This is a genomic window from Rhizobium sp. TH135 (genome assembly GCF_002855515.1).
Taxonomy (GTDB): domain Bacteria; phylum Pseudomonadota; class Alphaproteobacteria; order Rhizobiales; family Rhizobiaceae; genus Allorhizobium.
In genome coordinates this window covers 222132-278100 of the sequence record NZ_PKRP01000003.1, presented here as the reverse complement: position 1 = coordinate 278100, position 55969 = coordinate 222132, and the positions used below count along the sequence as shown (strand labels likewise).

The window sequence follows — 55969 nt, the reverse complement described above, 5'->3', positions numbered from 1 at the left end:
CTGATGACGACCGAATTCCAGTTCACGGATTACGATCCCTACGACTTCGCCAATCGGCGCCATATCGGTCCTTCGCCCGCCGAAATGACCGAGATGCTGAAGGTGATCGGCTATCATTCGCTCGACGAGATGATCGACGATACCGTACCCGGCTCGATCCGCCAGAAGGTGCCGCTCACCTGGGGCGCGGCAATGACCGAGCGCGAGGCGCTCGACAAGCTGCGCGAGACGGCGAACAAGAACAAGGTCCTGACCTCGCTTCTCGGTCAGGGCTATTACGGCACCATCACGCCGCCGGTGATCCAGCGCAACATCCTGGAAAACCCGGCCTGGTACACGGCCTATACACCCTACCAGCCGGAAATCAGCCAGGGCCGCCTGGAGGCGCTCCTCAACTACCAGACCATGGTGACCGACCTCACCGGTCTCGACGTCGCGAATGCGTCGCTGCTCGACGAGGCCACCGCTGCTGCTGAAGCCATGGCGCTCTGCCAGCGCAGCGCCAAGACCAAGGCCACCGGCTTTTTCGTCGACAAGGACTGCCATCCGCAGACCATCGCCGTCATCCAGACGCGTGCCGAGCCCCTCGGCTGGACCGTCACCGTCGGTGACCCCTTCACCGATCTCGACCCGACGGAAGTCTTCGGCGCGATCTTCCAGTATCCGGGCACGCACGGCCATGTCCGTGACTTCTCTGGCCTGATTGCCCGTCTGCACCAGACCGGCGCGCTTGCCGCCGTCGCCGCAGACATTCTCGCGCTGCTGCTCCTGAAATCGCCCGGTGAAATGGGTGCTGATATCGCCATCGGTTCGACCCAGCGATTCGGCGTTCCCATGGGTTACGGCGGTCCGCATGCGGCCTATATGGCGGTCAAGGATGCGATCAAGCGCTCTATGCCTGGCCGTCTGGTGGGCGTCTCCGTAGATGCTCGCGGCAACCGTGCCTACCGCCTGTCGCTGCAGACCCGCGAACAGCATATCCGCCGCGAAAAGGCGACGTCGAACATCTGCACCGCGCAGGTTCTGCTCGCCGTCATGGCCTCGATGTATGCCGTCTTCCACGGGCCTCAGGGCCTGAAGGCGATTGCCCAGCAGGTGCACCAGAAGACGGTCATCCTGGCGAAGGGGCTGGAAAAGCTCGGCTACACGATCGAGCCGGAGACCTTTTTCGACACGATCACCGTCGAAGTCGGCCACATGCAGGGCCTCGTCATGCGCGCGGCTGTCGCGGAAGGTGTGAACCTGCGCAAGGTCGGCGAGACCAAGGTCGGCATCGCACTCGATGAGCGCACGCGTCCGGCAGTGCTGGAAGCCGTCTGGCGGGCCTTCGGCGGCAGCTTCAAGGTCGAGGACTTCTCGGCTGAGTACCGCCTGCCGACGGATCTGCTGCGCACCAGCGCGTATCTGACGCATCCGATCTTCCACATGAACCGCGCGGAAAGCGAGATGACCCGCTACATCCGCCGGCTCTCGGACCGCGACCTCGCGCTCGACCGGGCGATGATCCCGCTCGGCTCCTGCACGATGAAGCTGAACGCCACAGCCGAAATGCTGCCGATCACCTGGCCGGAATTCTCCGACATCCATCCCTTCGTACCGGCCGATCAGGCGCTGGGTTACAAGGAGATGATCGACGATCTCTCGGAAAAGCTCTGCGCGGTCACCGGCTACGACGCGATTTCGATGCAGCCGAATTCGGGTGCGCAGGGCGAATATGCCGGTCTGCTGACGATCCGCGCCTATCACCTCGCTCGTGGTGACACGCATCGCACGGTCTGCCTCATCCCGACCTCCGCACACGGCACCAACCCGGCATCTGCCCAGATGGTCGGCATGACGGTCGTGCCGGTCAAGTCGAAGGAAAACGGTGACGTTGATCTCGACGACTTCCGCGCCAAGGCGGAAGAACATGCGGCCAACCTCTCCTGCTGCATGATCACCTATCCCTCGACACATGGCGTGTTCGAGGAGACGGTGCGCGAGATCTGCGAGATCACCCACCAGTTCGGTGGCCAGGTCTATCTCGACGGGGCGAACATGAACGCCATGGTCGGCGTCTCCCGTCCCGGCGACATCGGCTCTGACGTGTCCCACCTCAACCTGCACAAGACCTTCTGCATCCCGCATGGCGGCGGCGGTCCGGGCATGGGTCCGATCGGCGTCAAGGCGCATCTTGCTCCTTACCTGCCGGGCCATGTCGTCACCGACGGTCGTCCGGGAGCGGTCTCGGCCGGCCCTTACGGTTCGCCGTCGATCCTGCCGATCAGCTGGTCCTACTGCCTGATGATGGGTGGCGAAGGCCTGACGCAGGCGACGAAAGTCGCGATCCTCAACGCCAACTATATCGCGGCACGGCTGAAGGGCGCCTATGACGTGCTCTATACGTCGGCCTCGGGTCGCGTGGCGCATGAATGCATCATCGACACCCGTCCGCTGCAGGCCTCTGCCGGCGTGACCGTCGACGATGTGGCCAAGCGTCTGATCGACTGCGGCTTCCACGCGCCGACCATGAGCTGGCCGGTTGCGGGAACGCTGATGATCGAGCCGACGGAATCGGAGACCAAGGCCGAGATCGACCGCTTCTGCGATGCGATGCTGGCGATCCGCGAGGAAGCCCGCGACATCGAAGAAGGCCGGATGGACAAGGCCAACAATCCGCTGAAGAACGCACCGCATACAGTGGAAGACCTGGTTGGCCAGTGGGATCGCCCCTACAGCCGCGAACAGGCCTGCTACCCGCCGGGCGCATTCCGAGTGGACAAGTACTGGTCCTCGGTCAACCGCGTCGACAATGTCTATGGTGACCGCAACCTGGTGTGCACCTGCCCGCCGATGGAAGCCTACGCCGAAGCGGCAGAGTAACAGCCTGAAATTTGCCATGAGAACGCCGCCCTTGAGGCGGCGTTCTTCATTTGTGGTGACACGCCGAAACGCCCTGTGATGGAACGGAATGGCCCTGTGCCCGTTCTTCAAGCTGTCCAACACAGGAGAACAGACATGCGCAATACTCTTATCCTCGCTGGTGCAGCGGCACTCATGACGCTCTCGGCGTCGGCCAATGCGCAGGAAACTGTCATCATCCAGCAGGCTCCGGTCGCCACCCAGTCGACGATCGTGGTGCCGGCACCGGTCGAAACCTATGTCATGGAGCGCGAAGTCCGCTCGGTTCCTTATGAAGGCGACGTGCTGATCGGCCGCGTGATCGAGGATCCGGTCGAGCTCTATCCCGTCGATGGCTATGAGGATTATTCCTACACTGTCGTCAACGAGCGCCGTGTGATCGTCGATCCGCAGACGCGTCAGATCATCCAGATCATCGAATAAGCCCGACGATCCCATCCAAAGACCTGAAACCCGGTGCGACGCGCCGGGTTTTTCTTTGCGGATTGGATCGCCAATTCAGTATGGAAGCGGCAAGCCTCCTGTCTGTCTGTATCGAAACCGATCATGTCTTCGGCGCAGCGTTGCCAAAGGGAAACCATCACCGTTCGCATTATGCTAACCGGCACAGTTTATTCTGATGTTCTGAATTTCGGTATGAACGCAGGATATAGCCATGAGCATTTCAGCCGTCATGGGCATTTCCCTTTCCGGCATGCAGGCGCAGCAGACACGGCTTGCGGCATCGGCGAACAATATCGCCAATGCGATGACACCCAAATACGACAAGCTGGAAACCCGATTTTCCAGCACGGCACCGGGCGGAGTCGCGGCGTCTGTCGCACCATCGGGTGAAGACACCTTTGCCGATGCTTCGAATGTGGATCTCGCTTCGGAAATGATGTCGCTCGTCGAGAGCGAACTGGGCTTCAAGGCCAATGCTGCCGTTTGGGAGACAGGCGCCGAGATCTGGGACGTATTGAACAGCATCAATAGACGCTGATTCGTCTTCCAATGCCTGTCCAAACCAGATGCCTCTTCGGAGGCTTCCGAATTGATCATGGTCAAGACGACGGACGCTCTCAGAACACCACAGTCGGCACGAGTATTTTTGGGCTATTCACGGCTCGGCGAGCAAAAGCACATCCGCCGGAGAATTCGGCGATTGCAAATTTCGCCGCTTGCGGACACAGTCTTGAGTTGCAGCAGGTTGCATAGAGGAATTCATGTATAACGACGCGCTAAATCGCCTGAAGACCAACATTCTCTCAGCGCATCACATCGATGGCCCTCGCCTCAGAACGCTGGTCGACCAGCACCTCGAAGACATCCTCCAAAGTGTCGTGCCCACCGACTACGTCGAGGACTGCCTCTTTCAGATCGACGAGGCCCTCGAGAGGCTGTGTGCCAGCCCGCAGGAGAGCCTTACGCTTCAGGTCTACCTACTGGGCGCGATCGAGGCCCTTCGGGACGAACTCCATCTTTGCGAGGTCGACATGGATGTCCCGCAGGCCGCCGTCGGCTTCTGACGACTGCCGCTTGCGGCCAGTGCGGCGATCGAGCCCGTCTGCAGCCGCCAGAGACACCATCTGCAAAAGATGATCGAGAAAGAGAGCCTCTTCGCTGAGCGGTGCCTTTTGCGATACCCCCCTGATGATCTCCCTGAGGCTACGCACCTGCTCTTCGACGATCGAGCGTACGTAGATATCGGAGGATGGGAATTGGCCATCCGTCATGTCATTCTCCTGCCATTCTTGCATAATTGATACTTCCATGGGGCAGCTCGGCGAAGGGAACGCGCCTGAGCGCCGATGCTGAAAACGGGTTGCCGGGGGCGAGTTCCAGGTCGAGCACACTGCCCGTGATGCCGTAGAGCTCATGATGCCGCAAAAGGCCCGCCATCGACGGCTTGGCCGTAATCGGCACAATCAGGGCTCCTTCCAGAACGCTGGGCGCCGCCAGCGGCATGACGTCCCAACCAGTTGTCACCAGAAGGTTGACCAGCTTCGGATGGGTTTCGACAACAAGCGTCTGGATGCCGGCAACCAGGCAATACTCCATCACCCCGGTCATCAGGATGTTGGAGATCGGCACGCCAGCGATTGTCTTTTCGGAAACCTCGGCAATGCAGCGCGTCCATTCGAAGATGCGCTGGCCGCGCGGCCAATCGGCCCCATCCATGAGGTGGGGGTAAACATCCGAAAGCAGGTGCGGCTTCAGCGTCGGGAGCAGCCGGCTGTAGCCCACAACGTCACCATCGACGAGAAGCGGCAGATGGATTGCCTCTTCACTGTCGAACTGATCGATCTCGCGATCATCAGCGCGGCGACACGCTTCCCAGCCCAGTCTTTCGACGAACTGCCGATGCCGGAAGCGCCAGACCTGCTCCATGATGTCCGCATAGCCACGCGTGTCTGCGCCCAGAATTGTCGCAAGCATCCACACCCCCAAAATCACCCGGGTGGACACTGCGGCATGGGGGAGAAATGCAATATAGGCAGTTCTGCCTATTTATCTGATTAAACCAAGCCTGATCGATTCGGCGATCAATTGAGCACGGTTCACCGAGTTCAACTTGCGGCTGGCGGAGGCAATTTCATGCTGGACAGTTTTCTCAGATATTCCAAGAATTTGGCCAATTTCCCAATTGGTCTTCCCAGCGGAGCACCACAAGATGACCTCGCGCTCACGGGGGGTCACTTTTGCGGCAGCTGCGGCGCTTCGTTCGCTGCTATCGGACATGAAGGCGCGCAACCGGTTGTGCGCATAGATTGAAACGATATGCAGCGCGCCCCGCTGCTCACTCGACAGATCGACCTTCTTCGCGCCGAAGGTCACGATCGCCTGGAAGCCGCCCACCGAGTGAAGCGGAACGCTGTAGCCGTCCAACATCCCGAACTCGGTCGCCTCGTTCATCACTCGCTTCGCCGACCGACTGAGCGGCTGGTCAGCCAGAGCTTCGGACCAGACGAAGGCCTCATTCGACATCTTGGTGCGATAGATGACGGGATCGACATGCACGTAGTTCTGCTGGACGTAGCGTTCGAACCAGCCATCCGGCCAGGCATTCAGCATGAAGTAGGGGTCGATGCGCTCGGTGGGCAGCGGAATGCCCGAGATCGCGTAGCAGTCCATACCAAAGGCCCTGGCCGCCTTGTCCAGGCTGGCCAGCACCGCATCGTTGTTGCGGGCCTGCGATGATTCCGTGATGAAATCGAACATCGCATTGGCCGTCGCCTGCCTGTGTGACATTGACACCCCCAAGGCAGAAAGGCTGCCTGCTCCGCTGTGATCTGTAGCACAATCGAATGGAAATCCGAGCGGTTCAACATTGGATTTCCAAGGGAATTCTTGGTCGCGGCCTGAATTGACACCGGCTTAACGAACTCGTGACAGCTTCTGCTGGCAGGACGATCAGAGCAGCGCCATCAACGCGTGCAAGAGAGCCACGAGACCGAAGGCGACAAGGACGAATGCCGAGATGCGCGAGACGAGAACCGCGAATCCCTCCGGCAAGCGCGAGCGCAACAGGCTCACGACACCACTCAGGAAGAACCACCAGGCAAGAGAGCCTAGAAAGACGCCGGCGACCAGAAGAAAGCCGGCTGCATCGCCCTCGCCGGCATTCTGACCGGCGGCAAGCCCAAGACCAGCGAAGATAGCGGCGAAGGTGAGGATCGTTGCCGGGTTCGCGATGGTGAGCAGGAAAGTCGCCGCCGTGGTTGTCAGCAAACCACGCGCGGCAACAGGCGCGGCGGAGACGTTGACGCGCGGCTTGAGGCTGCTCAGACCGAGATAGATGAGAAACAAACCACCGATGACCTGCAAGGGCAGCTGGATGAAGCCGAGTGAAGAGCCGAGCGCCGTAAAACCTGTCGCTGCCAGCGCCGCATAGACACCGTCGGCAAGTGCAGTCCCAAGACCGCCCGCGACGCCCGCCCAGAAACCACGCTCCAGCGTCCGGTTGATACAGAGCGCACCGATCGGCCCGAGCGGCGCGGCGATCGCAATGCCGAGCACCAGTCCCTTGCCGAAGACGAGCGCATCCATCTCAATCGGTGCCGATGACGTAGCTGCGCTCGCTCGCTGTGGACAGTGCGATCATCGTCTCGCTGCGCGCGATCAGTCGCTCACCCTTGAGATCGGCCAGGAAGGTTTCGATGCCGGTCAGATCGGCTGTGCGGATCTTCAGCATGTAGGACCAGCCGCCCGTGACATGGTGACATTCCAGCACGGCGGGATGTGCCTCGGCATAGTCGCGGAAGGCCGCCTGCTCCGTATCCTGGGGCAGCGTCACCAGCATGAAGGCGGTGATCGGCAGGCCAAGGGCCACCGGATCCACCTCCAGCGTGAAGCGCCTGATGGCACCTGCTGCAACGAGACGACGGATGCGCTCATTGACGGCAGAGGGTGAAAGTCCTACCACATCGCCAATGCTGGCGAGCGAGCGGCGGGCGTCTTCGGCGAGAAGATCGATAATTTTGCGGTCACTAGTATCCATGGCCGCAGTTTATTTAGCAAAAGCAGCGCTTCGCAAGATATTTTTTCGCATTTCGGCAAAAAAGAATGATTCGATGCATTCATCCATGCATCGTACCTCTTCCAACATGCAGGATAACCGCGCTGAGCCGGCCCGTCAGGCCGGTGTGGCCTGACGCTGCCTTGCAAGTTCCGTCAAGTCGGCAGCCTGGAGCTCGACCGACTCGCCGCAGCCGCAGGCCGAGGTCTGGTTGGGGTTGTGGAACGTGAAGCCTGAGCGCAGCGTGGTGGTCTCGAAGCCCATTTCGGTGCCGAGCAGATAAAGAACCGCTGCCGGGTCGATCCAGACCGACGCGCCATCCTTTTCGATCCGGTCGTCCCGTGCGCTGGGCTCGGTCACCAGATCGATGGTGTATTCCATCCCGGCGCAGCCACCCTTCTTGATCCCCACGCGGATGCCCTTGGCATCGGGACCGGAATTGTCAACAATCGCCCTGACGCGTGCGGCAGCCGCATCGCTCATGGTCATTACCTGAAAGCCCATCGGCACAGTCTCCAACAACAACCGGATTCAAGGTCCGGCGTTTCCAGTTGCAATGTAATGGACACGCCTCGCCCGTTCAATAGCTTAGGCGGCTCGGCACGGGCGTCGGCAGGAATTCCAGACCGGCAACGATCTGACGGTGATCAATCTGTGGGCAGCACCAGCACATTCTAAAACTTGATGTTTGTCAGAAGCTTGGGAACCACTGACTTCGCCGCACGCTATCGCCTGCGATCAAATTTCACGCAGCGAATCCGCCATTCGGATGCAAAGACGAGCAAATCGAGCCAGATCGCCTCCAAATTTTGACCATTCGGTAAAAATATTTCAGCCTCCCAGACCAAGCTACTGTTTCTGAATGTTTTTTCAGACTGGCACGGCGATTGCTTCGTTTCTGGCGAAACAAAAACGGCGCCCAGCGCGCCTCCAGAAGCGGAGAACAGGAATGGAAATCGGCGTCTTCATCCCGATCGGCAACAATGGCTGGCTCTTGTCGGAGAATGCCCCGCAATACAAGCCGACGTTCGAGCTCAACAAGGCGATCACCCTTAAGGCGGAACATTACGGCTTCGACTTTGCACTCTCGATGATCAAGCTGCGTGGCTTCGGCGGCAAGACGGAGTTCTGGGACTACAATCTCGAGAGCTTCACGCTGATGGCCGGCCTCGCCGCCGTCACGTCAAAGATCAAGCTCTTCGGCACGGCCGCGACCCTGATCATGCCACCGGCGATCATCGCGCGCATGGCCACCACGATCGATTCGATCTCGAATGGCCGCTTCGGCGTCAACCTGATCACCGGCTGGCAGCGTCCGGAATACAGTCAGATGGGCCTGTGGCCCGGCGATGACTATTTCTCCGACCGCTACGAATATCTGACCGAATACACGACCGTGCTGAAAGACCTTCTGACCACCGGTCAGTCGGATCTTAAGGGCAAGCATTTCCAGATGGATGATTGCCGGATGAAGCCGATCCCGGAAGGCGATGTGAAGCTGATCTGCGCCGGCTCCTCCAATTCCGGCATGGCCTTCTCGGCCCAGTTCGCCGATTACAGCTTCTGCTTCGGCGTCGGCGTTAACACCCCGAAGGCCTTCGCGCCCACCAATGAGCGGCTGCTTGCCGCCACCGAGAAGACCGGCCGCGACGTGCGTTCTTTCGTTCTGACCATGGTGATTGCCGAAGAGACCACCGAGGAAGCTTTCGCCAAGTGGGAGCACTACAAGGCAGGCGCCGATGAGGAGGCCATCAAGTGGCTCGGCCTGCAGAGCGCCGTCGACACCAAGTCCGGCTCCGACACCAATGTCCGCCACATGGCGAACCCGGTGTCTGCCGTCAACATCAACATGGGCACGCTGATCGGTTCCTATGCGGAAGTCGCCGCCATGCTCGACCAGATGAGCGAAGTCCCCGGCACCGGTGGCGTGATGCTGACCTTCGACGACTTCCTCGAAGGCATCGAGAAGTTCGGCAAATACGTGCAGCCGCTGATGAAGAGCCGCGCCCATGTCAACCAGATGCTGGAGGCGGCCGAATGAGCGAGGCCGTTGTTGCAGGCTATCAGCCGCGCCCGGAACTGACGAAAAGCGTCACGCTTCCGGCCCGCCCCGAACCGATCACGCTGAAGCCATCGGAAACGGCAGTCGTCGTGGTCGACATGCAGAATGCCTATTCGACGGAAGGCGGTTACGTCGATCTCGCCGGTTTCGACATTGCGGGCGCCAAGGGCACGATCTCAAACATCAAGAAGACGCTGGATGCTGCCCGAGAAGCCGGAGTGCTGGTCGTCTATTTCCAGAACGGCTGGGACCCTGATTATGTCGAGGCGGGCGGTCCCGGCTCGCCCAACTGGCACAAGTCGAATGCGCTCAAAACCATGCGCAAGCGGCCCGAACTGCAGGGCCAGCTGCTCGCCAAGGGCACCTGGGACTATGCGATTGTCGACGAATTGCAGCCGAAACCCGGTGACATCCTGGTGCCGAAGAGCCGCTATTCCGGCTTCTTCAACACCAATATGGACAGCGTGCTGCGGGTGCGCGGCATCCGCAATCTCGTCTTTGTCGGCATAGCCACCAATGTCTGCGTCGAAAGCTCGCTGCGCGATGCCTTCCACCTCGAATATTTCGGCGTGATGCTCGAGGACGCAACGCATCACCTCGGGCCCGACTTCATCCAGCAGGCGACCGTCTACAACGTCGAAAAATTCTTCGGCTGGGTGGCGACCGTCAACGACTTCTGCGGCGCGATCGGTCAGGCAGCGCCTGCCGATGCGGCCGAATGATCATCCCCATACGAACCAAGCCCCATCAAACCAAGAGAGTGTAAGAATGCCCAAGACCATCGTCGTTCCGGAAGGCACCCAGAAGCCGATCGCCCCCTATTCGCCCGGCGCCCTTGCCGATGGCATCCTCTATGTCTCGGGAACCCTTCCCTTCGACAAGAACAATGACGTCGTGCATGTCGGCGACGCGGCCGCTCAGACGCGCCATGTGCTGGAAACCATCAAGTCCGTCATCGAGACTGCCGGCGGCACGATGGACGACGTGACCATGAACCACATCTTCGTCACCGACTGGGCCAACTATCAGGCCGTCAACAAGGTCTATGCCGAATATTTCCCGGGCGACAAGCCGGCGCGCTACTGCGTGCAATGCGGCCTGGTGAAGCCGGACGCACTGGTCGAGATCGCGACCGTCGCGCATATCGGGAAGAAGTGAGGGAAAGCACGGCCCCTCATCCCCCTGCCGCCACCTTCTCCCCGCGAGCGGGGAGAAGAAACCAGACCGCAATCGCCTGCACCTGGGCTTCCCCTGCACAAAGGGCGGCCATCCCCTCTCCCCGCCTGCGGGGAGAGGGTCAGGGTGAGGGGCAAAGCCAGAGCAAAAACGCATGCATTACGACATCCACGGTCTGACCTCCCCCGATGCGCCGACCATCCTGCTCTCATCGGGCCTCGGCGGCTCGGGCGGCTATTGGGCACCGCAGATCCCTGCCCTGTCTGAGCGGTTCCGCGTCATCACCTATGACCATCGCGGTTGTGGCAAGACGGGTGGCGCAGTGCCAGAGATCGGCGGCATCGCGGCCATGGCCGACGACGTGCTCGAAATCGTCGAGACGCTGAAGCTCAAGAGTTTCCATTTCATGGGGCATGCGCTGGGCGGCCTGATCGGGCTGGATCTGGCGCTGCGCCGGCCGGAACTGATCGAGAGCCTCGTGCTGATCAATGCTTGGAGCAAGGCGGATCCGCATTCCGGACGTTGCTTCGACGTGCGCATCGCGCTTTTGGAAAACGCCGGTGTCGAGGCCTTCGTCAAGGCGCAGCCGCTCTTTCTCTATCCAGCCATCTACATGGCGGAAAACCCCGAGAAGATGGCGGCGGAAGAGGCGCATGCGCTCGCCCATTTCCAGGGTCGCGACAACATTCTGCGGCGCATCGCAGCGCTGCGGGCCTTCAACGTCGACGATCGCCTCGGCGAGATCCAGGCGCCGACGCTTGTCATCGCCACCCGCGACGACCTGCTCGTCCCCTATTCGCGTTCGTTGCGGCTCGCAGACGGCCTCTCGAACGCAAATCTCGTGCTCACCGTCGCCGGTGGACACGCCGTCAACGTCACCCATCCGCAAACATTCAACAGCGCGGTGATCGACTTCCTGTCGACCCTCGAACACGCTTGAAGGAAACGCCCATGCTGGCCACCAAGACCATCGCCCCCGTTGCCTCTGCACCGGACAGCGTCTCGCCGGAAAAGAGTGCGGCCTATCGCAATGGCATGGCCCGCCTCGCCGCAGCCGTGACCATCGTCACCACCGATGGCCCAGCCGGACGTGCGGGCTTTGCAGCAACCGCCGTCACCAGCGTCTCGGACAATCCGCCGACGCTGCTTGTCTGCCTCAACAAGGGCAGTTCAGCCTATCCTGCTGTCAGCGCCAACGGCCTCGTTTCGGTCAACGTTCTCGCCGCCGAGCATGAACCGGTCAGCCGGCTCTTTGGTGGAAAGACGCCGGTCGACGAGCGCTTCGCCGCAGCCAGCTGGCAGACCACAGACACCGGCACGCCGCGCCTCGCAGATGCCCTCGTCTCCTTCGAATGCCGGATCACGGAAGTGCACGACGGCAGCACGCATGACGTCTTATTCTGCGAAGTGCTCGACGTCACCACCCGCGAGGACGGCCAGGCGCTCGTCTATTTCGACCGGGCCTATCGCACAGTCTGAACAGCTTTGCCTAAAAGCAAAACGGCCCGCGTGATGCGGGCCGTTTTGTTAATTGCCTAATTCTCTCAATACCAGCCAACGGCGACCTGCGCCTCTTCGGACATGCGGTCCGGTGTCCATGGTGGATCGAAGCTCATCTCCACTTCGACGCCCGACACGCCTTCGACGGAACCCACGGCATTCTCGACCCAGCCCGGCATTTCGCCGGCAACCGGGCAACCGGGGGCCGTCAGCGTCATGACGATCTTGACCGTGCGGTCGTCCTCGATGTCGATCTTGTAGATCAGGCCGAGTTCGAAGATGTCGGAGGGAATTTCCGGATCGTAGACCGTCTTCAGCGCGGCGATGATATCGTCCGACAGGCGGGCGACTTCGTCCGCCGGGATCGCTGTGTGGATGATGCCGTCACGGACATCGGGCTTGGTTTCGGTGTCACTCATGGTGTTCATTCCTCAGGCGAAGAAGCTGCGGGCGTAATCCAGCGCGTCCGCCAGCGCATCGACTTCTTCCCTTGTGTTATAGAGACCGAACGACGCCCGGCAAGTGGAAGTCACGCCGAAGCGGGCGAGCAGTGGCTGGGCACAATGGGTTCCGGCGCGAACGGCAACGCCGCGACGGTCGATCATGGTGGAGACATCATGGGCGTGGATGCCGGCGAGCTCGAAGGAGAAGATCGCCCCCTTACCCGGCGCATTGCCGATGATGCGCAGCGAATTGATCGCCGAGAGACGCTCATGCGCATAGGCTCGCAGGCTTTCCTCGTGGGCGGCAATCGCCGGGCGCCCGAGGCTTTCCATGTAATCGAGCGCATAGCCAAGACCGATCGCCTGAACGATCGGCGGCGTGCCGGCCTCGAAACGATGCGGCGGCTCGTTATAGGTGACGCGGTCTTCGGCGACCTCAATGATCATCTCACCGCCGCCCATGAAGGGGTCCATGTCGCGAAGCCGGTCCATCTTGCCCCAGAGCACGCCGATGCCCGAGGGACCGTAGAGCTTGTGGCCGGTCACCGCATACCAGTCGCAGCCGAGATCCTGGACATCCACGGGCATGTGGACTGCCCCTTGAGAGCCATCGACCATGACGGCGATGCCGCGCTCATGCGCGATCCGGCAGACTTCCTTGATCGGGACGACCGTGCCAAGCGCGTTCGACATATGGGTGATTGCGATCAGCTTGGTGCGCTCGGTCAGGCAGCCGACAAAGGCTTCCATGTCGAAGGCGCCGTCATCGGTCACCGGCGCCCAGACGAGCTTGGCACCCTTGCGTTCCCTGAGGAAATGCCAGGGCACGATATTCGAGTGGTGCTCCATGATCGAGAGCACGATCTCGTCGCCCTCGCCGATATGCTTCATGCCCCAGCCATAGGCGACCGTGTTGATCGCCTCGGTCGAGGACTTTGTGAAGATCACCTCGCCGATCGAGGGGGCATTAAGAAAACGCCGCACCTTTTCGCGCGCCGCCTCGTAGGCGTCCGTCGCGGCATTGGACAGGAAATGCAAACCACGATGCACATTGGCATATTCGTGGGAATAGGCATGCGAAACTGCATCAATCACGCTTTGCGGCTTCTGCGAGGACGCCGCATTGTCGAGATAGACCAGCGGTTTGCCATAGACCTCGCGCGACAGGATCGGGAAATCCCGCCTAACGGCTTCGACGTCATATCCTGTCTTTACCGCGATCGTGTCAGCCATGATGCTCCAGCCAGTCGGTGATGATCTCTTCCAGGGCCTCGACGAGCGGCTCGTTTTCGAGCTCCTCGACGATTTCGGCAACGAAGCCGTTGATCAGCAGAGCGCGGGCCTTCTTTTCCGGAATGCCGCGCGACATCAGGTAATAGAGATGACTCTTGTGGATGTCGGCAACCGTCGCGCCATGGGCGCACTGGACGTCGTCGGCGAAGATTTCGAGCTCGGGCTTGACCGAAAACTCAGCGTCGTCGGACATTAGCAGCGTGTTGCAGGCCATGCGCGCATCGGTTTTCTGGGCATCCGGGGCGACCCGGATCATGCCCTGGAACACACCATTGGCGCGGTCGAACAACACGTTGCGGATGATTTCCGTCGAGGTGGTGTTCGGGACATCATGGCCGAGCGTCATGGTGACGTCTGTATGGGTGTCACCGCCGAGCAGGTTGACCGCGCGCATCATGAAATCGCAGCCTTCGCCTACCGTCTTCACATGCACTTCCTGGCGCACCAGCTTGCCGCCGGCATTGACAATGAAGAGGCGGAACTTGGCGTCAGTGCCAAGCTCGGCGCGGATTTGGCCGAGATGGGTGTCGGCATCGCCTTCGCCCTGCAGGATGATCCAGGTGATCTCGGCGCCTTCGCCGAGCTTCAAATCGGCGACGACCGAGGCGAGTGCTGCCGAGCCGCTCTGGCCGACATGGCGCTCGATGACGGTTGCCTTGGAACCCTTGCCGAACGTCGCCGGGAAACGCAGGTGCAGCTGGCCGGCGGCATGCACCGACTGCAGCTCGATCGGCGCTTCGATCTCGGCCTCGTCGGCCACGTCGAGCGTGAAGCCGTCACGCACAAAGGCGCCGTTGAGGCGGCCGATCGTGTCGTCGGCGTTGAAGGCGGTCAGGCCCTCTGCTGCTGCACCATCGGAAAGCGCGTCGCGATAGAGCGAAATGCTCACTCCGTCCGGCAGCGCTGCCGGCCTCTGGGCAACACCCTGCAACACGTTCAGCACATGGGCGCCGGCCACGAGCGGGTTGATCGCCTGGGCAACCGCCTGCGGCTCTTCGGCCGGGAGTGCGCGCAGAAGCGCCTTGAGGTCCGTGTAGTGGAAGGTCTCGACGCGGCGCGTCGGCAGACCCTGGCGCTTCAGCGCGTCGAACAGGCCGTCGCGCTTCAGAAGCACGGCGCCATCGCCCGGAAGGCTGCCGATCTGGTTGGTATAAGCGTCGATGAGCTGGGTCTCGGCTACAGTGAGCCGGTTGGCCGCTTGCAATGTCATCGTTGCAACTCCTTTAAAACTTGAGAGCCCTTAGGCGGCCTGACCGGTGATGTCGGCATAGCCGTTGGCTTCGAGTTCCAGCGCCAGGCTCTTGTCACCCGACTTGATGATCTGGCCCTTGTAGAGGACGTGCACGCTATCCGGCACGATGTAGTCGAGCAGGCGCTGGTAGTGGGTGATGACGACGGTCGCACGGTCCGGACGCTTCAGGGCATTCACGCCGTCAGCGACGATCTTCAGCGCATCGATGTCGAGGCCAGAATCGGTTTCGTCGAGAATGCAGAGCTTCGGCTCGAGCAGCGCCATCTGCAGGATTTCGGCGCGCTTCTTCTCACCGCCGGAGAAGCCGACGTTCAGCGGACGCTTCAGCATGTCAGGGTTGATCTTCAGTTCAGCCGAGGCTTCCTTGACGCGGCGGATAAAATCCGGCGTCGTCAGTTCGGCTTCGCCGCGTGCCTTGCGCTGCGAGTTCATGGCAACCTTCAGGAACTGCATGGTGGCCACGCCCGGGATTTCGACCGGGTACTGGAAGGCAAGGAAGATGCCCTTGGCAGCGCGCTCGGCCGGGTCGAGTTCAAGAATGCTCTCGCCGTTGTAGAGAATGTCGCCTTCGGTGACTTCGTAGTCTTCGCGACCCGACAGGATGTAGGACAGCGTCGACTTGCCGGAGCCGTTCGGGCCCATGATGGCCGCGACTTCGCCGGCCTTCACGGTCAGGTTCAGGCCCTTGATGATTTCGGTGCCGTCTTCGGCGATACGGGCATGGAGATTGCGAATTTCAAGCATAGAAAAATCCTTTCGGACGAATGGGGTCACGCGCCAAGCGCAGAGAAATGAGTAGGTGGTCGGTCGACCTTAGCCGACCGACCCCTCAAGCGAGATGTTGATCAGCTTCTGCGCCTCAACCGCAAATTCCATCGGCAGCTGCTGGATGACGTCGCGGACGAAGCCGTTGACGATGAGCGCAATCGCCTCTTCTTCCGGGATGCCGCGCTGCATGGCGTAGAACTTCTGGTCCTCGGAGATCTTCGAGGTCGTTGCCTCGTGCTCCACCTTGGCCGTCGAGTTCTTCACCTCGATGTAAGGCACCGTATGCGCGCCGCAGGTGTCACCGATCAGGAGCGAATCGCAATTGGTGAAGTTGCGGGCGTTTTCCGCCTTGCGGTGCATGGAAACCTGGCCGCGATAGGTGTTCTGCGACACGCCGGCCGAGATGCCCTTGGAGATGATGCGGCTCTTGGTGTTCTTGCCGAGATGGATCATCTTGGTGCCGCTGTCGACCTGCTGGTGGCCATTGGAGACGGCGATCGAGTAGAACTCGCCCTGGCTGTCGTCGCCGCGCAGGATGCAGGACGGGTATTTCCAGGTGATCGCCGAACCGGTCTCGACCTGGGTCCACGAGATCTTCGAACGGTCGCCACGGCAATCGCCGCGCTTGGTGACGAAGTTGTAGATGCCGCCCTTGCCGTCCTTGTCGCCGGGATACCAGTTCTGAACCGTAGAATACTTGATCTCGGCATCATCCATGGCAACGAGTTCGACCACGGCTGCGTGCAGCTGGTTTTCGTCGCGCTGGGGTGCCGTGCAGCCTTCGAGATAGGAAACGTAGGCGCCTTCTTCGGCGACGATCAGCGTGCGCTCGAACTGGCCGGTGTTCTTCTCGTTGATGCGGAAATAGGTCGACAGCTCCATCGGGCAGCGAACGCCCTTCGGAATGTAGACGAAGGAGCCGTCGGTGAAGACGGCGCAGTTCAGCGTCGCATAATAGTTGTCGGTGATGGGTACGACCGAGCCGAGATACTTCTTCACCAGATCCGGATACTCACGGATCGCTTCCGAGATCGACATGAAGATCACGCCGGCCTTCATCAGCTCTTCCTTGAAGGTCGTCACGACCGAAACCGAATCGAAGACGGCGTCAACGGCGATCTTCGAGGTCTGGACGCCGGCCAGCATTTCCTGCTCTTTCAGCGGAATGCCGAGCTTCTCATAGACCTTCAGGAGTTCGGGATCGACTTCGTCGAGCGACTTCGGGCCGGCAGCCGTCTTTGGCGCCGCATAATAGTAGATGTCGTTGAAGTCGATCTTGGGATAGTCGACACGCGCCCAGGTGGGCTCGACCATCGTCAGCCAGCGACGATAGGCGTCGAGGCGCCATTCGAGCATCCATTCCGGCTCGTTCTTCTTTGCCGAAATGAAGCGGACGATGTCTTCCGACAGACCCTTCGGGGCCTTGTCGACTTCGATAGTAGTTTCAAAACCATACTTGTACTGATCCACATCGATGAGGCGGACCTGATCGATCGTTTCCTGCACAGCAGCCATGGTCGTTCTCCAATCTTGCCGGGCCAAATTCCGGCAGCTTGTTAACGTTGGGCGGTGACCCGCCATACTTAAGGTTCCCGAGCCATCATTTCACCCCTCTTGGCAAGGGAAAAACGATGTTTGGCCCGGTTTTTCGCCGCTTTACGCGGCCTGCCCCGCCGGTTTGCGGCGGGCAGCAATCTTCACAAAGGCGCCCAGAAAGCGATCGATGTCGCTCTCCGTCGTATCAGGGCCAATCGACAGGCGCAGAGCCCCGGTCGCGGCATCCTCGCCCATGGCGGTCAGCACATGGCTCGCGCCGACCTTGCCCGACGAGCAGGCGGCTCCCGCCGACAGTGCGAGGCCTTCGAGATCGAAGGCGATCTGCCCGGTTTCCGCCTTCAGCCCCGGCAGATGGAAGAAACTCGTATTGCCGACCCGCGCCTCGCTGCGGCCGTAAATCACGGTTTCTGGCGCAGTTGAGAGCATCCCCGCCTCCGCACGGTCGCGCAGTGCAGCAATCCCGGCATTCCGGTTCAACAGATCTGCCGACATCCGCTCTGCCGCCGCACCAAAGCCCGCGATCGCCGGGAGGTTTTCGGTACCGGCCCGATGCCCCTTTTCCTGACCGCCACCGCGCACGAGCGGCTCCGGCATGAAAGTCTCGCCCTTCGACACCAGCGCGCCGACGCCCTTCGGGCCGCCGAGTTTATGCGCCGAAAGGATCATGAAGTCGGCGCCGACATCTGCGATCGACAGCGGGATGCGGCCAGCAGCCTGCACGGCATCAACCACCAGCAATCCGCCAAGCTTCTTTACGATGGCGGAGACCTCGCGGATTGGCTGGATGATCCCCGTTTCATTGTTGACCAGCATCACGGCGACCACCGGCAGCCCTTCGGACGCGTCATGGCCTGCCAGTGTGCTCGTAAGCGCATCAAGATCGATCAGCCCCGCAGGCGTCACGGCAAGTTCCGTCACGAGCTCCTTGGGGAATCGCCCGCCAGCCCGCACGGCCGGATGCTCGATCGCCGACACATAGAGGCGTCCAAGGCCGACACGCGATTTGCCCATTCGGTAAACCGGCGACAGAACCTGATTGGCAGCTTCGGTCGCGCTTGCGGTAAAGGTCACATGCGCGGCTTCCGCGCCAACAAGCGTTGCGACCGCGCGACGCGCCTTCTCGATCACGGCCCTTGCCGCACGCCCTTCGGCATGCACCGAAGACGGGTTGCCGGGCATGGCGAGCGCGTCGAGCATGGCGTCGCGCGCCGCAGCCATCAGGGGCGCGGTAGCGTTCCAGTCGAGATAGATGCGCTCAATAGCCATCCCCAGTTCGGTCTCCCATGCATCAGGCGGTGCATTTTCCTTGAAATTTCCGCCGGGCTTGCCTTATGACACCTTCACCCCGGATGCGACGCCATCCAGTTTCGAACGGTTCTAAACTTCGTTCTAGAAAAGCTGACTGACGCCGTCAAGTCAGCTTTCTAATTTGGTGTTGACGAACCGCAAAAATGTCAGGGACCGGAACCTTATGCCCGAAGTGATTTTCAACGGCCCCGCGGGTCGTCTCGAAGGCCGTTATCAACCCTCCAAGGAAAAGAGCGCACCGATCGCGATCATCCTTCATCCGCATCCGCAATTCGGCGGGACGATGAACAACCAGATCGTCTACCAGCTTTTCTACATGTTCCAGAAGCGCGGCTTCACCACGCTTCGCTTCAACTTCCGCGGCATCGGCCGCAGCCAGGGCGAATTCGACCATGGCGCCGGCGAGCTGTCGGATGCAGCATCTGCCCTCGACTGGGTGCAGAGCCTGCATCCGGATTCGAAGAGCTGCTGGGTCGCCGGCTACTCCTTCGGCTCGTGGATCGGCATGCAGCTCCTGATGCGTCGCCCGGAGATCGAAGGCTTCATGTCGATCGCACCGCAGCCGAACATCTACGACTTCTCCTTCCTCGCTCCCTGCCCGTCCTCCGGCCTGATCATCAACGGTGACAGCGACAAGGTGGCGCCTGAAAAGGATGTCATCGGCCTCGTCGACAAGCTGAAGACCCAGAAGGGCATCCTGATCACCCACAAGACGGTGCCGGGCGCCAACCACTTCTTCAACGGCCAGGTGGAAACGCTGATGGCCGAATGCGAAGACTATCTCGACCGTCGCCTCGAAGGCGAACTGGTCCCGGAACCGGCCGCCAAGCGGATCCGGTAAGATGATCCGGATCGTGGCCGATACAAATGTGCTGGTCAGCGCTTGTATCGGCCGCGGCCCAGCCTCGAAAGTTATCGAGGCGTGCTTGGACGGGCGTCTCGTCCCCTTTCTGTCCGGTCCACTTCTGCTCGAATACCGTGACGTACTCTCCAGAACAGAGCCCTTTGCAAACGGACGAATGTCCGCCAACGAACGGCTGGCGCTGCTGGAGATCTTTGTTTCTCGCTGCCACTGGCGCACCGCGCATTTCAAGTGGCGGCCAAATTTCGTCGATGAAGCCGACAATCACCTGCTCGAATTGGCAATCTCCGCCAACGCGCATATACTCGTGACGTCGAACATCCGAGATTTCGAAAAGGCGGAACTCAAGTTTCCGCACATCAAGATCGAGACACCAGCGGCAACTGTCCGGAGGCTTGAAGATGAACGCTTTAACCGTTGAGCTGACTTCAGAGGTTCACAAAAAGGTGGATCTGATTGCAGCTGAGAAGGGTGTCTCTCCGGAACGACTGGTATCAGAGATGGCAGCGGAAATGGTCAAGCAACATGAGGCCTACCGGCTGTTCGAGGAAATGGCGGCGCGCGGCAAGGGAAGAGAAGCGGAAGCTCTCGAGCTCCTTCGGCGTGATTAGACACTCTTTCGATTTCAGACTGCGATTTTGAATGACCTCACATCCGACCTTTGACGCCGTCGGCCTGGCAGGCGGTGGCAACCGTTGCTACTGGCAGAGCGGTTTTCTCAAGTCCTATAGCGAGCATCAACCGCTCAATCCGCGCTTTTACGTCGCCGTTTCGGCCAGCGCCTATCACGGCGCAATGCATCTTGCCGGCGTCGGCGACCGGGTGCGGGATGCCGCCTTCGCCTTTGCCGAACAGGGCCATCGCGGTGTTGACTGGCGGGCCCTCAGGCGACGGGAATCGCCGCTCGTCGTCGGCCGGCTCTTCCGGCAGCTGCTCGCGGACGCGTTCGGCGAACAAGAACTCGCCACGCTCAAGGCGGCACCGCCGATGTTGATCCAGCTCTCCGGCCTGCCGGACTGGATGCCCGGTGCGCTCGGTGCCCTGGGCTCCATCGGCGCCTACCAGATCGAAAAGCTTCTGACCGACGGCACCCATTCCAAAGCGGGCCTGCGGATGCGGCTGCGCCCCACCTGGATCTCGACGCATAATTGCGACTATCCCGGCGAACTGGTCGACGCGCTGATGGCGACCTCCTCTGTGCCACCCTTCATGCCGGTCGGACGCGTCAGGGGGCGCGCCTATCTCGACGGCGGCCTCGTCGACAACCCGCCGCTGATGAAGCTCACGGAAGTCGAAGCGAAGGGCTGGCAAACATTGCTTCTGACCACCCGTTTTGGCCGGAAGCCGCCCTCCGCCCCCAATCGTGTGGTGGTCGGCCCGAGCGAGGACATTCCTGTCGGCAAGTTCTCCGTCGGTGACGCCCCCGGCATCCGGCATGCTTATGAAGTGGGATTGCGGGACGGGCTGGCCTTTGCCCGGCAGGGACTGACTGCGGAGCCGGTCAAGTAAAGCTCACGGCTGCTGCGGCGCAGCCGAAAGCACGCCGCCGCTCACAGGCTCCCGGACCCCAGTCGTTCTAGGAAATGTCAGAGGCAGCCCCCTCGCAGAGCGGACCGCGAGATAGGCCCAGGCCTCCGCCTCCATAGCGTCCCCATCGAAGCCCGCCTGCTCGGCAGTGAGCACAGTCGCCCCCTTTTCGCCTGCAAGGTTTACGAGATCGTCCATGATCGTTCGGTTCAGGCGGCCCCCGCCGCAGATCACATAGGTCTTCGGAGAGCGGGGGAGATGGCCGGCCGACTTCAGGATAGCGGCTGCCGAGACATAGGCGAGTGTGCGCGCGCCATCCGAGAGCTCGGCCTCGTGGCCTTCGGGCGGCCGAAAATCGTTGCGGTCCAACGAGCGGCGCTTGCTTGCCGTGAAGAAGGGATTGTCCAGATAGCGCTCGGCAAGCGCCATGATGACACCACCTTCCGAGGCGATGCGGCCGCCATCGTCATAGGGAATGCCGGCATGGGCCTCGACCCATTGGTCAATCAGCGTGTTGCCCGGCCCGCTGTCAAAGCCGATGATCGTACCGTCGCGATCGAGAAAGGTGAGGTTCGAGATGCCGCCGATATTGACGAAACAGACCGGCCATTGATCCATCGGGATCTGATGCGCCAGTGCCTGGTGATAGACCGGCACCAGCGGCGCACCCTGCCCGCCATGAACCATGTCATTGGCGCGCATATCGTAGACAACGTCGATGCCGGTTTCTGCCGCCAACAGCGCCCCGTCGCCGAGTTGCACGGTGAGCGCTTCATCCGGCCTGTGCAACACCGTCTGGCCGTGGAAGCCGATGAAGTCGATATCCTCGCGCCTGAGCTTCTCTTGCTGCAGGAAAAGGCCGACCGCTTCTGCATGACGTAGAGTCAGGTCCCTCTCCATACGGGAGAGGTCGCCCGGCCGTTCGTCGCGTTGCTTAATGCCCTTCGCGTCTTCCAGCGCCTGCTTCAGCCGGTCGCGGAAGGCCGGCTCGTAGGGAACAGACAGGAAGCCACCGCGCTCAACGACCGCCTCGCCATCGGTGCGAACCAGCGCCACATCGATGCCGTCCATCGACGTCCCGCTCATCAGGCCGATCGCCGTCTTCATTTCCACCATATGCCACCCGATTCGAACGCCTGCGTTGCTGGACATTCATGACCGAGACGGGTGCACAATTCAAAAAACAATGCTAAAGCCCGCGCGGATTTTAAAGTGTGCCACCGAAAGACCAGAGAAACCGAAAGCAACAGCGTCATGACGAAGTTCAAGTCCGATTTCCTCCGCATCCTCTCCGAGCGCGGCTTCATTCATCAGATGTCCGATGAAACGGGGCTCGACGACCTGCTCGCCAAGGAAAGCGTGACGGCCTATATCGGCTATGACCCGACGGCATCCAGCTTGCATGTCGGCCATCTGATGCAGATCATGATGCTGCGCTGGTTCCAGCAGACGGGCCACCAGCCGATCTCGCTGATGGGCGGCGGTACCGGCATGGTCGGTGACCCCTCCTTCAAGGAGGAAGCGCGCAAGCTGATGACCATCGATACGATCGAGGAGAATATCGCCTCGATCAAGCGCTGCTTCTCGCATTACCTCGACTACAACCAGGGTCCGAAGGGCGGCGCCCTGATGATCAACAATGCCGAATGGCTTCGCCCGCTGAACTACCTCGAGTTCCTGCGCGATGTCGGCCGGCATTTCTCGGTCAACCGAATGCTCTCCTTCGACAGCGTCAAGACGCGCCTCGACCGCGAGCAGTCGCTGTCCTTCCTCGAATTCAACTACATGATCCTGCAGGCTTACGACTTCGTTGAGCTTAACCAGCGCTACGGCTGCCGGCTGCAGATGGGCGGCTCCGACCAGTGGGGCAACATCATCAACGGCATCGACCTCGGCCACCGCATGGGCACGCCGCAGCTTTATGCGCTGACGGCACCGCTGCTCACTACATCTTCCGGTGCCAAGATGGGCAAGTCGGCCTCGGGTGCGGTCTGGCTCAATGCGGACCTGCTGCCGGTCTATGACTTCTGGCAGTACTGGCGCAACACCGAGGATGCCGATGTCGTGCGCTTCCTCAAGCTCTTCACCATCCTGCCGATGGACGAGATTGCGCGTCTCGCGGCACTTGGTGGCTCGGAGATCAACGAAGCCAAGAAGATCCTCGCCACGGAAGTGACGACGCTGCTGCATGGTCGCGACGCCGCTGAACAGGCTGCCGAAACGGCGCGCAAGACCTTCGAGGAAGGGGCGCTTGCCGATACACTGCCGACGGTCGAAGTCGCGGCCAGCGAGCTGGAAGCGGGCATCGGCCTGCTTGGACTGATCGTCAAGGCGGGGCTCGCCGCCTCGAACGGCGAAGCCCGTCGTCATGTCCAGGGTGGCGCGGTCAAGATAAACGATGCCGGCGTCTCCGATGAGCGCATGTCTGTCGGCACTGCAGAGGTCACCGCCGATGGCGTGATCAAGCTTTCGCTGGGCAAAAAGAAGCACATTCTCATCAAGCCTGTCTGACTGCCTAAAAACACAGACTAAAAAGACCAGAAAAGCCCGCGATTGCGGGCTTTTCTGCGTTCGTAAACGCCCGTTAACTCATGGCGCGTTTTTCACCAGCCTATCGGGTCTGCTGCTTATGGCGGCAACCCCATGCACAAACGCATAGCAGTCGCATATTATTTGCACTGCACAATCTTGTTTTACGGGCGTATAAGAACGTCAATCGCTGATGCGGGAACGACCGCAAGATCAGCCACCAAGCTTCACCGAGGAAACGACCATGAACCCGATCCGCATTGCCAAGAACTGGATGAGCTACCGTCGCACGATGGCCGAACTGGGCAACCTTTCCAGCCAGACCCTGAACGACATCGGCATCACCCGCTACGAAATCCGCAACATCGCTTCGCGCTCCTTCCGTTAATCGGATCCTGCGCAAAGCAGCCTGTCAGACGGCACCGCTTGGTGCCGTTTTTGATTCCAGCCTTTCGAATGTGATCGACAGGCATAGTCGGAAGCCTGGCACCCGATGGACCTCGCGCCGCGAGCCGTGATATGGAGCCGCCCATGACAAACAGCTCCTTCTCCCCCATTCACATCATCGGCGGTGGCCTTGCAGGCTCGGAGGCCGCATGGCAGGCGGCAGAGGCCGGTGTGCCGGTCATCCTGCACGAAATGCGCGGCGTGCGCGGCACGGATGCGCACAAGACCGATGGCCTTGCCGAACTGGTCTGCTCCAACTCCTTCCGCTCTGACGATGCGACATCGAATGCCGTCGGCGTCATCCATGCCGAGATGCGGCTTGCCGGTTCGCTGATCATGGCCTGCGCCGACAAGCATCAGGTGCCTGCCGGTGGCGCGCTCGCCGTAGACCGTGACGGCTTTTCAGAAGCAGTGACCGCCGCCCTACATCAGCATCCGCTGATCACAGTGGTCCGCGAGGAAGTGACCGGCCTGCCGCCTGAGGATTGGGATCTCGCGATCATTGCGACGGGTCCTCTCACCTCGCCGGCACTGGCCGAGGCTATCCGCGAGCGGACCGGCAAGGATGCACTTGCCTTCTTCGATGCGATTGCACCGATCGTGCATACCGACAGTATCAACATGGATATCTGCTGGTACCAGTCGCGCTACGACAAGGTCGGCCCTGGCGGTACGGGCAAGGACTATATCAACTGCCCCCTCGACGAGACCCAGTACAATGCCTTCATCGACGCCCTGATCGAGGGTGATGCCGTCGGCTTCAAGGAGTGGGAAGGCACGCCCTATTTCGATGGCTGCCTGCCGATCGAGGTCATGGCCGAGCGCGGTCGCGAGACGCTGCGCCACGGGCCGATGAAGCCGATGGGCCTCACCAATGCCCATAACCCGACCGTCAAGGCCTACGCCGTCGTGCAGCTGCGCCAGGACAATGCGCTCGGCACGCTCTACAACATGGTCGGCTTCCAGACGAAGCTGAAATACGGGGCCCAGGCCGAGATCTTCCGGATGATCCCCGGGCTGGAAAATGCCGAGTTTGCCCGCCTCGGCGGCTTGCACCGCAACACCTATATCCATTCGCCGACCCTGCTCGACCAGAGCCTGCAGCTGAAGGCCCGTCCCGGCCTGCGCTTTGCCGGCCAGATCACCGGTTGCGAAGGATATGTGGAAAGCGCCTCGATCGGCCTGCTCGCCGGCCGCTTTGCGGCTGCCCAGCGCAAGGGCGAAGCGATCAGCGTGCCCCCGGCGACCACGGCACTCGGCGCACTGCTGAACCACATCACCGGCGGCCACATCGTCTCCGACGAGGAGCCGGGCAAGCGGTCCTTCCAGCCGATGAACATCAATTTCGGGCTATTCCCGGAGCTGGAACCCGGCTCGATCGTCAAGCCGGAGGGCGTCAAGCGTTTCCGTGGCAAGGACAAGACGATCATGAAGCGTCAGCTGATTGCGGCGCGCGCGCTCGAACACTGCAAGACCTGGCTGGGTGCTGCCTGACGGCAGCCTCAGCCGGTCGTGCCGGATGCCGCATCCGGCTCGCGGTCTGCGTGACCCACATAGTTGCCGAGCAGCCAGAGTGACACCTCCGCCACGACGGAGGCGTTCGCAAAGGTGAACTCGCCATTGTGGAAGGGCGCATCGAGAAACTCGACGGCAATGCCCTTGCCATTCGGCAGGGGCCGCACACGGACGGTGCCCGGCTCAATCAGATGGCAGGCGAAGTGGTTGCGCATGCTGCGCATGAAGCCCGCCTTGTTGTCATGCAGGCGAACAAAGACGGCCTTGCCGTCTGCTGTGGCGTGAAGACTGCGGATTGCCTCCTGGGGAAAGGCGCGACCAAACTCCATGATCGCAAGGCCCGCGTCCTGGAAGCCCTCGTCTTCCTGGCGCACCATGCGCGAGGAGAAATAGGCGAGCGCCAGGATGAGCGCAAAGACGATACCCCAAGTCACCATGATCCGCTCTCGCCTCCTTCGTCCCGCATTCTATCGCAATGCCTGCTAGCAGGCGAGCCTTGCGCGAACGTGGCGCCCGTAACCCTGCCGCCACGATGATGGACAGGCGTCAGAGACGCCCGGTCAACAGCAGACGCATCATGGCAAGCTGGCGGCGCCACTGCGGCGGCCGGATATCCGACGACAGGCAGCCAGCGCCCATGCTCATCGCCCGCTTGAGAACGGGCTCGGCGAGCGTCACAGGCAAAAATGCCGACAGCAAGCTCTTGGGAATGCGGCCGGCGGCACGGGCCTTGCGCAGATGGTCGAGGCCAAAGCCGGCGAACGCCTGGATGGCCGCACCCATCCGGTCATCGCCTGCTGCAGCGAGAAACGTCTCCCGATCCAGACCGACGGAAGCGAGGATCTGGGTCGGCAGATAGACCTGCCCGCGTGCCCGGTGGATCGGCATCAACAGGATCGCACCTGCCACTGCCAGGGCCACGCCTGCATGTCCTGCGATCTCTGCCACACCTTGGGCAGCCTCGGTGTCGAGCACCAGCGCTGCAAGCTGAATGAGGGCCGCCGCCGTCTCTCCGGCATAGCCTTCGAACATGGCGGTCGTTTCCATCGGGTCGTCATAGAGATCAAAAATGCGCGCATCGGCCATCGCAACAAGCGGTGCGACCGGAAGCCGCCAGGCTTGAACGGCGTGCAGCAGTTCGGCTGCGACAGGATTGGCCGCCGTCTCGCCATGGGCGGAGCCTTCGAGCAGGTCGCGCCAGTATTGCAGACGCACCTCGCCGGGCAAAGGTTCGCGCACCACGTCGCGGACACGGGCGAGTTCTCCATTGTAGGCGTAGAGAGCAACGATGGCCGGCCGCCGATCGGCCGGCGTCAGAAGGCTCGCAAGATAGCGGTCGCGATCCGTCTCTTGCAGGGCCTGCAGGCAAAGAGCCTCATTGGCCGACGGGGTCTCGCTCACAATACACCTTTCGAGGGACGGTTCAGACTGCGATCAACGCGGCCGCGACCGGACGCTGCTCGGCCAGCATGATGTTATACGTGCGGATGGCAGCACCGGTTCCCATCGGGTCGGTGGCGATACCCTTTGCCTTCAGTGCCGCCCTAAGATCGGGATTGACAAGGCGCAGTTGACGTCCTGTCCCGAGGATCAGGAACTCGATCCCGGTTTCGGCAAAGACGCGCTCCAGCGAGGCTTCAGTCAGGGGATCATCTTCCGTCTGCTCCCAGCCATAGACGCCGGAGGGCAGCAGCAGCAGCGAACCGCGATGCGACATGTCGGCAAAGCGGAAGCCACCATTGCCATAGGCATCGATACCGGGCCGACCGGGAAAATGGGCATCACGGATGGTGATGCCCTTGTCTCCGAAGCCGAAGACCATCGGCTCAGGCCCCTGCCTTTGCCGGCACCTTTTCACCTTCGGACTCGTCCCGCTGGAAGTTTTCCGGGCGCAGCTTGAAGGCAATCAGGATCGGGCCGGCGATGTAGATCGACGAGAAGGTACCGATCAGAACGCCCGCCAGCATGGCGAAGGTGAACGACGCGATGACTTCGCCACCGAAGAGATACAACGCACCGAGGGCGAGGATCGTACTACCGGCGGTCAGAACCGTACGCGAGAGCGTCTGGTTGATCGATTCGTCGATCAGCACCTCAAGCGGCATCTTCTTGTAGCGCCTGAGGTTTTCTCGCATTCGGTCATAGACGACGACGGTGTCGTTCAGCGAGTAACCGATGATCGTCAGGATGGCCGCGATACTGGTCAGGTTGAACTCGATGCCGGTCACCACGAAGAGGCCGAGCGTGAAGATCACGTCGTGCAGCGTCGCGATGATGGCGCCGAGGGCGAACTGCCACTCGAAGCGGAACCAGATGTAGATCAGGATGCCGAGCAGGGCCGCGGCGACACCGATCGTTGCGGAGTAGGTGAGGTCGCTGGAGACCGACGGACCAACGACTTCGACACGGCGGAAATCGTATTCGGCTTCCAGCTCGCCGCGAACCTTGGTCAGCGCCGACTGTTCGGCATTCTCGCCGCCATCCTGCGCCTGCAGACGGATCAAGGCACTGGACTCATCCCCGAATCCCTGCGCCTGGACTTCTCCGAGGTTCAACTGGCTGAGACGGTCGCGGATGTCGGACAGATCGGCCGTTCCATCGCGGGCCTGCACCTCGATGATCGAGCCGCCCTTGAAGTCGATGCCGAGGTTCATGCCGACGGTCGCAAAGCCGATCAGCGACGCCACGGAAATCACCATGGCGAGGCCGAAGTTGAACTTCCGCGCCGCCATGAAGCGGATGTTGCGGTTGTCGAAGAAGCCGGTGCGCACGCTCTTCGGCATGTGCTTCGGACGCTTCCAGCGATACCAGAACGCCATCAGCCAGAAGGTCAGCGTGAAGGCAGTGAAGACGGTTGTGACGATACCGATCGACAGCGTCACGGCAAAGCCGCGGACCGGACCGGATCCGAGGAAGAACAGAACAACGGCTGCGATCAAGGTCGTCAGGTTGGCGTCGACGATGGTCGCGAACGCCTTCTTGAAGCCGATATCGATCGACTGAATGAGTGGCCTGCCGTTTCGCGCCTCCTCTCGGATACGCTCATAGATCAGAACGTTCGAGTCGACCGCCATACCCATAGTCAACACGATACCTGCGATACCGGGCAAGGTGAGCGTCGAGCCGATCAGCGAGAGCGCGGCCAGGATCATCGCTATGTTGGCGGCAAGCGCGATGTTCGCCATCACGCCGAAGGTGCCGTAAAGCGCGACCATGAAGACGACAACGGCAATGCCGCCGATGATGCTGGCGGTGACGCCGGCATTGATCGAATCCTGGCCGAGGCCCGGACCGACGGTGCGCTCTTCGACCACGGTCAGGGTTGCCGGCAAGGCACCCGCACGCAGGAGAACGGCAAGGTCGTTTGCGCCTTCAACCGAGAAATTGCCGGAAATCTGGCCGGAACCGCCGATGATCGGCTCGCGGATGACAGGCGCCGAGATCACCTGCTGGTCGAGCACGATGGCGAACGGCTTGCCGACATTTTCCTGCGTTGCCTGCGCAAAGCGCTGGGCGCCGCGGCTGTCGAAGCGGAAGCTGACAACCGGCTCATTGGTCCGCTGGTCGAAAGAGGCCTGCGCATCGACGAGATTTTCACCCGAAATCAGCGCACGGCGTTCGATCAGATAAGGAACGGCCGGGTCGTCGGTCGAATAGAGAACTTCCGACTGCGCGGGCGGGCGATTGTTGATCGCCTCGGTCACCGGCATGGTCGTGTCGACCATGTGGAAGGACAGTTTCGCCGTCTGGTTCAGCAGGGCCTTGAGGCGCTGCGGATCCGTCAGACCGGGGACCTGCACGATAATGCGGTCGTCGCCCTGGCGCTGGATGAGCGGCTCGGTGGTGCCGAGCTCGTCGACGCGGCGGCGCACGACTTCCATGGACTGGGTCAGCGCCGAGGTGACGCGATAATCGATGCCTTCATCGGTCAAAGCCAGACGCAGCAAGCCGTCATCACCCTGCTCGATCGTGACTTCGTTCACGGTGCCGCCGGTCAAGCCACCGACGCTGACCGGATCGGTCAATGTGCGTAGCGCTTCGATGGCAGCGGGGATCTTGTCCGCATCGGTGATGCGCACCTGGATCTGCTGGCCGACGCCGGAAAGGCCCGTGTAGCGGACACCGGCTTCACGCAACTGCGTGCGCACGTCGCCAACGATCGTCTCGAGACGCTCCTTGACGATGTCCTGCCGCTCCATCTTCAGCATGATGTGCGAGCCGCCCTGGAGGTCAAGGCCGAGCGTCACTTTATGCGTGGGGAACCACGAGGGAAATGCTTCCAGTTCCTCGTCCGTGAAGGCATTGGGCAACGCGACAAGGACGCCGAGCGCGACGGTCAACCAGATGAACAATGTCTTCCAGCGGGAAATGTAAAGCATGGAACTCTCGGATTAAGGCATCGGAAAATGGCAAAGGCCGGCTCGAGGCCGGCCCAGCGGGATCAGGCGGCGGTTTCGGTCTTGACCGGTTCGCCCTTGACGCGGACTTCGGCCACATACTGGCGCATCGCACGAACCTTCACGCCGTCGGCGATTTCGAGTTCGAGTTCCTTGTCGTCGATCACCTTGGTCACCTTGGCAACAATGCCGCCGCCCATGATCACCTGGTCGCCACGACGGATGGAGGAGAGAGTTTCCTCACGCTTCTTCATCTGCTGGCGCTGCGGACGGATCAGGAAGAAGTACCAGACCACCATCAGCGGTGCGAAGAGCAGCAGCATCTCCAGTCCGGACCCCATAGCGCTCGAAGCGGCGGCGCCGTCCTGGGCAAAGGCCTGCGTGATAAACATGAAAGACTCCCTCTTGATGCGTTCTGTTAGAGCCGCGCGGCCCCCTCGTCAGGTCGCCGGAATATAGTGAGAGAGCCCGTGAATGCAACAGAAACAGCAAGCAAGCGTACCATTTTCGAGACCCCTACCCTTTATGCCCGCAATTCTGCGTGATACCGCCCGGCATCAGACTTTCGAAGCCGAAGCAGATGACGAGGAAGATGACGATGGCCGATCAGACCGTGGCAGCACTTCTGGCTGAAGTAAAACGTCTCGCCGAAGCCGTAGAGCGGCTTGCGGGCCCGCCACCCGCCATCAACGACTGGCAGGCAGCCGACTGCTTCGTCTGGTCTCCCGCCCGTCTGCATCTGCAGCCCGTCAAGCGTCCCAACCGTGTCGAACTCGGGCTTATCCGCGGCGTCGATCACGTGCGCGACATTCTGCACGAAAACACGCTGCGCTTTGCCGAGGGTTTCCCGGCGAACAATGTGCTTCTCTGGGGCGCGCGCGGCATGGGCAAGTCCTCGCTGGTCAAAGCCGTGCATGCCGACATCGTCAAGACCAATGGCATCACGCTCAAATTGGTCGAGGTGCACCGGGAAGACATCTCTACCCTCCCCGCTTTGCTCGACATCATCAAGGACGCCCCGCACCGGATCGTCGTCTTCTGCGACGACCTGTCCTTCGACCATGACGACACGGCCTACAAGTCGCTCAAGGCAGCGCTCGACGGGGGTGTCGAGGGACGGCCGGACAATGTCCTCTTCTATGCGACATCCAACCGACGCCATCTCCTCCCCCGCCACATGATGGAGAACGAGCAGTCGACCGCGATCAATCCGTCGGAGGCTGCGGAAGAGAAGGTTTCGCTGTCCGATCGCTTCGGACTATGGCTCGGGTTCCACAAATGCAGCCAGGACGACTACCTGACGATGATCGACGGTTATGCCGCGCATTTCGAATTGCCGCTGCCGCGCGAACAGTTGCACCACGAGGCGCTCGAATGGGCAACGACCCGCGGCGGCCGGTCCGGGCGTGTCGCCTGGCAATACATCCAGGACCTCGCCGGACGGCTGCGGATCTCCACCGACCGCGCCTAAGACCTCACAGCCCAGAATAGAGAAAGGCCCGGAACGCGAGTTCCGGGCCTTTTCACTTACCTGGTACGCAATACTCTATTCCAGGAAAGTGATGGGGTTGACCGGTGCTGCATCCTTGCGGACTTCGAAGTGCAGCATGGGTCGCTTGACGTTGCCGGTCATGCCGGATGTGGCGATCGTCTGGCCGCGCTGGACCTTCTGGCCACGCTGGACGGACAGGCTGTCGGCATGGCCGTAGACGGTGACCTTGCCATCGTCGTGGCGGACGAGAACCGTGTTGCCGAGTTCCTTGAGGCCGTTGCCGGCATAGATGACGACGCCGTTTTCAGCGGCCTTGATCGGCGTGCCCTGCGGAACCGAGATCGCGATGCCATCGCTGCGCTTGCCGTCGATATTGGCGCCGAAGTTGGCGATGACGGCGCCGCGGGCCGGCCAGCGATACTTGCCGATGCCCGTCATTTCGGGTGCAGCCGATTCTGGCTTGGCGGCGGCCACTTCCGTCACCGACTTGTTGGCGGCAGGCGCCTTGTATTCAGCCGGCTGGCCGGCGGCCGGAACCGATGCGGTCTGTACCGGGTCTGCGGCCGCAGCAGGCGCCTTGGCAACCGTCGCAGCCGATGTGCCCTTTGCGGGAACCGCGAGTGCCTGGCCAATCCGGATATTGCCGGTCGTCAGACCGTTTGCCTTTTTCAGATCGTCGACAGAGACACCGTTCGCCTTGGCGATGCGAGCGAGCGAATCGCCGGGCTTCACGATGTAGGACCCAGCGCCTTCGCCAGCGCCTGCGGTCGACTTGCCGGTTGCGGCCGAAGCGGAGACCTGCTGCTTCTCACGGGAATTCGGTGCACTCGGCAGAACCGCAACGTTCTGCTGCTGATCACCCGGCAGGACCGGCTTGCGGCCGTCGGTCGGCAGACCGGAGGCGTTTGCAGCGGCACGGGCGGAATTCGGACCGCCGAAGGTCGGGATGATGACCAGCTGGCCAGGTGCCGCATCCGATGCATGGGTCAGGCCGTTGGCCTTGAGCAGTTCCTTCTGCGGCACGCCGTAACGATCGGCAAGCGTCGCGATGGTTTCGCCCGGACGCAGCGTCACGCGGGCAGCACCGGTCGTCGACCAACCGCCCTGCTTCGGCGTGGAGCCTGTCGTGGTCGGCTCGGCAAGAACCTGGCCTGGATTGGCGGATGCCATCTGCTCGCCCTGCTGGGGTGCAGACGGGAAAGGCTGCGACAGCGCTGCGGCGCGTTCGGAATTGTTGTTGGAGACCGGAGCCTGGGCCATGCCCGAGGGCGCAGCGAGTTCCGAGCGCTGGACGGAAGCCGGCGTGCTCGCCGCACGCGCCGAGACCGGCTGTTCATAAGCTGGCGCTGCCGGCATCGGCTGGGCCATTGCCTGGTTCTGACCATACATGCCACCCCCATTGCCGATGCTCTCGGCGGGAACGGGCGGCTGGCCACGCATGGCGGACTGTCGGGGAATGGACGCAGTCGTCAGACTGTCCGTAGAGAAGACCGAGCTGAACCGCGAGGCATCCGAACTGCAACCGGCTGCAGTACCGGCCAGGAGCAGCGCACCGCACAAACGAGCGACGGGCAATCCAGCTTTCGGCGATACACTTTTACGCATGACTCGACCCACATATGACTCAACTTGATGTGGGATCATTAAAGCGCGTTAGTATTACCGGTCAGTTAACCCCGTGGATTCATTGTGAACGAATTCGACCATGCGCATATGAATGATGCAGAAAAGCGGCTTGTCCGCAGGCCATACGGACACACCGGACAGGTGTTAAACATCGACCTTACAGGTGCTGGGCAATCTTCGGCTGCAGAGGCAGGAAGGGCACTTCGAACAGGTCTTCGCGCTCGAAACGGCTGCCCGTCTTGGTCAGCCGGACCATGATGCAGCGCTCTTCCTCCACCATCAGCGGCACGAGCAACATGCCACCGGAGACGAGCTGCTCGGCGTAGAAGCGCGGCATGACGGGGTAAGCGGCGGTCGAGACAATGCGGTCGAAGGTCCCCTCGCCCGGCAATCCATTCAGACCATCCAGCTGGCGCAGGATCACATTGCGGATCGAGAGCTGCTCCAGGCGGCGCTGGGCACTGGCGATCAGCGTCTTGTAACGCTCGATGGAGATCACCCGCTCCGCGAGTCGCCCCAGGATAGCCGTGACGAAGCCGCTGCCCGTGCCGACCTCGAGGACGCGGTGACCGGGCTTCACCTGAAGCTGGGCCAAAAGCCGGACCGCGAGATCAGCACCTTCCATGAACTGACCGCAGTCGATCGGGATCGAGCGGCTCGAATAGGCGCTCTGCGCAAATTCCGGCGGGACGAAAACCGAGCGTGGTGTCTGTTCGACAGCCGTCAACAGGTCGAGATTGGTGATGCCTTCCGCCCGCAGTCTGAGAACGAGTGCGGCAAAACCTTCGCGCTCGACAAGAGCTGATCTCACGCTTCGTCTCCCGCAGCGAGCGCCTGGGCAACCAGATCCTGCACCGCGTAATCCGTCATGTCGAGCTTCAGCGGCGTCACCGAAATCTTCTTCTCGCGCAGCGCGTGAATGTCGGTGCCGGCGCGGAAATTGCCCTTGCGGTCACCGAAGCGGAGCCAGAAATAGGGAAGCCCCCGCCCGTCCTGGCGCTCCTCGACCGAGAGGCCGAAGTCCAGCTTGCCCTGCGACGTGACGTCGATGCCCTGAACTTCCTCCGGTTCGCAATTGGGGAAGTTGAGGTTGAGGAAGGTGCCGGGTGGCAGATCCACGGTCGACAGCTTCTTCAGAAGGTCGGGCGCCAGCGCCTCGGCAACATGCCACGGGATCGGCGCACCGGCCTCGTAGCTATAAGCCTGACTCAGCGCAAAGGAGCGGATGCCGTGAACCGTGCCTTCGATCGCGCCGGCAACCGTTCCGGAATAGGTGACGTCGTCAGCGAGGTTGGCGCCGGCATTGACACCCGACAAGACCAGATCCGGCTTGCGGTCGAGCACCTTGCGGATCGCCATGATGACGCAATCGGTCGGCGTGCCGCGCAGGGCGAACTTCTGATCTCCGAGCTCCCGCAGCCGCAAGGGCTCCGAAAGCGTCAACGAATGGGCCAGGCCGCTCTGGTCGGTCTCGGGCGCCACGATCCAGACATCATCGGAGAGGCTGCGGGCGATCCGCTCCAGGGCGCCGAGGCCCGTAGCGTGGATACCGTCGTCATTCGTCAGCAGGATGCGCATGGTCACTCCGGTCGCGGCGTGATCAGGCCGCCTTCTCGATTCTCTTGATGCCGCCCATGTAGGGCAGAAGCACGTCCGGCACGGTGATCGAGCCGTCCTCGTTCAGATAGTTTTCCATGACCGCGATCAGGCAGCGACCGACGGCCGTGCCCGAGCCGTTCAGCGTGTGCACGAAGGTCGTGCCCTTGCCATCCTTGTTGCGGTAGCGGGCATTCATGCGACGCCCCTGGAAATCGCCGCAGACCGAGCAGGACGAGATTTCGCGATAGGTGTTCTGACCCGGCAACCAGACCTCAAGGTCATAGGTCTTGCGCGCGCCAAAGCCCATGTCACCGGTGCAGAGCGTCATGGTGCGGAAATGCAGGCCAAGGCGCTTCAGCACCTCTTCGGCACAGGCCGTCATGCGCTCATGTTCGGCCAACGAGCTCTCGGCATCGGTGATCGAGACGAGCTCGCACTTCCAGAACTGGTGCTGGCGCAGCATGCCGCGCGTGTCGCGACCGGCAGAGCCGGCTTCCGAGCGGAAGGACGGGGTGAGCGCTGTGAAGCGGAGCGGCAGCTTTTCCTGGTCAAGGATTTCGCCCGAGACGAGGTTGGTCAGGGTGACCTCCGCCGTCGGGATCAGCCAGCGGCCGTCGGTCGTCTTGAACAGGTCTTCGGCGAATTTCGGCAGCTGGCCGGTGCCATACATGGCATCGTCGCGCACCATCAGCGGCGAGGACACTTCGGTATAGCCGTGTTCGCGCGTGTGCAGATCGAGCATAAACTGACCGAGCGCACGCTCAAGCCGAGCGAGGTGGCTCGTCAGGACCGTGAAGCGGGCGCCCGAGAGTTTGGCGGCGCGCTCGAAATCCATGTAGCCGAGGTTCTCGCCGATCTCGTAGTGCTCGAGCGGCTTGTGGTTCCAGGTCGGCTTTTCACCGACGACGCGGGCGACGACGTTGTCGTGCTCGTCCTTGCCCACCGGCACGTCGTCATGGGGAATGTTCGGGATGCGCGACAGGGCGTCGTTGAGCTCAGCAGTGAGCTGGCGCTCCTCTTCTTCGGCCGCCGGCAGCGTGTCCTTGAGCGAGGCAACCTCGGCCTTCAGCTTCTCGGCGAGCTCCATGTTCTTCTGCGCCATGGCGGCGCCGATTTCCTTGGAGGCCGAGTTGCGGCGCGACTGCATGTCCTGCATTGCCTGGGCGACAGAGCGGCGCTTCTGGTCGAGCGCGATCAGCGCGGCAGACAGCGGCTCGGCGCCGCGCTTGGCAAGCGCCGCATCCAGGGCTTCGGGGTTTTCACGGATCCACTTGATATCGAGCATCGTCGTTCCAGGTCTTCAGCTTCGACCGGGAGCGGAGTGGCCGGCGGCCATGTCCGGCCCCATGTCTCAATGGGTTGGCTGCGGCGGGACTGCCCGGATCGTCTCAGGCTTGCTCCGCAGAGCCGGCCTCGGCGAGTTCCGTGGCAGCGCGCTTCTTCTCGATGAGTCGCGCCGCATAGATCGCAACCTCGTAGAGAAGGATCGTCGGCAGTGCAAGACCGATCTGGGACAGCGGATCCGGCGGCGTCACAATGGCGGCGATGACGAAGGCAACGACGATGAAATACTTGCGCTTGTCGGCCAGCCACTGGCTTTCCAGAATGCCGACCCGCACCAAGAGGCTGGTCACGACAGGCAGCTGGAAGACGAGGCCGAAGGAGAAGATCAGGGTCATGATCAACCCTAGATATTCCGAGACGCGCGGCAGAAGCGAGATCGCGACGCCGCCCTCTTCAGGCGCCTGCTGCATGGCGAGGAAGAACCACATCACCATCGGCGTGAAAACGAAATAGACCAGGGAAGCGCCGAGCAGGAAGAGGATCGGGGACGCGACCAGGAACGGCAGGAAGGCTGCGCGCTCGTTCTTGTAGAGACCTGGCGCCACGAACTTGTAGACCTGCGAGGCGATCACCGGAAAGGCGATGACCATGGCGCAGAAGGCAGCGACCTTCACCTGGGTGAAGAAGAATTCCTGCGGCGCGGTGTAGATCAGCTCTGTCTTTGCGACGTCAAGACCGGCCCAGGATACGGCCCACTTGTAAGGGACGACCAGCAGGTTGAAGAGCTGCTTGGCGAAGTAGAAGCAGACCAAGAAGGCGACGAAGAAGGCGCCGAGTGCCCAGATCAGTCGCGAACGCAGTTCGATCAGATGCTCGATCAACGGCTGGGGCTTGTCGTCCATGTCGCCGCTCATGCGCGGTCCTCACTCTTGGGCTTGCGAGCCTTGGGTGCCGGTTTGGCAACGGCCGTCTCGGACGGGGCCGGCTTGGCGGCTGCCGTCTTGGCCACAACAGGTTTGGATTTTTTCGGTGCGGCCGCCACAGGCGCAGCGGCAGCGACAGGCGCCGGCTTTGCTGATTTCGAAGATGCCTTCACCGGGGTATCAGCCTTGGCAGCAGTCTTGCGCTTCACAGGTTTCGTCTCGACCGCAAGTGGCGTGATCGCAGCCGGGGCGGAGGTGGCAGGCGCGGTTGGCATTACCGATGCGGCTGCTGGAGCAGTTGCCGCAGCGGTCGCTGCCGGAGCGACCGGCTGCTGAGCCAAAGGCTTCAATTCTTCCGGTGGCTCACCGAGGCCAAGCGGCACATCGGGGAGAATCGAGTTCTCCTCATAGCCATCGTCGAGCGGAGCCAGCTTGCCGTTGGGGCGCGTGGAACGCTCCAGATCCGATTTGATCTCTTGCCCCATCTGGCGGAGCGGATTGAGCGTTTCGCGGATCGTGTTGGCGGGATTGAGCGAACGGATATCGTTGACCGAGTTCTTCAGGTCGTCGAGTTCGGCCTCGCGCAACGCTTCATCGAACTGGGCGCGGAACTCGCCCGCCGTCTGGCGAAGGCGTTTCGTCATCTTGCCGAAGGCCCGGATCATCGGCGGCAGATCCTTGGGGCCCACCACGACGATCAGGATGACCGCAATCACCAACAGCTCGGTCCAGCCTATATCCAGCATGCAAACGGGCTCCTGATGCCACGCCATGGCGCCTCAAGACGGGCGCCGGTCTTCCAAGATTTCAACGAAGAACGGGCAGCCCGAAGAGCCGCCCGTCCAATCGGCGAAAGCCGATCACTTTACCTCGTCGGCCTTGTGGTCGACCGTCTTCGTCACGGTGGGCTGTGCGTTGGAGGCGGTCTGCTTTTCGCTCTCGTCCTCTTCGCTGATGCCCTTCTTGAAGCTCTTGATGCCCTTGGCAACGTCACCCATCAGTTCCGGGATCTTGCCGCGACCGAAGAGAAGCAGGACAATCGCCAGAACGATGATCCAGTGCCAAATGCTAAACGAACCCATGCCTGCCACTCCTTAGATTTGCGTTTCCCCGATGTAGGGGCTTTCCGGTGTCTTTTCAAACACCAAAATGTCTTTAGGCTCAACCGCAATCGTGACGTCACGCACACCCGGCGACAAGATATCGGCCCTGATGCGGGCGCGGACGGGGCGCTCCGTCCCGGGGACGGCAAGATCGAGCAATTCGACCACGCCGAGGAAACGGCGCGCAATGATGCGGGCGGGAATGCTGCCACCGCTTTGACGCACCGAGACGCCGGAGAGGCGCACGGCCACCTCGACCTCCGCCCCTTCGGCGATCCCGCCGGAATCAGCTGCTCCCAGTGGCGTCTCGACCTGTCCACCACGAACGCGGCCTGAGAATTCATTGATTTCGGAGAAGAAAGCGGCTGCGAAGATATCCTTCGGGCGACGGTAAAGGTCATCCGAGGTTCCGACCTGCACCAGGCGCCCATTTCGCAGCAGCGCGATGCGGTCGGCCATGCGCATGGCCTCTTCGGCATCGTGGGTGACGACAACAGCGGTCGCGCGCGTCTCACGAAGAATTGCGAGCGTGTCAGCCCGCACCGTGTCTTTGAGACGCGAGTCGAGCCCGGAAAACGGCTCGTCCATCAGAAGGACGCTGGGGCGCGGTGCAAGCGCTCGCGCGAGTGCCACACGCTGCTGTTCGCCGCCCGACAGTGCATGCGGGAATTTGTCCGCGTAGTGGGCAAGACCAACGCGCTCCAGGGCGGCCATGGCCTCTGCCACCGCATCCTTGCGGGGAAGCGCCGTCAGGCCGAAGCGGACATTGTCGAGGACGCACATATGGGGAAACAGCGCGAAGTCCTGGAACATCAGGCCGATGCCGCGCTTCTCCGGCGGCAGGAAGGTCGAGGGGCCTGCGACTTCGCGATCATTGATCACGACACGCCCGGACGCCTGGGCCTCGATGCCGGCGGCAATCCTCAGCAGTGTCGTCTTGCCTGATCCAGACGGGCCTAGCAGGCATAGCACCTCACCCGGCTCCGCCGTCAGCGACAGGCCACGGATCGTATCCTTGCCGTGATAGCGGTGATGTATGTCCTCAAACGTCAGACGCGCGGCAAAGGTCACGCCCGCCGTGCGCTGGCCGTCTCCATGCTGGGTCTTCGCTGGGTTCATTCTGCCGTCCGCGCGGCTCAGGCCGGATCGTCGCGGTCATCTGCACCGCAAACGAGCCCGGCATCACCGGTCACCGTTGAAAAAGCTGACCCTATTCCTCTGCTTCACCGCCCGGAGTCAAGAGGCCGAGCTCTTCGAGATCGAGCTGGGTAATCGGATCTTCCTCATCGGTCAGATCGTCATGGCCCATGGGAATGGGAATGTTAAAGTTTGCCGGGATCCGGCCAGAGAGCAGCCCTGCCCCCTTCAACTCTTCGAGACCGGGCAGGTCGCGCAGCTCTTCGAGCCCGAAATGGTCGAGGAAATCGCGGGTTGTGCCGAGGGTCACCGGGCGGCCGGGCGAGCGCCGGCGCCCGCGAAAGCGGACCCAGCCCGCCTCCATCAGCACGTCGAGCGTACCCTTGGAGGTCTGCACGCCTCTGATGTCCTCGATCTCGGCGCGCGTCACCGGCTGGTGATAGGCGATGATCGCCAGAACTTCGAGGGCGGCGCGCGAGAGCTTCTTGACCTCGGCCTCATCATTGCGGATCGCAAAGGAGAGGTCGGCTGCCGTGCGGAAGGCCCAATGGTCGTCGACCTGCACGAGGTTTACGCCGCGCCCGGCATACTCCTCCTTCAACTGGTGCAGGACCTCGGTGGCAATAATGCCGCGCGGCAGACGTTCTTCGATGAAGGCGGTTGAGACCGGCTGAGCAGAGGCGAAGACCAAAGCCTCGGCGATCCTCAGCGCCTCGCGCCGGTCGAGTTCGGCACGCAGGGATGCGGAGTGACCGCCCTCCTCCGCATCCACACCGTCTTCCGGCTCGAGATCATCGACATCGGCCATATCCGTCTCACTCCACCGATTTCAAAGCTTCGGCCTTTGGGCCGCTGCGCATGTAGATTGGTTGGAAGGCACCGTCCTGGCGGATTTCGAGGCGGCCTTCGCGGACGAGTTCGAGGGAGGCTGCAAAGGAACTCGCGATCGCCGTCACCCGATCCTCGGGGCTCGGCAGATAGCGCAGCAGGAAATGGTCGAGCGCGGTCCAGTCGGAGATCTCGCCGATCATCCGGGTCAGGATGCCGCGCGCATCCGACAGCGACCAGACCCTTCGCCTCTCTATCGTCACCTGCATAACCGCCTGGCGCTGGCGAATTAGCGCATATGCAGTGAGCAGATCGTAGAGCGACGCCTCATAGGCGCTGGTGGCACGCGAAGGCACATGCTCCGGCATCCCGCGGGGATGCACGTCACGGCCGAGCCGGTTGCGATTGATGAGCCGGGTCGCCGCCTCGCGCATGGCTTCCAGCCGCTTCAGGCGGAAAGCGAGCGTCTGCGCCATCTCCTCACCGGAGGGACCGTCGTCCTTCGCCTGCTGCGGGATCAGCAGGCGCGACTTCAGATAGGCGAGCCAGGCGGCCATGACGAGATAGTCGGCCGCGAGTTCGATGCGGATCCGCCGGGCGCTGTCGATGAAGAGCAGATATTGTTCGGCGAGCGCCAGCACGGAAATGCGGGCGAGATCGACCTTCTGGTTGCGCGCCAGGAAAAGCAGGAGATCGAGCGGCCCTTCGAAACCGGCCACGTCAATCAACAAAGCCGGATCACTCGCGGCCCTGTCTTCGGCTGTGTCCTGCCACAAGCTGTCCATCGGCGTCGGCGCCGGCGTTTCCCCTTGCGAGGGCCGGTTGACGATCGTCGGCTGGACGGGGCCACGCACCATCAGGCCACCGCCATCAGGTTGGCGAATTCGTCGCGAAGTGCCTGCTCGTCGGACGCATCTGGGCCGGCAAATGCCGCCTCGACGGCATCCGCCCGCTCACGGGCGCGACCGGAGAGTTCCGAGACAGCAGCGGCGACGGCCTTCATCTCGTCCATATGGCCATGGCAATGCAGGACAACGTCGAGTGTCGCGGCAATCCGAACCGCGCGTTCGCCGATCGTCCCTTCCAGCGCATTCATCGAGATATCGTCGGACATCAGCAGTCCCTCGAAGCCGATCGCCTTGCGCACGACCTCCTCGGTGACGATGCGCGAGGTCGAGGCCGGATGATCTGGGTCGATGTCCGTATACACGACATGGCAGCTCATGCCCATCAGCTCATGCGCCAGCGCCTTGAAGGGCACGAAGTCATGCGCCTCGAGCTCAGCGCGCGGGACGGTCACGACGGGCAATTCATGGTGGCTGTCGGCCATGCCTCGACCATGGCCCGGCATGTGTTTCATGACGGGCAACACGCCGCCGGCCTTCAGACCATCGGCTGCCGCTTGCCCCATCTTCGCAACCACATACGGATCGTTTGAATAGGCGCGGTTGCCGATGACGTTCGATGCGCCCTCGATCGGCACGTCCAGGACCGGCAGGCAGTCGACATTGATGCCGAGGCGATAGAGATCGAAGGCGTGCAGGCGTGACATGAGCCAGGCGGCGCGCAGCCCCTTCTCCGCGTCACGGTCATAGAGTGCGCCGAGATCCGCGCCTGAGGGATAACGCGGTGCGATCGGTTCACGGATGCGCTGCACGCGCCCGCCTTCCTGATCTATCAGGACCGGAACTTCGGCACCGCCGCCGACCGTCTCGCGCATTTCCGCGACCAAATCCTTGACCTGCTCAGCCTCACCGATGTTCCGGCCAAAGAGGATGAAACCCCAGGGCTGTTCATCGCGATAGAATGCCTTCTCATCAGCGCTCAAGCGCTGGCCGAGGCAACCGAGGATCATGGCTTTGGCGGGACGGGATTGTGCTGTCATAGGGAGACCATATCGGTGGGGATGAAAAAGCCGAAGGGACCGGGCGCGAGCTGCAGCCCCTCATACACAAGAAAAGAGGCGGAACACGCGGTTCCGCCTCTCGAAACGTCAGACATCAAGCCAGATCAGCGCGAGACGAGGCAGCTGCCGCCGGCAGAGCGGTACTGTTCGCAGAGAGCGACGGCTGCATCCTTGGAGCCTGCAACGACGCGCACCCGGTAGAAGGTGCCCTTGCCGGGAATATCCGCCTGGCGAATTTCCCAGGGCTTGCCGCCCAGCACGTTGCCGAACTTCGAAGACAGGTTGCGATAGCTCTTCTGCGCATCGGCTTCAGACGGCAGCGAGGCAATCTGGATCCCGTAGCTTCCGGCAGGTGCAGCCGTTGCCGGTGCAGCAGCAGCGGGCGACGCGGCGGCCACTTCAGCCGGCGCCTGAGCCTGCTCAGCAGGTGCAGTGGCTGCCGGCTCGGCCGGGCGCAGATTGCCCTGATCGGTCACGGTGCCCACGACATTGACCGGCTGATCCGCAGGGCGGGTGGTCGGGATCGGGGCGCGTGGAGCGGTCGGATCGGCGGCAGCCGGCGTTGCGATCACCTCGGCCACAGTCTGAGCTTCGGTGGTCGCCGGTGTTGCCGCCGCCACTTCGGTCGCAGCGGTTGCCGTTGCGGCAGGTGCGGCAGCCGGAGTGGTCGCTTCAGCCGGGCCACCCGGGGTGACCACGCGTGTATCGACGGTCCGGACGGTGTCGCCAGTGGCGGTGGGCACGCTCGGCGGCGCCAGAACCGGTGTTCCGGCGTCCGTCTGTGCCGGCTGCGCGGCTGCCGTTTCGACCGGTGCGGCTGCCGGCTCTGCCGGGACTTCCTGGGCGACCAGAGTGCCGTCCGGACGAACGATCATCGTGCGGACCTTGCGCGGCGTGATGGTCGCCGGATCCTCGGCAGCTGCCTGCTGCGGCTGGCCATCGGGGAGAAGGCGCGGATCCTCGGTCTCCCCGACCGGGGTCGCCAACTGATCGTTTTCGCCTTCCATCGGCAGGTTTTCCGGGATCAGCGTGCGCTGAACCACGTCAACAGGCTCTTCTTCCGAGGAGATCAGGCTCGGCTGCTTGGGGTCTTCGACCCCATTGCCGGCCACCCGGTCATAGACCGCCTTGTCCTGGTTCGGAACGGACTTGCCACCCGGATCTTCCGGCACGATCTTCACCGGCGACTTGTCAGCCGCGATCACCTGCGGCTCGCCGCTGCTCAGCGTGCCGACAGCGCCCGTGCCCAGCCAGGCGTAAAGGCCACCGGCGCCTGCGAGCAGGAGCACGGCGGCAGTGCCCGCCATCAGGTAAGGCTTGAGACGGCGGAAGCGGAAACCCTGACCTTCACCCGCAATGGTGATGTGGCCACGGCTTTCCGGCTCGAGCGCGTTTTGCGATGTCATGCTGCTGCGGAAATCTTCCTCCAGCGCCTTTTCGAAGGCGTCGAAATCGTCGAGCGGCGCAACTTGTGCGCGGGGTGCAGAGGCCACAGGTGCCGCCATCGGCGCGGCAATCCGGCTCGTCGCAATCGGTGTTGCCTGCGGCGGTGCGACAGGCTCCTCGAACAGCGTGGCCAGTTCGGCATCGATATCGATGTCGTAATCCGGCTGTGCAGGCTGGGCGGGACGGACGTCGGCAACCGGAACCTCGGGCACATCCATGCCGCTCAAAGTTTCCAGAAGATCGTCCTGCTCGGAAATTTCGGAAGGATCGAAGCCGAAGCTGTCTTCGACAGGCGCTACGGGCCGGATAGGCGCGCTGCTCTGGGCCGGTGCTTGCGCGGATACATAGGCGTCCGAGGCCGGGCGCGTGACCGCTGCGGAAAATGCCGAAGCAGGAACCGAGGGGGTTGGCGCAAAGGCCGGCGCGGAGGATCCGGCATATGCCGCTATCGACGGAGCCGAAGTTTCGGCACGGACCGGGGTCGCGAAGGCGGCAGCAGCGGCAAAAACAGGCACTGCGGCAACAGCCGGCGCGATGGTCTGCGGCTGCGGCTTCTGAGGTGCTACATCAAGCTCAGACAGATCGAGCTCGATATCATCGAGCTGCAGGTCGAATTCCTGATCCTGGAAGGGGTCGAATTCTTCATCGGCAACAACAGCCGGGGCGGCGCGCTGGACCACAGGCTCTGCAGCCTTAGGCGCGATCTCGACCTCTTCGTCAATGGCAAGCTCGTTCAGGAAGTCGAAGTTGAAGTCGGGTTCTTCGCGTTCTGCTGGGCTTGAAGCCTGCACGGGCGCCGCAACTGCGGGCGCAAAGCGCGGCTCTGCTTCGACGGAAAACGCGGCATCGTCCGAAACAGATGCCGCGGCCACAGCAGGCGCGGTGATTTCGGCGGTCGGCTGCGAGGCCGGAATGGGCTCCACAGGACCCGCGGCCCAATCGAAGGTCGCCTTGCCGAAGTCGAGAGCGACAGGCGACTGCGCGACCGAAACGGAGGGTGCAGCCGGCGCGTCGAAATCCGAGAGATCAAATGCCGGGGCCGCGCGCGGCGGCTCGACAGCAATCTCCGGCTCGGCACGGCGAACCGGCTGGGCAGAGAAATTGGCGAGCGGCAAACGCAGACGCGGCGGCTCGGGCTGAACAGGGCGCACGGGAGCGACAGGCACTTCGGGGCGGACATCCGCGTCGGCGACGGCAAATTCGAGTTCGTCGGCGAGATCGTACGTCACCTCAGGCTCAGCCACAGGCGCGAACGACACCTCTTCGGTGCGAACCTGCAGATCGTGATCGACTTCAGGCAAAGCCGCATCCGCGACATAGGCATCCTCATAGGACACTTCAGGCGCAGCATATTCGAAAGGCTCAGGCTCGTAAGCAGGTTCGGGTGCAACATAGGCCACGGGCTCCGGCTCAAAACGAGGCTCTTCGCGGTACTGCTGCGGCTGATAAGCCTCGACAGGCGCAGCACGCGACACCACCGGCTCAGGCACGGAAAGCGGAGGCGCATAGGACGACAGCGCAGGCGCGGCCTCATAGCCCTCGAACTCGCGCATCAACTCGTCTTCAAGATTGAAATCGGCCGAACCCATGTCCGGCGCCTGCGGCAGTATCACCACAGGCTCGCGCTTCAGGGGCTGATCGAACCCGACAATGCGGGCGAGCTCCGCCAACGGATCATCATCCGCGAAACCATCGCCCTGCGATCGCATGTTTGCAGCCTGCTTCTGTACCATACCCTGTTCCACTCACTCACGCGACTCAACGCCTGCCAGCGCAATGTGGGGAATTGGTGACGATACTATCGCATTTCGACCGGAGCTTCGGTGCCAGTAATGGCCAGTCCCGACTTCAACACGGAGGCGACAGCATGCACCAGCCCAAGCCTGGCGATGGTTAATTCTCTATGTTTATCGTTAACAAAGCGTAATTCGGGCGAATCCTTGCCCTTATTCCAGTGAGCATGAAGCGAGCTTGCCAGATCATGCAGGTAAAATGCAAGACGATGCGGCTCCTGCGACAGTGCTGCCGCCTCGATAATCCGCGGATATTCGGCAAGCTTGGCCACCAGCGACAGTTCCGTCGGGTCTTCGATCTGTCCCATTACGGCACTGGCAAGGTCGAGCTTCTCGATTTCGAGATCCGGGAACGCTTCCTTCGCCTGGCGCATGATCGACATGCAGCGAGCATGCGCATACTGCACGTAGAAGACCGGGTTGTCCTTCGACTGCTCCGTCACCTTGGCAAAGTCGAAGTCGAGCGGCTCGGAATTCTTCCGGTAAAGCATCATGAAGCGCACCGAATCGCGGCCGACTTCCTCGACCACTTCACGCAGCGTCACGAAGTCGCCCGAGCGCTTCGACATCTTGAACGGCTCGCCGTCGCGGTAAAGCTTGACCAGCTGGCATAGCAGAACGGTGAGCTTCGACTTCCCCTCGGATACGGCACGGTTGACGGCTTCCAGCCGCTTCACATAGCCGCCGTGGTCAGCGCCGAGAACATAGATCATCTCGGAGAAGCCACGGTCGAACTTGTCCTTGAAGTAGGCAACGTCGGCGGCGAAATAGGTGTAGGACCCATCCGACTTCATCAGCGGACGGTCGATGTCGTCACCGACCTCGGTCGAGCGGAACAACGTCTGCTCACGGTCTTCCCAGTCTTCCGGAAGCTGGCCCTTCGGCGGCGGCAGCGTGCCACGATAGACATGGCCCTTGAAGGTCAGGTCGTTGATCGCCGTGCGGATCTTCGCCGCATTGTTGGCATGCAGCGTGCGCTCGGAGAAGAAGATGTCGTGATGGACATTGAGCGTGGCCAGATCGTCGCGGATCATGGCCATCATCGCGTCGATGGCCTTTTCCTTGACGATGGCCAGCATCTCCTCTTCCGGCATGCCGTAGAGCTTGGTGCCGTATTCGTCCGCAAGCGCCTTGCCCACCGGAACGAGGTAGTCGCCCGGATAAAGACCCGCCGGGATCTCGCCAATGTCCTCGCCGAGCGCCTCGCGATAGCGCAGGAAGGCCGAACGGGCCAGCACCTCGATCTGTGCGCCAGCGTCATTGATGTAATATTCCTTGGTCACCTCATAGCCGGCAAAGCCGAGCAGGTTGGCGAGCGTGTCGCCAACGACGGCGCCACGGCAATGGCCGACATGCATCGGGCCCGTCGGGTTGGCCGAGACATATTCGACATTGACCTTGTGGCCGGTGCCAACCGTTGAGCGACCGAAACTTATCCCCTCACGGATCATCACCGCCAGCAGACGCTGCCAATAGGCGACCGACAGGCGGATGTTGATGAAGCCCGGGCCGGCGACGTTGACGTCTGCGATATCGGCATCCTGCTTCAGCTTCTCGCCGATCAGATCGGCCAGCGCGCGCGGGTTCATACCCATGCCCTTGGCAAGCACCATGGCGGCATTGGTTGCGGCATCGCCATGGCTCGCATCACGCGGCGGCTCAACGACGATGCGGCTGAAGTCGAGGCTGTCGCGCTTCTCGCGCACCGCCTCGATCTCATCGAGCGCTGCTTTGATCCGGATTTCGAAATCGGCGAAAAGGTTCATGGCGTATCCCTGCGCGCCGGAGCTCAGCCCCGGCGTTCTCTAAAGAATTTCGTCGGGTGCCTATCGCAATTCGGGAGTCCGGTCAAACAGCTCGCGATGCGTTCGCACCGCATAGGTGTCGGTCATGCCGGCCAGATAGTCCCCGACATGGCGGGCCTTCTGGCCGTCATTCAGGCCGGAAATATGGTTGACCCAGAAGTGGCTCTTCATCAGCTTCGGGTCGTTCATATAGGCGTTGAAGAGGTCGGTGACGATCTCGGCTGCCGCCGCCCGAATGCGCATGATGTCGGGGTGGCGATAGATGCGGCTGAACAACAGCTTCTTGATCGCCTTGTCGGTCTCGGCCATCTGGTCCGAGAAGGTGGCGATCGTCACCGAGGCCGCCCTGATATCCTCGACACTCTGCGGCTCTACCTGCTTCAGCCGGTCCTGCGCGACGCCGATCACATCTTCGACCATGCGGGTGATCTGCCGGCGCATGATCTCATGGGTGAAGCGATCGGCGTCCAGATGCGGATAGCGGTCGCGCACCTCCTTCATCAAACCTGCGAGGAAGGGCACGTCTTCCAGCATGTCGAAGGTAAGATAACCGGAGCGCAGGCCGTCATCGATATCATGGGTATTGTAAGCGATATCGTCGGCGATGGCCGCGACCTGCGCTTCGAGACCTGCAAAACTTGCCAGTTCCAGATCATGGATCTCGCAATAATCGAGGATCGGCTGCGGCACAGGTCCACGCGTCCCCTGCCCGTCTTTCGTCTTCAGCGGGCCGTTGTGCTTGACGAGACCTTCGAGCGCTTCCCAGGTGAGGTTCAGGCCGTCGAAATCGGCGTAACGCCGTTCGAGCTTCGTGACGATGCGCAGCGACTGAGCATTGTGGTCGAAGCCACCATAGGGCTCCAGCACCTCGTGGAGCGCATCTTCGCCCGTGTGCCCAAACGGCGTGTGGCCGAAGTCGTGAACGAGCGCCACACCTTCCGCGAGATCCTCATCAAGCTTCAGGGCACGCGCCAGCGCCCGGGCAATCTGCGCCACCTCGATCGTGTGGGTCAGACGCGTGCGATAATGGTCTCCGTCAGGGCCGATAAAGACCTGGGTCTTGTGCTTGAGGCGGCGAAAGGCGGTCGTATGGACGATGCGGTCACGATCGCGCTGGAATTCGGAGCGCGTGAGGCTTCCCCCTTCTTCAAAGAGACGGCCACGGCTCTTCCAGGGATTGGTCGCATAAACCGCCCGTTCGCCAGTACCGAAACCCAGTGCTGATTGATCAATCGTCATGCCTGTGCCGCTTGCTCCCCATTGACGCAACTCTTGTGCCTTCATACCTATAGCGGACAAAGCCGCAAGGCGATGCGGGTTCCGAAGCCGTTTCGGACAACGCTGCCTTATCAAAAATCGCGCAATTGCGTGACAATGCGGTGATTTGCTGAGACTAAGACCGTTTTCACCGGGCCTTGAACCCGGCAGGAGGCCAAATGAGCACCGAAACCGTTATCCTTTCCGAAGCCGCCGCGAAGCGAATCGCAGCGATCGTCGCCGCAGATGCCGAGAAGAAGGCTCTGCGCGTCTCCGTCGAAGGCGGCGGCTGTTCCGGCTTCTCCTACAAATTCGACCTCGACGGCCAGCCTGCCGGCGACGACATCGTGATCAGCCGTGACGGTGCAACCGTGCTCATCGACCCGATGTCGCTGATCTACATGGCGGGCTCCGAGATCGACTTCGTCGACAACCTGCTCGGCCAGTCGTTCCAGATCAAGAACCCCAACGCGGTGGCGAGCTGCGGCTGCGGCACCAGCTTCTCCGTGTGAGTGCATGATGAAAATTGCCACCTGGAACATCAACGGCGTCAAGGCGCGCATCGAGAACCTGTGCCAGTGGCTTAAGGATAGCGATCCCGACATCGCCTGCCTGCAGGAGATCAAGTCGGTCGACGAAGGCTTTCCTCGTGGCGAGATCGAGGCGCTCGGCTATCACGTCGAGACGCACGGCCAAAAGGGCTTCAACGGCGTCGCCCTCCTGTCGAAGATCAAGCCCGACGAAGTGAACCGCGGCCTGCCCGGTGACGACACCGACGAACAGGCCCGTTTCATCGAGGGCGTGTTTTCCGTCGAAGGCGGCGTGGTGCGCGTCTGCTCTCTGTATCTGCCGAACGGCAATCCGTCCGACGATCCGGTCAAATACCCCTACAAGCTCGCCTGGATGGCAAGGCTCGAAGCCTTCGCCCGCGATCGCATGGCGCTTGAGGAGCCGCTGATCCTGGCGGGTGACTACAATGTCATCCCCGAACCGCATGATGCCAAGGATGCGAGCCAGTGGGTCACCGACGCGCTCTTCCTGCCGCAGACACGGGCTGCCTTCCGCCGGCTGGAAAACCTCGGCTTCGTCGACGCCGTGCGCGCCACCAATGACGAGACACCGCTCTTCTCCTTCTGGGACTATCAGGCGGGCGCCTGGCAGAAGAACAACGGCATCCGCATTGACCACCTGATGCTTTCGCCCGAGGCCTCCGACCGGTTGCGCTCGACCGCGATTGAAAAACATGTCCGCGCCTGGGAAAAGCCGTCCGACCATGTGCCGGTCGTCGGGCATTTCGCATTCTGAGCTTCAAGACCTTGGCTTGCAGTCACAAAAATGGGCGCTGATGCGCCCATTTGCATATTCAGAACCCTGATGACGACGACCTGGCTAATCAGTCGCCCTGCTCGACAACCTGCGGCGCCAAGGCCACCGCCACGCGGCGGTCGTCTTCGGTGGCGAGCGAGAAAGCCCGTTCCTGCAGATCCTGCATCCAGGGACAATCCTTCGGGTTGCAACGCTCGAGCGCTGCCGTGAGGAAGGCAAGCCCGCGGACGGTCTGGCCTTCTTCGAAGAGCACATTGCCGAATATCGACATGGCGCCGGCATGGCCGCCCTTGCGCGCCATGTTCAGCCACTTCTTCGCCTGCTGGACATTCACGCGACCGCCCTCGCCGGCCAGGATCATGCGTGCCAGTTGAAACTGCGCTTCTGGCACGCCGAAGGTGGACGCGACCTGGAAGTAGATCTGGCGGGCCTGAGCGAGATCCGCCTTCACCGGGCTGTCCGGAATGCCCTGGCGATAGTAGCGGGCGAGCGACAGAAGAGCGTTGACGAAAAAGCCGGTATCCTCCGACCCGGGCTCGACACCCTGGTTGGCAATCTCGGCATAGATCTTGAAGGCTTCGAAGTCGTTTTCGACCACGCCGTCGCCGGCGGCATACATGTTGGCAAGCGCCCAGCGGGAACCGGTATGGCCCTTCTCGGCGGCGTAGCGATAGGCCTCGACGGCCTCTTCCTTCTGGCCCTTCTTGTAGGCATTGAAGCCGAACTTGAAGAGGTCGAAGGGGCCGGATTCCTTGCTGACGCCAGCGTTCATGTCGAAAGCACGCGCCGATGGGCTCGAGGACAGCAAAAGAGCTGCCGTCAAAAGCACCGCCGAAGACTTCCAGTCACGTCGCCGCATTGGTCCGCACAATTTCCAAGTCATGATAGACATCAGATCCCCCGCCCCGCATTTGCGGCGAGTTCAGCTGCGCCCGTTTCCAAGAATACACTCAACCGATGAATAGACGGTTCATGACCGAACTTGCGGTCGGAGCAGCCGTCATGGCTCCCTGTTGTTCTTGTCTGCATGATCGAGAGACTAGTCTGGATTTCCGGCAAGACCGGGGCGACCGAACATTCGCCTCCGATTTTCTCCGCCAGACCCGCCGACCGCCCCCCAAAAGCGACCGAAGTCATTGCTATCAGCACCCTATTCTTGCCCCAGAGGCTCATGTGAAACTCGTTACACCACCCGACGGAAACAGCGCCTGCCGTCTCTCGCAACACCGGTGCTCTCCGTTTGTGGCGGGAAATGGACAAATTCGGCACAGGCCCGCCCCGCCAAGAAGGATAGGCGCGATGTTGCAGAATCATCACATTCCGGAAAGCTGAAAGACGGCTGGGGAAGGTAAAACGAAAGAAGCCCGGACGAGCCGGGCTTCTGATTTGTCAGGTGGGCAAGGCTTAGAACGAGATGCGGTAGTTCGCGCTCAGAGCGTAGGCCCAGTCACCATCGGCCGTCGCGTTGAAGTCTGCGCCATCAGCTGTCGACTGCTCGCCAGACGTCAGGTAGGAGGCGGCAGCACCGATGCGCAGAACACCAGGACCATGCTTGATCTGCGCGCCAGCTCCGAGCGTCCAGGTGTCGGAGAAGATGTCGGCACCCGTGCCGACGCCACGATCCCAGGTCAGGCTGAGGGCGCCCGAGATCTTTTCGTTGAACTGGTGACCAACACCACCGGTGACCGTCCAGCCGTCACGCCAGAAGAAGTTCTTCTGCTGGTCGACGTCTGCGCCGAAAGCCAGCCCTTCAATCGTGTAGTTCAGCGTCTGAAGAACACTCCAATCGGTCCACTTGACCGAGGCGAAGGCAAGCCAACCAGGAGCGATACCGCTCTGCAGGCTAAACTCGAGCGATTGCGGCAGAGTACCGGTGCCGTTGGATTCGTACTGCGTTCCAAGTGGAATGGAGAAACCAGGGATGTTCACCAAAGGCGCACCAGAAGTAAACGTGCCTTCGGCGCTATGATCAACGGCAGAGCGATACATCACCTCTGCTCTCAGAGCGTATTCCTTGATCTCATATGCTGCACCTAGGCGATATCCGAAGGCACTTGAATCCTCGAGATTCAGCGTGCCGTAGTCTTTTACTTCAGTGTAATCGAAAGACTGAGAGAACCCACCGCCAAGGAAGTAGAGTTGGCCAGGGCCGACGTTGAAGTTGACCGCACACGTACCGCCAAGTTCCGTCGTATCGAAGCCCGACTCGATCACGGCGTTACCGCCGATTATCAGCGGAAGCGCAGCGAAACCACTCGAACCAGCACCAGCGACATCCGCCGCTCTATCCGCGTCCTGCGCATCATCCCCGTAGGAAGAGGCTGCTCCAAACGGCTCGGTATAGGTGATCGCACAAGAGAAGTTCTCGGATACACGGAATTTCGCGGCAAACGATGGGATTGCATAGTTGTCGCTGTACGCGTCGTCGGACGAAGAAGCTGCGTCGACGGTTGCAAACGCCCGATCCGGCATTACGTAAACAACACCACCGCGGCCAGCGATCGTCCCGTCCTCATACAGGATGTCCGTGTCGGCCTCGCCACGGGCGAAACCGCCAGCCTGCGCGCCTCCCACGAATGCGCATGCTGCGATCAGCCCAAGGGCGGTAGTCTTCATCAAGTGGTTCGCCATGTCTCTCCCCAATTCAGGCAAAACTGTGATTTTGCATACTAATCATGTGCGACAGGATGGCAATCGGGTGATGTGCGTCACAGCCATGTTCCATCGCAGAAATTTTTACGTAATGATTTTGACATGCATGGCAAACGCGCCGCCACTTGGATGAATTTTGCGCCAAACAAGTCTCATCAACAGACTATTGGCAAATTCTTCCAACACCAGACATCGCCGTTGCAGGTTCGCAACAGATCAGCCAGTGATCATGAAGAACGAAATTTGGGAACTTGCACAGCGCCTGATCGTCTCCAAGCCGTTGTCACGACATATATCGGTCAGAATCGTTATGCAGCGCAACAAATTCCGCCTCCATTGCCTCCCTGCGGCGGCAAAGCAAAAGGCCGGATCTGAGATCCGGCCTTTAGAATTTCATTCCCGAACAGGAATGGCTTAGCCGGCCTCGAGAACCCGCTTCAACGCCGTCTCCAGGCTCGCCTTCTGCACTTCCAGTTCCTGGTAGCGCTCGCGCTCGGCGGCGACGACGTCCGGATTGGCGTTGGCAACGAATTTCTCGTTGTTCAGCTTTCCGGAGATGCGGGCCATCTCCTGATCGACCTTGGCGATCGCCTTTTCGATGCGGGCCTTTTCGGCGGAGAGATCGATCAGGCTACCCAGCGGCAGGCAGGCTGTCGCCTCGCCGACCACGATCTGGGCGGCGCCCTTCGGCGCGACATCAGCCACGCTGATGGCCTCGACGCGGGCGAGCCGCTTGACCGCCGCATCGTGACGGACCAGCCGTTCCTGCGTCACGCCATTGGCACCGACGACGACCAGCGGCGCTGTCGCACCCGGCGGTACGTTCATTTCGGAACGGGCCGAGCGGATGCCGGTCACCAGGTCGATCAGCCAGTTGATGTCGGCAGCCGAATTATCATCGGAGAATTCCGGCTTCGGCCAGTCGGCATGGCAGAGCAGGGTGTCGCGCGACGCGCCCTCGCCTGCCGTATGCGTCCAGAGCTCTTCCGTCATGAACGGCATGAAAGGATGCAACAGCTTGTAGGTTTCTTCCAGCACATATGCCGCACAGGCCTGGGCTTCCTTCTTCGCCGCTTCATCCTCGCCCATGAAGACTGGCTTCAGGAGCTCCAGATACCAGTCGCAGAACTGGTTCCAGACGAAGCGATAGAGGCTGCTGGCCGCATCATTGAAACGGTAGCTTTCGATCGCGTCCGTCACTTCGCGTTCGGTGCGCGCAAGTTCCGTCAGGATCCAGCGGTTGATCGCAAGCGACGTCGTCTCGGGCAAGAAGCTCGGATCCGCCTTCACGCCGTTCATCTCGGCGAAACGCGTCGCGTTCCAGAGCTTGGTGCCGAAGTTGCGGTAGCCGGCAATGCGGGCAGGATCCAGCTTCACGTCGCGGCCCTGGGCCGCCATGATGGCGAGCGTAAAGCGCAGGGCGTCCGCGCCATACTCGTCGATCAGTTCCAGCGGATCGATGACATTGCCCTTCGACTTCGACATCTTCTGGCCGGCCTTGTCGCGCACCAGCGCGTGAACATAGACCGTGTGGAATGGCTCGACCGGATTGCCGTCCTCGTCCTTCATGAAGTGCAGGCCCATCATCATCATGCGGGCGACCCAGAAGAAGATGATGTCGAAGCCGGTCACCAGCACGTCGGTCTGGTAATATTTCGCCAGTTCCGGTGTGTTGTCCGGCCAGCCGAGCGTCGAGAAGGGCCAAAGCGCCGATGAGAACCAGGTGTCGAGCACGTCCTCGTCGCGGGTCAGAATCTCGCCGGGCTGGAAGTTCTCGAGCTTCTCCTCGACCCAGGCCTTCCAGGGGCCTTCATGGGCGATGTAGTGCTGGATCGCCGAATGCAGGGCTTCTTCTTCGGTCTTCTCAACAAAGACCTGACCGTCAGGACCATACCAGGCCGGGATCTGGTGACCCCACCAGAGCTGACGCGAAATGCACCAGGGCTCGATGTTTTCCATCCACTCGAAGTAGGTCTTTTCCCAGTTCTTGGGCACGAAGTTGGTGCGGCCCTCGCGAACGGAAGCAATCGCCGGCTCGGCCAGCGTCTTGGCGTCGGCAAACCACTGGTCGGTCAGCATCGGCTCGATGACGACGCCGGAGCGATCGCCGAAAGGCTGCATGATCTTCTTGTTCTCGACGAACTGAATGTCATTGCCTTCGTCGTCCTTGGTGGTGACGGCGAGACCTTCCGCGTTGATCGCATCGACGATGCGCTTGCGGGCTTCGTAGCGGTCGAGACCGCGATATTCTTCCGGGACCAGATTGATGTCGTCGACTTCGGCCTCGTTCGGCAGATGACCGGACTTGGCGATCTCAAGCGCCCGTGCTGCGTAGACGGCATAGTCCTCGCCGTCGTCGCGCATCTTGGCCTGGGTATCCATCAGGCGGTAGAGCGGGATCTTGTTGCGGCGGGCGACCTGATAGTCGTTGAAGTCATGCGCACCGGTAATCTTGACGGCGCCAGAGCCGAACTTCGGATCCGGATATTCATCGGTGATGATCGGAATCAGGCGGCGATGCTCCTTGGGTCCAACAGGGATCTCGCAGAGCTTGCCGACGATCGCCGCATAGCGCTCATCCGAGGGATGAACGGCAACCGCGCCGTCGCCGAGCATGGTCTCAGGACGCGTGGTCGCAATCGAGATGTAGTTGCGCTCTTCCTGGAACGTGACGTTGCCGTCCTCATCCTTCTCGACATAGGTGTAGGTCGCACCACCGGCAAGCGGATATTTGAAGTGCCACATATGGCCTTCAACTTCCTTGTTCTCGACTTCGAGATCGGAAATCGCGGTCTCGAACTTCGGATCCCAGTTGACCAGGCGCTTGCCGCGATAGATCAGGCCTTCGTTGTAGAGCGTGACGAAGACTTCAAGAACGGCAGCCGACAGACCCTCGTCCATGGTGAAGCGCTCGCGCGACCAGTCGCAGGAGGCACCGAGGCGCTTCAACTGGTTGAAGATCAACCCGCCCGATTCTTCCTTCCACTCCCAGACCTTTTCGATGAAGGCTTCGCGGCCCATATCGCGGCGCGAGAGGTTCTGGCCATTCTCGGCAAGCTTGCGTTCGACCACCATCTGGGTCGCAATGCCGGCGTGGTCCATGCCCGGCTGCCACAGCACGTCCTTGCCGCGCATGCGCTCGAAGCGGACCATGATGTCCTGCAGCGTGTTGTTCAGCGCATGGCCCATGTGCAGCGAGCCGGTCACGTTCGGCGGCGGGATCACGATGGTGAAGGTATCTTCGCCCGGCTTGGCGTTGGCACCGGCACGAAACGCATCTGCGTCTTCCCAGGCTTTCGCGATCTTCGGTTCGACGGCGGCTGAATCATAGGTCTTTTCGAGCATTTTCCGACCGGATTTTCGAGTTCTGGATGTGGGTTGGTAAATAGGACTGGCAAAACCAAGTCAATAAAAAAGGCCGCTCTTGCGAGCGGCCCATAATCCCGGAGGATGCTTCAATCAGCGTCGCGGACCGCGGGCGACGCGTTCGATTTCTTCGCGCACGAGGCGTTCCACCAGCGTCGGCAGGTTGTCGTCCAACCAGTCCTTCAGCATCGGGCGCAGCATTTCCTCGGCCATTTCATCGAGCGAGCGACGCTCGGTGCCGTCGAAGGCAGCGGCGAGTTCCGAGAAGGATCGCGACACCTGCTCGACGGTCGCTGCAGACACCAGCGCCGTCAGGTCGCGGCCTTCGCTTTCCCGCTCCGTGCTGGTGTCGAATTCCGGCGCCTCCAGGGACACCTCCTCAAGCACTTCC

General features: G+C 61.6%; 55 protein-coding genes (2 of these 55 only partly in view). 19 read left to right on the top strand and 36 right to left on the bottom strand.

Annotation, left to right across the window (positions count from 1 at the left end):
- The 4 genes from gcvH to C0V73_RS10260 all read left to right on the top strand — a co-directional run.
- On the top strand, nt 1–4 hold the 3' end of the coding sequence (gene gcvH, locus C0V73_RS10275; protein ID WP_102019907.1) for a glycine cleavage system protein GcvH. It extends 359 nt beyond the left edge of the window; the window shows 4 of its 363 coding nt (coding positions 360–363); the start codon falls outside the window, past its left edge; it ends in the stop codon at nt 2–4.
- Nucleotides 4–2862, top strand: coding sequence for an aminomethyl-transferring glycine dehydrogenase (gene gcvP / locus C0V73_RS10270; RefSeq protein ID WP_102019906.1), 2859 nt, complete (start codon nt 4–6; stop codon nt 2860–2862). Before gcvH ends, gcvP begins: the two co-directional genes overlap by 1 nt.
- A 135-nt stretch (nt 2863–2997) precedes the next feature.
- Nucleotides 2998–3324, top strand: a complete 327-nt coding sequence (locus C0V73_RS10265) for a DUF1236 domain-containing protein (protein WP_102019905.1) — start codon at nt 2998–3000, stop codon at nt 3322–3324.
- A 232-nt stretch (nt 3325–3556) separates the two neighbouring features.
- Nucleotides 3557–3883 carry a flagellar basal body protein gene (locus tag C0V73_RS10260; protein ID WP_102019904.1) on the top strand — a complete coding sequence of 109 codons (327 nt, stop codon included), beginning with the start codon at nt 3557–3559 and terminating at the stop codon, nt 3881–3883.
- Between the two features lie 439 nt (nt 3884–4322).
- Here the strand turns inward: C0V73_RS10260 and C0V73_RS10255 are convergent, their stop codons facing one another.
- The 6 genes from C0V73_RS10255 to sufA all read right to left on the bottom strand — a co-directional run bounded on the left by C0V73_RS10255 (nt 4323) and on the right by sufA (nt 7903).
- Nucleotides 4323–4616, bottom strand: a complete 294-nt coding sequence (locus tag C0V73_RS10255; RefSeq protein WP_102019903.1) for a hypothetical protein — start codon at nt 4614–4616, stop codon at nt 4323–4325.
- A 1-nt stretch (nt 4617) separates the two neighbouring features.
- A complete protein-coding gene (locus C0V73_RS10250) occupies nt 4618–5319 on the bottom strand; it encodes an acyl-homoserine-lactone synthase (protein WP_102019902.1) in 702 nt (233 codons plus the stop codon).
- A 72-nt stretch (nt 5320–5391) separates the two neighbouring features.
- On the bottom strand, nt 5392–6132 hold the full coding sequence (locus tag C0V73_RS10245; protein ID WP_102019901.1) for a LuxR family transcriptional regulator: 741 nt from the start codon (nt 6130–6132) through the stop codon (nt 5392–5394).
- A gap of 162 nt (nt 6133–6294) precedes the next feature.
- Entirely contained in the window at nt 6295–6930 is a 636-nt protein-coding gene (locus C0V73_RS10240) for a LysE family transporter (protein ID WP_102019900.1), read from the bottom strand.
- A gap of 1 nt (nt 6931) precedes the next feature.
- Nucleotides 6932–7381 (bottom strand): Lrp/AsnC family transcriptional regulator, encoded by a 450-nt coding sequence (locus C0V73_RS10235; protein ID WP_102019899.1) that lies wholly within the window; start codon nt 7379–7381, stop codon nt 6932–6934.
- A 135-nt stretch (nt 7382–7516) separates the two neighbouring features.
- Entirely contained in the window at nt 7517–7903 is a 387-nt protein-coding gene (gene sufA, locus C0V73_RS10230; RefSeq protein ID WP_102019898.1) for a Fe-S cluster assembly scaffold SufA, read from the bottom strand.
- 445 nt (nt 7904–8348) lie between these two features.
- On the opposite strand from sufA, the gene rutA reads away from it, so the two are divergent.
- From rutA to C0V73_RS10200, 5 genes are all read left to right on the top strand, one after another.
- Complete coding sequence (rutA, locus tag C0V73_RS10225) at nt 8349–9440, top strand: pyrimidine utilization protein A (RefSeq protein WP_102019897.1); 1092 nt, start codon at nt 8349–8351, stop codon at nt 9438–9440.
- Nucleotides 9437–10183 carry a pyrimidine utilization protein B gene (rutB, locus tag C0V73_RS10220; protein ID WP_102019896.1) on the top strand — a complete coding sequence of 249 codons (747 nt, stop codon included), beginning with the start codon at nt 9437–9439 and terminating at the stop codon, nt 10181–10183. The genes rutA and rutB overlap by 4 nt, the downstream gene beginning before the upstream one ends.
- A gap of 46 nt (nt 10184–10229) precedes the next feature.
- A complete protein-coding gene (gene rutC, locus C0V73_RS10215) occupies nt 10230–10619 on the top strand; it encodes a pyrimidine utilization protein C (protein ID WP_102019895.1) in 390 nt (129 codons plus the stop codon).
- 172 nt (nt 10620–10791) lie between these two features.
- The gene (gene rutD, locus C0V73_RS10205; protein WP_102019893.1) at nt 10792–11577 is read left to right on the top strand and encodes a pyrimidine utilization protein D; all 786 of its coding nucleotides are present in this window, start codon (nt 10792–10794) and stop codon (nt 11575–11577) included.
- A gap of 11 nt (nt 11578–11588) precedes the next feature.
- Complete coding sequence (locus tag C0V73_RS10200; RefSeq protein ID WP_102019892.1) at nt 11589–12116, top strand: flavin reductase; 528 nt, start codon at nt 11589–11591, stop codon at nt 12114–12116.
- Nucleotides 12117–12181: 65 nt separating this feature from the next.
- On the opposite strand, the gene C0V73_RS10195 is transcribed toward C0V73_RS10200, so the two are convergent.
- The 6 genes from C0V73_RS10195 to C0V73_RS10170 form a co-directional block, all read right to left on the bottom strand.
- Nucleotides 12182–12565: an SUF system Fe-S cluster assembly protein gene (locus C0V73_RS10195; RefSeq protein ID WP_040300886.1), complete on the bottom strand. Its 384-nt coding sequence runs from the start codon at nt 12563–12565 to the stop codon at nt 12182–12184.
- A 3-nt stretch (nt 12566–12568) separates the two neighbouring features.
- Nucleotides 12569–13813 (bottom strand): cysteine desulfurase, encoded by a 1245-nt coding sequence (locus C0V73_RS10190; RefSeq protein WP_102019891.1) that lies wholly within the window; start codon nt 13811–13813, stop codon nt 12569–12571.
- Entirely contained in the window at nt 13806–15083 is a 1278-nt protein-coding gene (gene sufD, locus C0V73_RS10185) for a Fe-S cluster assembly protein SufD (RefSeq protein ID WP_102019890.1), read from the bottom strand. Before sufD ends, C0V73_RS10190 begins: the two co-directional genes overlap by 8 nt.
- 30 nt (nt 15084–15113) lie before the next feature.
- Complete coding sequence (gene sufC / locus C0V73_RS10180) at nt 15114–15869, bottom strand: Fe-S cluster assembly ATPase SufC (RefSeq protein ID WP_102019889.1); 756 nt, start codon at nt 15867–15869, stop codon at nt 15114–15116.
- A 69-nt stretch (nt 15870–15938) separates the two neighbouring features.
- Nucleotides 15939–17408, bottom strand: coding sequence for a Fe-S cluster assembly protein SufB (gene sufB / locus C0V73_RS10175; protein ID WP_102019888.1), 1470 nt, complete (start codon nt 17406–17408; stop codon nt 15939–15941).
- 141 nt (nt 17409–17549) lie between these two features.
- Nucleotides 17550–18716, bottom strand: a complete 1167-nt coding sequence (locus C0V73_RS10170; RefSeq protein ID WP_102019887.1) for a cysteine desulfurase family protein — start codon at nt 18714–18716, stop codon at nt 17550–17552.
- 205 nt (nt 18717–18921) lie between these two features.
- Here C0V73_RS10170 and C0V73_RS10165 point away from each other — a divergent pair, with 205 nt between their 5' ends.
- From C0V73_RS10165 to C0V73_RS10150, 4 genes are read left to right on the top strand one after another with little or no spacing between them, the layout of a single operon-like run.
- Complete coding sequence (locus C0V73_RS10165) at nt 18922–19599, top strand: alpha/beta hydrolase (protein WP_102019886.1); 678 nt, start codon at nt 18922–18924, stop codon at nt 19597–19599.
- Nucleotide 19600: 1 nt separating this feature from the next.
- On the top strand, nt 19601–20041 hold the full coding sequence (locus C0V73_RS10160) for a putative toxin-antitoxin system toxin component, PIN family (RefSeq protein WP_102019885.1): 441 nt from the start codon (nt 19601–19603) through the stop codon (nt 20039–20041).
- On the top strand, nt 20022–20231 hold the full coding sequence (locus C0V73_RS10155) for a toxin-antitoxin system HicB family antitoxin (RefSeq protein ID WP_102019884.1): 210 nt from the start codon (nt 20022–20024) through the stop codon (nt 20229–20231). The genes C0V73_RS10160 and C0V73_RS10155 overlap by 20 nt, the downstream gene beginning before the upstream one ends.
- A gap of 31 nt (nt 20232–20262) precedes the next feature.
- Nucleotides 20263–21129, top strand: coding sequence for a patatin-like phospholipase family protein (locus tag C0V73_RS10150; RefSeq protein ID WP_102019883.1), 867 nt, complete (start codon nt 20263–20265; stop codon nt 21127–21129).
- 3 nt (nt 21130–21132) lie between these two features.
- Here the strand turns inward: C0V73_RS10150 and C0V73_RS10145 are convergent, their stop codons facing one another.
- Nucleotides 21133–22263, bottom strand: a complete 1131-nt coding sequence (locus tag C0V73_RS10145) for an anhydro-N-acetylmuramic acid kinase (protein ID WP_102019882.1) — start codon at nt 22261–22263, stop codon at nt 21133–21135.
- A gap of 138 nt (nt 22264–22401) precedes the next feature.
- On the opposite strand from C0V73_RS10145, the gene tyrS reads away from it, so the two are divergent.
- The 3 genes from tyrS to trmFO all read left to right on the top strand — a co-directional run bounded on the left by tyrS (nt 22402) and on the right by trmFO (nt 25617).
- Complete coding sequence (gene tyrS / locus C0V73_RS10140) at nt 22402–23658, top strand: tyrosine--tRNA ligase (protein WP_102019881.1); 1257 nt, start codon at nt 22402–22404, stop codon at nt 23656–23658.
- Between the two features lie 262 nt (nt 23659–23920).
- Nucleotides 23921–24064, top strand: coding sequence for a DUF1127 domain-containing protein (locus tag C0V73_RS10135; protein WP_082511209.1), 144 nt, complete (start codon nt 23921–23923; stop codon nt 24062–24064).
- A gap of 143 nt (nt 24065–24207) precedes the next feature.
- The gene (gene trmFO, locus C0V73_RS10130) at nt 24208–25617 is read left to right on the top strand and encodes a methylenetetrahydrofolate--tRNA-(uracil(54)-C(5))-methyltransferase (FADH(2)-oxidizing) TrmFO (protein WP_102019880.1); all 1410 of its coding nucleotides are present in this window, start codon (nt 24208–24210) and stop codon (nt 25615–25617) included.
- Between the two features lie 8 nt (nt 25618–25625).
- Here trmFO and C0V73_RS10125 read toward each other — a convergent pair whose 3' ends face one another.
- The 5 genes from C0V73_RS10125 to yajC all read right to left on the bottom strand — a co-directional run bounded on the left by C0V73_RS10125 (nt 25626) and on the right by yajC (nt 30427).
- Nucleotides 25626–26075 carry a hypothetical protein gene (locus tag C0V73_RS10125; RefSeq protein ID WP_102019879.1) on the bottom strand — a complete coding sequence of 150 codons (450 nt, stop codon included), beginning with the start codon at nt 26073–26075 and terminating at the stop codon, nt 25626–25628.
- Between the two features lie 109 nt (nt 26076–26184).
- Nucleotides 26185–27039, bottom strand: a complete 855-nt coding sequence (locus C0V73_RS10120) for a phytoene/squalene synthase family protein (RefSeq protein ID WP_172450123.1) — start codon at nt 27037–27039, stop codon at nt 26185–26187.
- A 22-nt stretch (nt 27040–27061) separates the two neighbouring features.
- The gene (locus tag C0V73_RS10115) at nt 27062–27460 is read right to left on the bottom strand and encodes an Mth938-like domain-containing protein (protein ID WP_102019877.1); all 399 of its coding nucleotides are present in this window, start codon (nt 27458–27460) and stop codon (nt 27062–27064) included.
- A gap of 4 nt (nt 27461–27464) precedes the next feature.
- Nucleotides 27465–30017 carry a protein translocase subunit SecDF gene (gene secDF, locus C0V73_RS10110; RefSeq protein ID WP_102019876.1) on the bottom strand — a complete coding sequence of 851 codons (2553 nt, stop codon included), beginning with the start codon at nt 30015–30017 and terminating at the stop codon, nt 27465–27467.
- A 62-nt stretch (nt 30018–30079) separates the two neighbouring features.
- Nucleotides 30080–30427 carry a preprotein translocase subunit YajC gene (gene yajC / locus C0V73_RS10105; protein ID WP_102019875.1) on the bottom strand — a complete coding sequence of 116 codons (348 nt, stop codon included), beginning with the start codon at nt 30425–30427 and terminating at the stop codon, nt 30080–30082.
- A 206-nt stretch (nt 30428–30633) separates the two neighbouring features.
- Here yajC and C0V73_RS10100 point away from each other — a divergent pair, with 206 nt between their 5' ends.
- A complete protein-coding gene (locus tag C0V73_RS10100) occupies nt 30634–31506 on the top strand; it encodes an ATP-binding protein (protein ID WP_102019874.1) in 873 nt (290 codons plus the stop codon).
- A gap of 75 nt (nt 31507–31581) precedes the next feature.
- On the opposite strand, the gene C0V73_RS10095 is transcribed toward C0V73_RS10100, so the two are convergent.
- The 14 genes from C0V73_RS10095 to C0V73_RS10030 form a co-directional block, all read right to left on the bottom strand.
- Entirely contained in the window at nt 31582–33132 is a 1551-nt protein-coding gene (locus tag C0V73_RS10095; protein ID WP_102019873.1) for a peptidoglycan DD-metalloendopeptidase family protein, read from the bottom strand.
- 178 nt (nt 33133–33310) lie between these two features.
- Nucleotides 33311–33964, bottom strand: a complete 654-nt coding sequence (locus C0V73_RS10090) for a protein-L-isoaspartate(D-aspartate) O-methyltransferase (protein ID WP_102019872.1) — start codon at nt 33962–33964, stop codon at nt 33311–33313.
- Complete coding sequence (surE, locus tag C0V73_RS10085; RefSeq protein WP_102019871.1) at nt 33961–34731, bottom strand: 5'/3'-nucleotidase SurE; 771 nt, start codon at nt 34729–34731, stop codon at nt 33961–33963. Before surE ends, C0V73_RS10090 begins: the two co-directional genes overlap by 4 nt.
- Before the next feature lie 22 nt (nt 34732–34753).
- Nucleotides 34754–36037 carry a serine--tRNA ligase gene (serS, locus tag C0V73_RS10080; protein ID WP_102019870.1) on the bottom strand — a complete coding sequence of 428 codons (1284 nt, stop codon included), beginning with the start codon at nt 36035–36037 and terminating at the stop codon, nt 34754–34756.
- A gap of 103 nt (nt 36038–36140) precedes the next feature.
- Nucleotides 36141–36950: a twin-arginine translocase subunit TatC gene (tatC, locus tag C0V73_RS10075; RefSeq protein WP_102019869.1), complete on the bottom strand. Its 810-nt coding sequence runs from the start codon at nt 36948–36950 to the stop codon at nt 36141–36143.
- Nucleotides 36947–37705: a Sec-independent protein translocase protein TatB gene (tatB, locus tag C0V73_RS10070; protein ID WP_102019868.1), complete on the bottom strand. Its 759-nt coding sequence runs from the start codon at nt 37703–37705 to the stop codon at nt 36947–36949. Before tatB ends, tatC begins: the two co-directional genes overlap by 4 nt.
- A gap of 114 nt (nt 37706–37819) precedes the next feature.
- The gene (locus C0V73_RS10065; RefSeq protein ID WP_054150147.1) at nt 37820–38041 is read right to left on the bottom strand and encodes a twin-arginine translocase TatA/TatE family subunit; all 222 of its coding nucleotides are present in this window, start codon (nt 38039–38041) and stop codon (nt 37820–37822) included.
- Between the two features lie 12 nt (nt 38042–38053).
- Nucleotides 38054–39181 (bottom strand): ABC transporter ATP-binding protein, encoded by a 1128-nt coding sequence (locus C0V73_RS10060; protein WP_102019867.1) that lies wholly within the window; start codon nt 39179–39181, stop codon nt 38054–38056.
- Nucleotides 39182–39272: 91 nt separating this feature from the next.
- The gene (gene scpB / locus C0V73_RS10055) at nt 39273–40007 is read right to left on the bottom strand and encodes an SMC-Scp complex subunit ScpB (RefSeq protein ID WP_102019866.1); all 735 of its coding nucleotides are present in this window, start codon (nt 40005–40007) and stop codon (nt 39273–39275) included.
- A 7-nt stretch (nt 40008–40014) separates the two neighbouring features.
- Nucleotides 40015–40812, bottom strand: coding sequence for a ScpA family protein (locus tag C0V73_RS10050; RefSeq protein WP_102020341.1), 798 nt, complete (start codon nt 40810–40812; stop codon nt 40015–40017).
- Between the two features lie 71 nt (nt 40813–40883).
- Nucleotides 40884–41912: a beta-N-acetylhexosaminidase gene (gene nagZ, locus C0V73_RS10045; RefSeq protein ID WP_102019865.1), complete on the bottom strand. Its 1029-nt coding sequence runs from the start codon at nt 41910–41912 to the stop codon at nt 40884–40886.
- Between the two features lie 125 nt (nt 41913–42037).
- Complete coding sequence (locus C0V73_RS10040; RefSeq protein ID WP_102019864.1) at nt 42038–45112, bottom strand: SPOR domain-containing protein; 3075 nt, start codon at nt 45110–45112, stop codon at nt 42038–42040.
- Nucleotides 45113–45177: 65 nt separating this feature from the next.
- Nucleotides 45178–46938 carry an arginine--tRNA ligase gene (argS, locus tag C0V73_RS10035; protein ID WP_102019863.1) on the bottom strand — a complete coding sequence of 587 codons (1761 nt, stop codon included), beginning with the start codon at nt 46936–46938 and terminating at the stop codon, nt 45178–45180.
- 60 nt (nt 46939–46998) lie between these two features.
- Entirely contained in the window at nt 46999–48216 is a 1218-nt protein-coding gene (locus tag C0V73_RS10030; RefSeq protein ID WP_102019862.1) for a deoxyguanosinetriphosphate triphosphohydrolase, read from the bottom strand.
- Between the two features lie 197 nt (nt 48217–48413).
- On the opposite strand from C0V73_RS10030, the gene erpA reads away from it, so the two are divergent.
- A complete protein-coding gene (erpA, locus tag C0V73_RS10025; RefSeq protein WP_102019861.1) occupies nt 48414–48746 on the top strand; it encodes an iron-sulfur cluster insertion protein ErpA in 333 nt (110 codons plus the stop codon).
- A 7-nt stretch (nt 48747–48753) separates the two neighbouring features.
- Nucleotides 48754–49539 (top strand): exodeoxyribonuclease III, encoded by a 786-nt coding sequence (gene xth / locus C0V73_RS10020; RefSeq protein ID WP_102019860.1) that lies wholly within the window; start codon nt 48754–48756, stop codon nt 49537–49539.
- 88 nt (nt 49540–49627) lie between these two features.
- Here xth and exoR read toward each other — a convergent pair whose 3' ends face one another.
- The 4 genes from exoR to C0V73_RS09995 all read right to left on the bottom strand — a co-directional run.
- Nucleotides 49628–50419: an exopolysaccharide production regulator ExoR gene (gene exoR, locus C0V73_RS10015; RefSeq protein WP_102019859.1), complete on the bottom strand. Its 792-nt coding sequence runs from the start codon at nt 50417–50419 to the stop codon at nt 49628–49630.
- Between the two features lie 545 nt (nt 50420–50964).
- Entirely contained in the window at nt 50965–52191 is a 1227-nt protein-coding gene (locus tag C0V73_RS10005) for an outer membrane protein transport protein (protein WP_102019857.1), read from the bottom strand.
- A gap of 435 nt (nt 52192–52626) precedes the next feature.
- On the bottom strand, nt 52627–55557 hold the full coding sequence (locus tag C0V73_RS10000; RefSeq protein ID WP_102019856.1) for a valine--tRNA ligase: 2931 nt from the start codon (nt 55555–55557) through the stop codon (nt 52627–52629).
- Between the two features lie 114 nt (nt 55558–55671).
- Nucleotides 55672–55969, bottom strand: partial view of a DUF2497 domain-containing protein gene (locus C0V73_RS09995; protein WP_102019855.1) — the 3' end only. Its footprint extends 656 nt past the window's final position; the window shows 298 of its 954 coding nt (coding positions 657–954); its start codon lies off the right edge, out of view — the gene reads right to left on this strand; its stop codon occupies nt 55672–55674.

Excerpts from the sequence above, each read along its gene's own strand:
- C0V73_RS10060 (WP_102019867.1), bottom strand. The coding sequence starts at position 39,181 with ATGAACCCAGCGAAGACCCAGCATGGAGACGGCCAGCGCACGGCGGGC.
- C0V73_RS10005 (WP_102019857.1), bottom strand. The coding sequence starts at position 52,191 with ATGGCGAACCACTTGATGAAGACTACCGCCCTTGGGCTGATCGCAGCA.
- C0V73_RS10000 (WP_102019856.1), bottom strand. The coding sequence starts at position 55,557 with ATGCTCGAAAAGACCTATGATTCAGCCGCCGTCGAACCGAAGATCGCG.
- C0V73_RS10160 (WP_102019885.1), top strand. The coding sequence starts at position 19,601 with ATGATCCGGATCGTGGCCGATACAAATGTGCTGGTCAGCGCTTGTATC.
- rutB (WP_102019896.1), top strand. The coding sequence starts at position 9,437 with ATGAGCGAGGCCGTTGTTGCAGGCTATCAGCCGCGCCCGGAACTGACG.
- yajC (WP_102019875.1), bottom strand. The coding sequence starts at position 30,427 with ATGTTTATCACGCAGGCCTTTGCCCAGGACGGCGCCGCCGCTTCGAGC.
- C0V73_RS10150 (WP_102019883.1), top strand. The coding sequence starts at position 20,263 with ATGACCTCACATCCGACCTTTGACGCCGTCGGCCTGGCAGGCGGTGGC.
- C0V73_RS10040 (WP_102019864.1), bottom strand. The coding sequence starts at position 45,112 with ATGGTACAGAAGCAGGCTGCAAACATGCGATCGCAGGGCGATGGTTTC.
- C0V73_RS10165 (WP_102019886.1), top strand. The coding sequence starts at position 18,922 with ATGCCCGAAGTGATTTTCAACGGCCCCGCGGGTCGTCTCGAAGGCCGT.
- rutA (WP_102019897.1), top strand. The coding sequence starts at position 8,349 with ATGGAAATCGGCGTCTTCATCCCGATCGGCAACAATGGCTGGCTCTTG.
- C0V73_RS10190 (WP_102019891.1), bottom strand. The coding sequence starts at position 13,813 with ATGGCTGACACGATCGCGGTAAAGACAGGATATGACGTCGAAGCCGTT.
- C0V73_RS10050 (WP_102020341.1), bottom strand. The coding sequence starts at position 40,812 with ATGGACAGCTTGTGGCAGGACACAGCCGAAGACAGGGCCGCGAGTGAT.
- C0V73_RS10115 (WP_102019877.1), bottom strand. The coding sequence starts at position 27,460 with ATGGTCTTCGGCTTCGGAGACAAGGGCATCACCATCCGTGATGCCCAT.
- C0V73_RS10200 (WP_102019892.1), top strand. The coding sequence starts at position 11,589 with ATGCTGGCCACCAAGACCATCGCCCCCGTTGCCTCTGCACCGGACAGC.
- C0V73_RS10260 (WP_102019904.1), top strand. The coding sequence starts at position 3,557 with ATGAGCATTTCAGCCGTCATGGGCATTTCCCTTTCCGGCATGCAGGCG.
- sufB (WP_102019888.1), bottom strand. The coding sequence starts at position 17,408 with ATGGCTGCTGTGCAGGAAACGATCGATCAGGTCCGCCTCATCGATGTG.
- secDF (WP_102019876.1), bottom strand. The coding sequence starts at position 30,017 with ATGCTTTACATTTCCCGCTGGAAGACATTGTTCATCTGGTTGACCGTC.
- C0V73_RS10235 (WP_102019899.1), bottom strand. The coding sequence starts at position 7,381 with ATGGATACTAGTGACCGCAAAATTATCGATCTTCTCGCCGAAGACGCC.
- C0V73_RS10135 (WP_082511209.1), top strand. The coding sequence starts at position 23,921 with ATGAACCCGATCCGCATTGCCAAGAACTGGATGAGCTACCGTCGCACG.
- C0V73_RS10125 (WP_102019879.1), bottom strand. The coding sequence starts at position 26,075 with ATGGTGACTTGGGGTATCGTCTTTGCGCTCATCCTGGCGCTCGCCTAT.
- C0V73_RS10245 (WP_102019901.1), bottom strand. The coding sequence starts at position 6,132 with ATGTCACACAGGCAGGCGACGGCCAATGCGATGTTCGATTTCATCACG.
- scpB (WP_102019866.1), bottom strand. The coding sequence starts at position 40,007 with ATGGCCGATGTCGATGATCTCGAGCCGGAAGACGGTGTGGATGCGGAG.
- C0V73_RS10100 (WP_102019874.1), top strand. The coding sequence starts at position 30,634 with ATGGCCGATCAGACCGTGGCAGCACTTCTGGCTGAAGTAAAACGTCTC.
- C0V73_RS10095 (WP_102019873.1), bottom strand. The coding sequence starts at position 33,132 with ATGCGTAAAAGTGTATCGCCGAAAGCTGGATTGCCCGTCGCTCGTTTG.
- C0V73_RS10030 (WP_102019862.1), bottom strand. The coding sequence starts at position 48,216 with ATGACGATTGATCAATCAGCACTGGGTTTCGGTACTGGCGAACGGGCG.
- sufD (WP_102019890.1), bottom strand. The coding sequence starts at position 15,083 with ATGACATTGCAAGCGGCCAACCGGCTCACTGTAGCCGAGACCCAGCTC.
- C0V73_RS10155 (WP_102019884.1), top strand. The coding sequence starts at position 20,022 with ATGAACGCTTTAACCGTTGAGCTGACTTCAGAGGTTCACAAAAAGGTG.
- serS (WP_102019870.1), bottom strand. The coding sequence starts at position 36,037 with ATGCTCGATATCAAGTGGATCCGTGAAAACCCCGAAGCCCTGGATGCG.
- exoR (WP_102019859.1), bottom strand. The coding sequence starts at position 50,419 with ATGCGGCGACGTGACTGGAAGTCTTCGGCGGTGCTTTTGACGGCAGCT.
- gcvP (WP_102019906.1), top strand. The coding sequence starts at position 4 with ATGACGACCGAATTCCAGTTCACGGATTACGATCCCTACGACTTCGCC.
- C0V73_RS10255 (WP_102019903.1), bottom strand. The coding sequence starts at position 4,616 with ATGACGGATGGCCAATTCCCATCCTCCGATATCTACGTACGCTCGATC.
- C0V73_RS10145 (WP_102019882.1), bottom strand. The coding sequence starts at position 22,263 with ATGGTGGAAATGAAGACGGCGATCGGCCTGATGAGCGGGACGTCGATG.
- C0V73_RS10250 (WP_102019902.1), bottom strand. The coding sequence starts at position 5,319 with ATGCTTGCGACAATTCTGGGCGCAGACACGCGTGGCTATGCGGACATC.
- trmFO (WP_102019880.1), top strand. The coding sequence starts at position 24,208 with ATGACAAACAGCTCCTTCTCCCCCATTCACATCATCGGCGGTGGCCTT.
- rutD (WP_102019893.1), top strand. The coding sequence starts at position 10,792 with ATGCATTACGACATCCACGGTCTGACCTCCCCCGATGCGCCGACCATC.
- nagZ (WP_102019865.1), bottom strand. The coding sequence starts at position 41,912 with ATGACAGCACAATCCCGTCCCGCCAAAGCCATGATCCTCGGTTGCCTC.
- tatC (WP_102019869.1), bottom strand. The coding sequence starts at position 36,950 with ATGAGCGGCGACATGGACGACAAGCCCCAGCCGTTGATCGAGCATCTG.
- sufC (WP_102019889.1), bottom strand. The coding sequence starts at position 15,869 with ATGCTTGAAATTCGCAATCTCCATGCCCGTATCGCCGAAGACGGCACC.
- argS (WP_102019863.1), bottom strand. The coding sequence starts at position 46,938 with ATGAACCTTTTCGCCGATTTCGAAATCCGGATCAAAGCAGCGCTCGAT.
- C0V73_RS10265 (WP_102019905.1), top strand. The coding sequence starts at position 2,998 with ATGCGCAATACTCTTATCCTCGCTGGTGCAGCGGCACTCATGACGCTC.
- C0V73_RS10065 (WP_054150147.1), bottom strand. The coding sequence starts at position 38,041 with ATGGGTTCGTTTAGCATTTGGCACTGGATCATCGTTCTGGCGATTGTC.
- C0V73_RS10195 (WP_040300886.1), bottom strand. The coding sequence starts at position 12,565 with ATGAACACCATGAGTGACACCGAAACCAAGCCCGATGTCCGTGACGGC.
- tyrS (WP_102019881.1), top strand. The coding sequence starts at position 22,402 with ATGACGAAGTTCAAGTCCGATTTCCTCCGCATCCTCTCCGAGCGCGGC.
- rutC (WP_102019895.1), top strand. The coding sequence starts at position 10,230 with ATGCCCAAGACCATCGTCGTTCCGGAAGGCACCCAGAAGCCGATCGCC.
- C0V73_RS10170 (WP_102019887.1), bottom strand. The coding sequence starts at position 18,716 with ATGGCTATTGAGCGCATCTATCTCGACTGGAACGCTACCGCGCCCCTG.
- erpA (WP_102019861.1), top strand. The coding sequence starts at position 48,414 with ATGAGCACCGAAACCGTTATCCTTTCCGAAGCCGCCGCGAAGCGAATC.
- tatB (WP_102019868.1), bottom strand. The coding sequence starts at position 37,705 with ATGCTGGATATAGGCTGGACCGAGCTGTTGGTGATTGCGGTCATCCTG.
- C0V73_RS10240 (WP_102019900.1), bottom strand. The coding sequence starts at position 6,930 with ATGGATGCGCTCGTCTTCGGCAAGGGACTGGTGCTCGGCATTGCGATC.
- surE (WP_102019871.1), bottom strand. The coding sequence starts at position 34,731 with ATGCGCATCCTGCTGACGAATGACGACGGTATCCACGCTACGGGCCTC.
- xth (WP_102019860.1), top strand. The coding sequence starts at position 48,754 with ATGAAAATTGCCACCTGGAACATCAACGGCGTCAAGGCGCGCATCGAG.
- sufA (WP_102019898.1), bottom strand. The coding sequence starts at position 7,903 with ATGGGCTTTCAGGTAATGACCATGAGCGATGCGGCTGCCGCACGCGTC.